At 64.8% G+C, this 53,952-nt stretch carries 61 protein-coding genes and 1 pseudogene (2 of these 62 cut by a window edge); 33 read left to right on the plus strand and 29 right to left on the minus strand.

Annotated features, from left to right (window positions below):
* The 3 genes from minD to CO669_RS16375 all read left to right on the plus strand — a co-directional run.
* A protein-coding gene (gene minD / locus CO669_RS16365; protein WP_097660832.1) for a septum site-determining protein MinD crosses the window boundary here: on the plus strand, nt 1-690 show its 3' portion. Its footprint begins 126 nt before the window's first position; the window shows 690 of its 816 coding nt (coding positions 127-816); its start codon lies off the left edge, out of view; the stop codon is at nt 688-690.
* On the plus strand, nt 687-968 hold the full coding sequence (gene minE, locus CO669_RS16370; protein ID WP_097660833.1) for a cell division topological specificity factor MinE: 282 nt from the start codon (nt 687-689) through the stop codon (nt 966-968). Before minD ends, minE begins: the two co-directional genes overlap by 4 nt.
* 209 nt (nt 969-1,177) lie before the next feature.
* Nucleotides 1,178-1,363 (plus strand): hypothetical protein, encoded by a 186-nt coding sequence (locus tag CO669_RS16375; RefSeq protein ID WP_094974415.1) that lies wholly within the window; start codon nt 1,178-1,180, stop codon nt 1,361-1,363.
* 5 nt (nt 1,364-1,368) lie between these two features.
* Here the strand turns inward: CO669_RS16375 and CO669_RS16380 are convergent, their stop codons facing one another.
* The 3 genes from CO669_RS16380 to CO669_RS16390 form a co-directional block, all read right to left on the minus strand.
* On the minus strand, nt 1,369-3,507 hold the full coding sequence (locus CO669_RS16380) for a PAS domain-containing protein (protein WP_502694484.1): 2,139 nt from the start codon (nt 3,505-3,507) through the stop codon (nt 1,369-1,371).
* A 105-nt stretch (nt 3,508-3,612) separates the two neighbouring features.
* Entirely contained in the window at nt 3,613-3,864 is a 252-nt protein-coding gene (locus tag CO669_RS16385) for a hypothetical protein (RefSeq protein WP_097660835.1), read from the minus strand.
* A 107-nt stretch (nt 3,865-3,971) separates the two neighbouring features.
* A complete protein-coding gene (locus tag CO669_RS16390) occupies nt 3,972-4,361 on the minus strand; it encodes a hypothetical protein (RefSeq protein WP_097660836.1) in 390 nt (129 codons plus the stop codon).
* 132 nt (nt 4,362-4,493) lie between these two features.
* On the opposite strand from CO669_RS16390, the gene CO669_RS16395 reads away from it, so the two are divergent.
* Nucleotides 4,494-5,279, plus strand: coding sequence for an SDR family NAD(P)-dependent oxidoreductase (locus tag CO669_RS16395; protein ID WP_097660968.1), 786 nt, complete (start codon nt 4,494-4,496; stop codon nt 5,277-5,279).
* Here the strand turns inward: CO669_RS16395 and CO669_RS16400 are convergent, their stop codons facing one another.
* Nucleotides 5,280-5,510 carry a DUF6894 family protein gene (locus CO669_RS16400; RefSeq protein WP_097660837.1) on the minus strand — a complete coding sequence of 77 codons (231 nt, stop codon included), beginning with the start codon at nt 5,508-5,510 and terminating at the stop codon, nt 5,280-5,282.
* A gap of 382 nt (nt 5,511-5,892) precedes the next feature.
* Nucleotides 5,893-6,948 carry a hypothetical protein gene (locus tag CO669_RS16405; RefSeq protein ID WP_097660838.1) on the minus strand — a complete coding sequence of 352 codons (1,056 nt, stop codon included), beginning with the start codon at nt 6,946-6,948 and terminating at the stop codon, nt 5,893-5,895.
* 370 nt (nt 6,949-7,318) lie between these two features.
* Between CO669_RS16405 and CO669_RS16410 the strand changes: the two genes are divergently transcribed.
* The 3 genes from CO669_RS16410 (at nt 7,319) to CO669_RS16420 (ending at nt 9,212) form a co-directional block, all read left to right on the plus strand.
* Nucleotides 7,319-7,915, plus strand: a complete 597-nt coding sequence (locus tag CO669_RS16410) for a L,D-transpeptidase (protein WP_502694485.1) — start codon at nt 7,319-7,321, stop codon at nt 7,913-7,915.
* Between the two features lie 212 nt (nt 7,916-8,127).
* Entirely contained in the window at nt 8,128-9,012 is an 885-nt protein-coding gene (locus CO669_RS16415; RefSeq protein WP_245444331.1) for a hypothetical protein, read from the plus strand.
* Nucleotides 9,013-9,029: 17 nt separating this feature from the next.
* On the plus strand, nt 9,030-9,212 hold the full coding sequence (locus tag CO669_RS16420) for a hypothetical protein (RefSeq protein WP_097660839.1): 183 nt from the start codon (nt 9,030-9,032) through the stop codon (nt 9,210-9,212).
* 10 nt (nt 9,213-9,222) lie between these two features.
* Here CO669_RS16420 and CO669_RS16425 read toward each other — a convergent pair whose 3' ends face one another.
* A complete protein-coding gene (locus CO669_RS16425; RefSeq protein WP_097660840.1) occupies nt 9,223-9,657 on the minus strand; it encodes a COG4315 family predicted lipoprotein in 435 nt (144 codons plus the stop codon).
* 120 nt (nt 9,658-9,777) lie between these two features.
* Entirely contained in the window at nt 9,778-10,242 is a 465-nt protein-coding gene (locus tag CO669_RS16430) for a MarR family winged helix-turn-helix transcriptional regulator (protein ID WP_097660970.1), read from the minus strand.
* Nucleotides 10,243-10,343: 101 nt separating this feature from the next.
* Here CO669_RS16430 and CO669_RS16435 point away from each other — a divergent pair, with 101 nt between their 5' ends.
* The 5 genes from CO669_RS16435 to CO669_RS16455 all read left to right on the plus strand — a co-directional run bounded on the left by CO669_RS16435 (nt 10,344) and on the right by CO669_RS16455 (nt 14,779).
* Complete coding sequence (locus CO669_RS16435) at nt 10,344-12,266, plus strand: FAD-binding monooxygenase (RefSeq protein ID WP_198964056.1); 1,923 nt, start codon at nt 10,344-10,346, stop codon at nt 12,264-12,266.
* Between the two features lie 155 nt (nt 12,267-12,421).
* Nucleotides 12,422-13,465 carry an SH3 domain-containing protein gene (locus CO669_RS16440; RefSeq protein ID WP_097660971.1) on the plus strand — a complete coding sequence of 348 codons (1,044 nt, stop codon included), beginning with the start codon at nt 12,422-12,424 and terminating at the stop codon, nt 13,463-13,465.
* A 178-nt stretch (nt 13,466-13,643) separates the two neighbouring features.
* Nucleotides 13,644-13,922, plus strand: coding sequence for a hypothetical protein (locus CO669_RS16445; protein WP_097660842.1), 279 nt, complete (start codon nt 13,644-13,646; stop codon nt 13,920-13,922).
* Between the two features lie 238 nt (nt 13,923-14,160).
* On the plus strand, nt 14,161-14,367 hold the full coding sequence (locus tag CO669_RS16450; protein ID WP_198964057.1) for a hypothetical protein: 207 nt from the start codon (nt 14,161-14,163) through the stop codon (nt 14,365-14,367).
* Nucleotides 14,368-14,440: 73 nt separating this feature from the next.
* Entirely contained in the window at nt 14,441-14,779 is a 339-nt protein-coding gene (locus tag CO669_RS16455; RefSeq protein WP_097660843.1) for a hypothetical protein, read from the plus strand.
* Here CO669_RS16455 and CO669_RS16460 read toward each other — a convergent pair.
* From CO669_RS16460 to CO669_RS16470, 3 genes are all read right to left on the minus strand, one after another.
* The gene (locus CO669_RS16460) at nt 14,776-15,345 is read right to left on the minus strand and encodes a TetR/AcrR family transcriptional regulator (protein ID WP_097660844.1); all 570 of its coding nucleotides are present in this window, start codon (nt 15,343-15,345) and stop codon (nt 14,776-14,778) included. The two genes, CO669_RS16455 and CO669_RS16460, sit on opposite strands and share 4 nt — an antisense overlap.
* Nucleotides 15,345-15,689, minus strand: a complete 345-nt coding sequence (locus tag CO669_RS16465) for a DMT family transporter (RefSeq protein WP_097660845.1) — start codon at nt 15,687-15,689, stop codon at nt 15,345-15,347. Before CO669_RS16465 ends, CO669_RS16460 begins: the two co-directional genes overlap by 1 nt.
* Before the next feature lie 180 nt (nt 15,690-15,869).
* Nucleotides 15,870-16,535, minus strand: a complete 666-nt coding sequence (locus CO669_RS16470) for an O-methyltransferase (RefSeq protein ID WP_097660846.1) — start codon at nt 16,533-16,535, stop codon at nt 15,870-15,872.
* A gap of 96 nt (nt 16,536-16,631) precedes the next feature.
* On the opposite strand from CO669_RS16470, the gene CO669_RS16475 reads away from it, so the two are divergent.
* Together CO669_RS16475 and pdxY are read left to right on the plus strand one after the other, a co-directional pair.
* On the plus strand, nt 16,632-17,264 hold the full coding sequence (locus CO669_RS16475; RefSeq protein ID WP_097660847.1) for a TetR/AcrR family transcriptional regulator: 633 nt from the start codon (nt 16,632-16,634) through the stop codon (nt 17,262-17,264).
* A 90-nt stretch (nt 17,265-17,354) separates the two neighbouring features.
* Complete coding sequence (pdxY, locus tag CO669_RS16480) at nt 17,355-18,173, plus strand: pyridoxal kinase (RefSeq protein WP_097660848.1); 819 nt, start codon at nt 17,355-17,357, stop codon at nt 18,171-18,173.
* A 5-nt stretch (nt 18,174-18,178) separates the two neighbouring features.
* On the opposite strand, the gene CO669_RS16485 is transcribed toward pdxY, so the two are convergent.
* On the minus strand, nt 18,179-19,483 hold the full coding sequence (locus CO669_RS16485; protein WP_097660849.1) for a hypothetical protein: 1,305 nt from the start codon (nt 19,481-19,483) through the stop codon (nt 18,179-18,181).
* Nucleotides 19,484-19,948: 465 nt separating this feature from the next.
* Between CO669_RS16485 and CO669_RS16490 the strand changes: the two genes are divergently transcribed.
* Nucleotides 19,949-20,197 carry a hypothetical protein gene (locus tag CO669_RS16490; RefSeq protein ID WP_097660850.1) on the plus strand — a complete coding sequence of 83 codons (249 nt, stop codon included), beginning with the start codon at nt 19,949-19,951 and terminating at the stop codon, nt 20,195-20,197.
* A 576-nt stretch (nt 20,198-20,773) separates the two neighbouring features.
* Here CO669_RS16490 and CO669_RS16495 read toward each other — a convergent pair.
* Nucleotides 20,774-21,352, minus strand: a pseudogene (locus CO669_RS16495) (bifunctional transcriptional activator/DNA repair enzyme AdaA); the annotation flags it as partial.
* A gap of 43 nt (nt 21,353-21,395) precedes the next feature.
* Here CO669_RS16495 and CO669_RS16500 point away from each other — a divergent pair.
* Nucleotides 21,396-21,812: a nuclear transport factor 2 family protein gene (locus tag CO669_RS16500; protein ID WP_097660851.1), complete on the plus strand. Its 417-nt coding sequence runs from the start codon at nt 21,396-21,398 to the stop codon at nt 21,810-21,812.
* An 88-nt stretch (nt 21,813-21,900) separates the two neighbouring features.
* Nucleotides 21,901-22,821 carry a DMT family transporter gene (locus CO669_RS16505; RefSeq protein ID WP_097660852.1) on the plus strand — a complete coding sequence of 307 codons (921 nt, stop codon included), beginning with the start codon at nt 21,901-21,903 and terminating at the stop codon, nt 22,819-22,821.
* Nucleotides 22,822-23,068: 247 nt separating this feature from the next.
* Here CO669_RS16505 and CO669_RS16510 read toward each other — a convergent pair whose 3' ends face one another.
* On the minus strand, nt 23,069-23,419 hold the full coding sequence (locus tag CO669_RS16510) for a zinc ribbon domain-containing protein YjdM (RefSeq protein ID WP_097660853.1): 351 nt from the start codon (nt 23,417-23,419) through the stop codon (nt 23,069-23,071).
* Between the two features lie 232 nt (nt 23,420-23,651).
* Between CO669_RS16510 and CO669_RS16515 the strand changes: the two genes are divergently transcribed.
* The 8 genes from CO669_RS16515 to CO669_RS35040 all read left to right on the plus strand — a co-directional run bounded on the left by CO669_RS16515 (nt 23,652) and on the right by CO669_RS35040 (nt 28,636).
* Nucleotides 23,652-24,011 (plus strand): c-type cytochrome, encoded by a 360-nt coding sequence (locus tag CO669_RS16515; protein WP_198964058.1) that lies wholly within the window; start codon nt 23,652-23,654, stop codon nt 24,009-24,011.
* 305 nt (nt 24,012-24,316) lie between these two features.
* Nucleotides 24,317-24,721 carry a VOC family protein gene (locus CO669_RS16520; protein ID WP_097660855.1) on the plus strand — a complete coding sequence of 135 codons (405 nt, stop codon included), beginning with the start codon at nt 24,317-24,319 and terminating at the stop codon, nt 24,719-24,721.
* A gap of 153 nt (nt 24,722-24,874) precedes the next feature.
* Entirely contained in the window at nt 24,875-25,510 is a 636-nt protein-coding gene (locus CO669_RS16525; protein ID WP_097660856.1) for a cell envelope biogenesis protein TolA, read from the plus strand.
* 406 nt (nt 25,511-25,916) lie between these two features.
* Nucleotides 25,917-26,528 (plus strand): hypothetical protein, encoded by a 612-nt coding sequence (locus CO669_RS16530; RefSeq protein WP_097660857.1) that lies wholly within the window; start codon nt 25,917-25,919, stop codon nt 26,526-26,528.
* 221 nt (nt 26,529-26,749) lie between these two features.
* Nucleotides 26,750-27,286 carry a helix-turn-helix domain-containing protein gene (locus tag CO669_RS16535; protein WP_097660858.1) on the plus strand — a complete coding sequence of 179 codons (537 nt, stop codon included), beginning with the start codon at nt 26,750-26,752 and terminating at the stop codon, nt 27,284-27,286.
* A 261-nt stretch (nt 27,287-27,547) separates the two neighbouring features.
* Nucleotides 27,548-27,829 carry a hypothetical protein gene (locus CO669_RS16540; RefSeq protein ID WP_097660859.1) on the plus strand — a complete coding sequence of 94 codons (282 nt, stop codon included), beginning with the start codon at nt 27,548-27,550 and terminating at the stop codon, nt 27,827-27,829.
* A 299-nt stretch (nt 27,830-28,128) separates the two neighbouring features.
* A complete protein-coding gene (locus CO669_RS35980; protein WP_198964071.1) occupies nt 28,129-28,461 on the plus strand; it encodes a hypothetical protein in 333 nt (110 codons plus the stop codon).
* Nucleotides 28,385-28,636 carry a nucleotidyl transferase AbiEii/AbiGii toxin family protein gene (locus tag CO669_RS35040; protein WP_143278678.1) on the plus strand — a complete coding sequence of 84 codons (252 nt, stop codon included), beginning with the start codon at nt 28,385-28,387 and terminating at the stop codon, nt 28,634-28,636. Before CO669_RS35980 ends, CO669_RS35040 begins: the two co-directional genes overlap by 77 nt.
* 36 nt (nt 28,637-28,672) lie before the next feature.
* Here the strand turns inward: CO669_RS35040 and CO669_RS16550 are convergent, their stop codons facing one another.
* Nucleotides 28,673-30,238 (minus strand): GMC family oxidoreductase, encoded by a 1,566-nt coding sequence (locus CO669_RS16550; protein WP_097660973.1) that lies wholly within the window; start codon nt 30,236-30,238, stop codon nt 28,673-28,675.
* Nucleotides 30,239-30,274: 36 nt separating this feature from the next.
* Nucleotides 30,275-30,793: a DUF4844 domain-containing protein gene (locus tag CO669_RS16555; protein ID WP_143278679.1), complete on the minus strand. Its 519-nt coding sequence runs from the start codon at nt 30,791-30,793 to the stop codon at nt 30,275-30,277.
* A gap of 134 nt (nt 30,794-30,927) precedes the next feature.
* On the opposite strand from CO669_RS16555, the gene CO669_RS16560 reads away from it, so the two are divergent.
* A complete protein-coding gene (locus tag CO669_RS16560) occupies nt 30,928-31,194 on the plus strand; it encodes a DUF2312 domain-containing protein (RefSeq protein ID WP_097660861.1) in 267 nt (88 codons plus the stop codon).
* A gap of 216 nt (nt 31,195-31,410) precedes the next feature.
* On the opposite strand, the gene CO669_RS16565 is transcribed toward CO669_RS16560, so the two are convergent.
* Nucleotides 31,411-31,923, minus strand: a complete 513-nt coding sequence (locus CO669_RS16565; protein WP_097660862.1) for a ParB N-terminal domain-containing protein — start codon at nt 31,921-31,923, stop codon at nt 31,411-31,413.
* Nucleotides 31,924-32,089: 166 nt separating this feature from the next.
* On the opposite strand from CO669_RS16565, the gene CO669_RS16570 reads away from it, so the two are divergent.
* From CO669_RS16570 to CO669_RS35050, 3 genes are all read left to right on the plus strand, one after another.
* Nucleotides 32,090-32,653 carry a type 1 glutamine amidotransferase domain-containing protein gene (locus CO669_RS16570; protein WP_097660863.1) on the plus strand — a complete coding sequence of 188 codons (564 nt, stop codon included), beginning with the start codon at nt 32,090-32,092 and terminating at the stop codon, nt 32,651-32,653.
* A gap of 243 nt (nt 32,654-32,896) precedes the next feature.
* The gene (locus CO669_RS35045; RefSeq protein ID WP_143278680.1) at nt 32,897-33,757 is read left to right on the plus strand and encodes an SH3 domain-containing protein; all 861 of its coding nucleotides are present in this window, start codon (nt 32,897-32,899) and stop codon (nt 33,755-33,757) included.
* 113 nt (nt 33,758-33,870) lie between these two features.
* Nucleotides 33,871-34,119: a hypothetical protein gene (locus tag CO669_RS35050; RefSeq protein ID WP_143278681.1), complete on the plus strand. Its 249-nt coding sequence runs from the start codon at nt 33,871-33,873 to the stop codon at nt 34,117-34,119.
* A gap of 124 nt (nt 34,120-34,243) precedes the next feature.
* Here the strand turns inward: CO669_RS35050 and CO669_RS16575 are convergent, their stop codons facing one another.
* The 3 genes from CO669_RS16575 to CO669_RS16585 form a co-directional block, all read right to left on the minus strand.
* On the minus strand, nt 34,244-34,873 hold the full coding sequence (locus CO669_RS16575) for a hypothetical protein (RefSeq protein ID WP_097660864.1): 630 nt from the start codon (nt 34,871-34,873) through the stop codon (nt 34,244-34,246).
* Nucleotides 34,874-34,880: 7 nt separating this feature from the next.
* Nucleotides 34,881-35,918: a ParA family protein gene (locus tag CO669_RS16580; RefSeq protein ID WP_097660865.1), complete on the minus strand. Its 1,038-nt coding sequence runs from the start codon at nt 35,916-35,918 to the stop codon at nt 34,881-34,883.
* Nucleotides 35,919-36,108: 190 nt separating this feature from the next.
* Nucleotides 36,109-39,879: a vitamin B12-dependent ribonucleotide reductase gene (locus CO669_RS16585; protein ID WP_097660866.1), complete on the minus strand. Its 3,771-nt coding sequence runs from the start codon at nt 39,877-39,879 to the stop codon at nt 36,109-36,111.
* Between the two features lie 764 nt (nt 39,880-40,643).
* Between CO669_RS16585 and CO669_RS16590 the strand changes: the two genes are divergently transcribed.
* Nucleotides 40,644-41,540, plus strand: a complete 897-nt coding sequence (locus CO669_RS16590) for a DMT family transporter (RefSeq protein WP_097660867.1) — start codon at nt 40,644-40,646, stop codon at nt 41,538-41,540.
* 5 nt (nt 41,541-41,545) lie between these two features.
* Here CO669_RS16590 and CO669_RS16595 read toward each other — a convergent pair whose 3' ends face one another.
* From CO669_RS16595 to CO669_RS16610, 4 genes are all read right to left on the minus strand, one after another.
* Complete coding sequence (locus CO669_RS16595; protein ID WP_097660868.1) at nt 41,546-42,031, minus strand: DoxX family protein; 486 nt, start codon at nt 42,029-42,031, stop codon at nt 41,546-41,548.
* Nucleotides 42,032-42,117: 86 nt separating this feature from the next.
* Entirely contained in the window at nt 42,118-44,379 is a 2,262-nt protein-coding gene (locus CO669_RS16600) for a CHASE3 domain-containing protein (RefSeq protein WP_097660869.1), read from the minus strand.
* A complete protein-coding gene (locus tag CO669_RS16605; RefSeq protein WP_097660870.1) occupies nt 44,376-44,792 on the minus strand; it encodes a response regulator in 417 nt (138 codons plus the stop codon). The genes CO669_RS16600 and CO669_RS16605 overlap by 4 nt, the downstream gene beginning before the upstream one ends.
* Before the next feature lie 245 nt (nt 44,793-45,037).
* Nucleotides 45,038-45,667 carry a BA14K family protein gene (locus tag CO669_RS16610; protein WP_097660975.1) on the minus strand — a complete coding sequence of 210 codons (630 nt, stop codon included), beginning with the start codon at nt 45,665-45,667 and terminating at the stop codon, nt 45,038-45,040.
* A gap of 243 nt (nt 45,668-45,910) precedes the next feature.
* On the opposite strand from CO669_RS16610, the gene CO669_RS16615 reads away from it, so the two are divergent.
* Nucleotides 45,911-46,318, plus strand: coding sequence for an NADH:ubiquinone oxidoreductase subunit NDUFA12 (locus CO669_RS16615; protein ID WP_097660974.1), 408 nt, complete (start codon nt 45,911-45,913; stop codon nt 46,316-46,318).
* A gap of 430 nt (nt 46,319-46,748) precedes the next feature.
* Here the strand turns inward: CO669_RS16615 and CO669_RS16620 are convergent, their stop codons facing one another.
* Nucleotides 46,749-47,402, minus strand: coding sequence for a glutathione S-transferase family protein (locus CO669_RS16620; protein ID WP_097660871.1), 654 nt, complete (start codon nt 47,400-47,402; stop codon nt 46,749-46,751).
* A 193-nt stretch (nt 47,403-47,595) separates the two neighbouring features.
* Nucleotides 47,596-48,282 (minus strand): DJ-1/PfpI family protein, encoded by a 687-nt coding sequence (locus CO669_RS16625; protein WP_097660872.1) that lies wholly within the window; start codon nt 48,280-48,282, stop codon nt 47,596-47,598.
* A 96-nt stretch (nt 48,283-48,378) separates the two neighbouring features.
* Between CO669_RS16625 and CO669_RS16630 the strand changes: the two genes are divergently transcribed.
* Nucleotides 48,379-49,317, plus strand: coding sequence for a GlxA family transcriptional regulator (locus CO669_RS16630; protein WP_097660873.1), 939 nt, complete (start codon nt 48,379-48,381; stop codon nt 49,315-49,317).
* Here the strand turns inward: CO669_RS16630 and CO669_RS16635 are convergent.
* On the minus strand, nt 49,314-50,318 hold the full coding sequence (locus CO669_RS16635; RefSeq protein WP_097660874.1) for a Na+-dependent transporter: 1,005 nt from the start codon (nt 50,316-50,318) through the stop codon (nt 49,314-49,316). The genes CO669_RS16630 and CO669_RS16635 overlap by 4 nt on opposite strands.
* Before the next feature lie 13 nt (nt 50,319-50,331).
* Complete coding sequence (lipP1, locus tag CO669_RS16640; protein ID WP_097660875.1) at nt 50,332-51,279, minus strand: LipP1 family hormone-sensitive lipase; 948 nt, start codon at nt 51,277-51,279, stop codon at nt 50,332-50,334.
* Between the two features lie 201 nt (nt 51,280-51,480).
* Here lipP1 and CO669_RS16645 point away from each other — a divergent pair, with 201 nt between their 5' ends.
* On the plus strand, nt 51,481-52,518 hold the full coding sequence (locus tag CO669_RS16645) for a DUF2155 domain-containing protein (RefSeq protein ID WP_198964059.1): 1,038 nt from the start codon (nt 51,481-51,483) through the stop codon (nt 52,516-52,518).
* 65 nt (nt 52,519-52,583) lie between these two features.
* Here the strand turns inward: CO669_RS16645 and aat are convergent, their stop codons facing one another.
* Together aat and CO669_RS16655 are read right to left on the minus strand one after the other, a co-directional pair.
* On the minus strand, nt 52,584-53,264 hold the full coding sequence (gene aat / locus CO669_RS16650; RefSeq protein WP_097660877.1) for a leucyl/phenylalanyl-tRNA--protein transferase: 681 nt from the start codon (nt 53,262-53,264) through the stop codon (nt 52,584-52,586).
* 59 nt (nt 53,265-53,323) lie between these two features.
* Nucleotides 53,324-53,952, minus strand: partial view of a sensor histidine kinase gene (locus CO669_RS16655; RefSeq protein ID WP_097660878.1) — the 3' portion only. The gene runs 475 nt beyond the window's last position; the window shows 629 of its 1,104 coding nt (coding positions 476-1,104); its start codon lies off the right edge, out of view — the gene reads right to left on this strand; it ends in the stop codon at nt 53,324-53,326.

The raw sequence follows: 53,952 nt of genomic DNA on the forward strand, positions 1-53,952 counted from the left end.
CTGCGCAACCTCGACCTCGTCATGGGTGCCGAGCGCCGCGTGGTGTTCGACCTCATCAACGTGGTGCAGGGTGTTGCGAAACTCCCGCAGGCGCTGATCAAGGACAAGCGGCTGGAAAACCTCTGGCTGCTGCCGGCCTCGCAAACCCGCGACAAGGATGCGTTGACGGAAGAGGGGGTCGGCAAGGTCATCGAGGACCTGCGCGCCCGCTTCGACTGGGTGATCTGCGACAGCCCGGCCGGCATCGAGCGCGGCGCCTCCATGGCGATGCGCTTTGCGGATGAAGCCGTGATCGTCACCAATCCGGAAGTCTCCTCGGTGCGCGATTCCGACCGCATCATCGGCATGCTCGATTCCAAGACGGTACGGGCCGAGAAGGGCGAGCGCGTCGAGAAGCACATTCTCATCACCCGCTACGACCCTTCGCGCGCCGCGCGCGGTGAGATGCTGACCATCGAGGACATCCTTGAGATCCTCGCAACGCCGCTGCTGGGCATCATCCCCGAGAGCCAGGACGTGCTGCGTGCCTCCAACGTCGGCACGCCGGTGACCCTGTCGAACGCCGACGGTGCGCCTGCGCGGGCCTATATCGACGCGGCGCGCCGGCTCTGCGGCGACACCGTGCCGATGCAGGTGCCGACCGAGCGGAAGGGCTTCATAGATCGTCTGCTGCGACGGAGGGCTGCATGAGCATGGGTCTGCTCCGGCTTCTCCGTGGCAACAAGGCTTCCGCACCCGTCGCTCGCGAACGGTTGCAGATCCTGTTGGCCCATGAACGCGGAATGCGCGGCCAGCCCGACCTGCTCGGCGTGCTGCGCGAGGAGATTCTCGCCGTCGTGTCCAAGCATGTGATGCTGGATCCGACCAAGGTCATCGTGCGGCTCGAGCGCGGCGACGAGGTCTCGACCCTCGAGGTCGATATCGAGGTGCCCAATGATTTCGAGCGCAAGAAAGTGGCGGTCGCGTAAGGGCGCGGCCGGCGGCTCCCAGCTTTGGGGTGGGTGAGAAGGCGGTCCGCCGGGCATGGCGGGCCGCCTTCGTCGTTCCGGGCGGATCGAGCTCCGGCGAGGGTCGATGTGATCGGCTCGGCCGGAACGGCGATCATGGCGAGATCGTTGTCCCGGACGCGGGGCGCCGAGCCGGGCGCCGCGGTTTCCTAATAGCGGGAGAAAAGCCCATGATGTCCGAGGTCCAGGTCCACACCGTCGCGCGGCAGATGCTCGAACAGCACGGTTTTGCTGCGATCGCGAAGGCTGCCGAGCAGGCTCAGGCCTGCGAGGGCCGCGGCGAGGCCGACGAGGCCAAGGAATGGCGCCACATCGCCGACGCCATGAAGATCATGCGCGGGCCTGCCCACAGCTGATCTTTTCAAGTCCGGTCGGTTCCATCCTTGATCATCTCCAGGACGCGGGCAGCCAGCGCCTCGACCACGAATGGCTTCGTCAGCACCTGCATGCCCGGGGCGAGCTGGCCGTTGCCGATGATCGCGTTCTCCGCGTAGCCGGTGATGAAAAGCACTTTCAACGCCGGCCGGGTGGTACGCGCGGCATCCGCGAGCTGGCGCCCGTTCATGCCGCCGGGCAGGCCGACATCGGTCACGAGCAGGTCGATTCTCGGATCCGATTGCAGGATGTTCAGGCCGGTCGGCCCGTCATGGGCTTCCGTGACGTTGAAACCGATCTCCTCCAGCGCGTCGGTCAGCAGCATCCGGATCGAAGGCTCGTCATCGACGATCAGGATGGTGTGGCTTGCCTCCGAGCGCACCGCATTCCTGGTGGCGGGCAGTGAAGGCTTGTCCGCTTCCTTGCCGTAATGGCGCGGGAGATAGAGGCACATGGTCGTGCCCTGGCCAACCTCGGAATAGATCCGGAGCTGGCCGCCGGACTGGCGGACGAAGCCATAGACCATGGAGAGCCCGAGGCCGGTGCCCTGGCCGATCGGCTTGGTCGTGAAGAACGGATCGAAGGCGCGCGCGATCACCTCGGGCGTCATGCCGGCGCCGGTATCGGTGACGCAGAGCGAGACGTATTGCCCGGGACTTAAGTCGAGTTCGGCGGCGGCGTGCTCGTCGAGCCAGCGGTTGGCGGTCTCGATCGTGAGCCGGCCGCCTTCGGGCATCGCATCGCGGGCGTTGATGCAGAGGTTGAGCAGGGCATTCTCGAGCTGCGAGGCATCGATCAGCGTCGCCCACATTCCGCCTGAGGTGACGACCTCCAGGGCGATCTCCGGGCCGACTGTGCGCCGGACCAGCTCTTCCATGCCCATCACGAGGCGATTTACGTCGGTCGGCTTGGGATCGAGCGTCTGCCGCCGCGAGAAGGCCAGCAGCCGGTGCGTCAGCGCGGCAGCACGCTTGGCGGCGCCTTGCGCCGCCGTCACGTAGCGGTCGATGTCCTTGATGCGGCCTTGGCCGAGCCGGACCTGCAGCAGTTCCAGCGAGCCAATGATGCCGGTGAGCAGATTGTTGAAGTCGTGCGCGAGACCGCCGGTGAGCTGGCCGACCGCCTCCATCTTCTGCGACTGCCGCAGCGCTTCCTCCGCCTCGTGCAGCCTCTCCTGCTCCTTCAAACGATCTGTGACGTCGTAGCTGAAATGGTAGGCGCCGAGCGGCCGGCCGCTGCCGTCGCGCAGGCAATTGAAGCGCATCTCGTAGAACCGGCGGGCCCGCCCGGGCGCGCCAAACTCGGCGACCTCGACGAACGCTTCTCCGGCGAGGGCGCGGGACCAGACCGCGCGGACGGCGTCGCGATGCTCGGGTTGATCCTCAAGCAGCTCAAGCATGTTGTCACCGACCTTCGGCAAGATGCCGTAGATGCGATGAAATTCGCGCGCCGAGGCACCGTTGATCGCAAGCCAGCGAAAGTCCGGATCGACGACCTGGACGAAGGCGTCGGTGCCCTCGACAAGGTCGGCCATCAGCTTGCGCTCGGCCAGCGCCGCCACCACGCGCGCTTCGAGCGTCTCGTTGAGCTGCTGCAGCTCCCGCTCGGCCCCCTTGCGCGCGGTGATGTCCTGGAACAGCACGGCGACCTGCTTGCGGCTGGCGGGCTCGACGCGGAAGGCGGCGAGCTCGAGATGGCGGCCGGTCGCAACCAGCTCGCGCTCGAACCGGATCGGTCGGCCCGTCCGCAGGACATCGCGATAGAGCTCCACCCAGCCGTCGGCCTCGTCCGGAACCATCTCCCGGACCTTCTGGCCGACCACATTGGGAATGCCGGCGTGCTGGGTGTAGGCGGGATTGGCTTCGACATGCACATAATCGCTGAGCGGCCCGTGCGGCCCGTCGAAGAATTCGATGATGCAAAAGCCTTCGTCAATCGAGTTGAACAGCGTCCGATACCGCTCTTCGCTCTCGGCCAGCGCGGATTCCGCCCGGCGGCGCAGGGTCTGGTCGGCGGCGCCAAGCGCCTTCAGGCGGGCGTTTTCCTCCTCCAGCGTCTTCAGACGGCGTTGGAGGTCCTGAAACTCGATGGAATCCACAATCGCTCGCGGGGTTGGCGCTTCCAAGGGCCGCTCCTCGGCCCTGTCCACGGTTTGGGACGGTCACACGTTCCGCGGCAAGCCACCGGCTCAACGCTGATGGAACCTGAGAGTTCCCGCCGCGCTGGCGGCTCAACGCTCACCCTGATCGGTGCCACGTCCACCGGACTTGTGCTGCGTCTGCGGCTGGGCGCGCTCACCTGTCTCCTTGCAGGGGAGCTGCTCCCAGGATCCGTCCGGTGCCTGTTGATAGGCACTGCACGACGACGACGAGGCCGATTTGTCCTCGCCCTTCTGGGCACCGGAGTTCTTCGCCAGTGCCGGGGTGGCCAGCGCCGCGCCGGCGGCGAACGCAGCGGTGAAAACGAGGCGGGCAATCCGCATGGGCTTCTCCTGTTCGAAGAAGCCCGCATGCTGGCGAGGAATGTGACGATTGTTGGCCGGGGCAGGGTTTCCGTGACGCGTGCTTAACGCGGCCAAACCCGGGCTCGCTAGCCGCCCTTGGCGCGGATCAGGCCGGCAAGGTTGGTCTTCTGGACCTCGCACCAGCTCGGCATGCCGAGGCGGCGCTGGTTGAGATCGGTCGCCTGGGTCGCCACCGCAACCTCGGCCATCAGATCGTCGTCCTGCTTCTCGCCCATCTTGCCGCCGGTGTGCATCCAGGCGATCGCCTTACGCACCTTCTCGGTGGTGCCCTCGGGCAAGTGCATCTGCTCCGCCTTCTGCACGAGATCCTGGTAGGCGACGTCCGTGCCCGGGCATTCGACCTTGGCGGCGAAGGCCTGCAGGACCAGCGTCACATAGGTCGAGCGTGGGTGGTCCTCGGCCTGGGCCGGAGCGGCGATCAGCAACAGGCCAGCCATCAGGAAACCGTAGCGCATCCTTGGTATCTCCTCCGATTTTTGGAGGAGGCTAACGTCCGGCGAGCTGCTCCGCAATGGTGCAAGGTGCGAATTTGTCGCTCCCCGCTGCAGTGCGCTATCGTGGTCCGCATTCCGGTCCCGGAGAGCGAGATGAGCCTGTTCAGCACGCCGTTCGATCCCACTCGTGACAAGGCGCTCGTGACCGGCGCGGGCAACGGCATCGGCCGCGCGATTGCGCAGGCCTTGGTCGGCGAGGGCGTCCGGACCGTGTTCGCCGACGTCAACGCCGAGCGGGTGACGGCCGCGATCGGCGCCTGCGCGAAGCCTGAACTGGCGGTGCCCTGGGTCGGCGATCTCGCCGAGCTCGAGGCATGCGACGCATTGCTTGCCTCCGCGAACGCAGCATTGGGCGAGATCACTCATTTCGTCCACAGCGCATCGCCGCAGCGGCGCGAGGCGGATCATGCGCTTGCGGTCGATCGGAGGACCTGGCAGCAGATGCATGCCGTCAATCTCGATGCCGGCTTCCATCTGGCGCGCGAACTCGCCAAGCGGCTGATCGCGGCGAAGCGGCCGGGCTCGTTCCTGTTTCTCACGTCGCTGCATGCGGGCACGCCGCGCAACCTTCCGCATTATTCGACGGCGAAGGCGGGGATGGCGATGCTGGTGAAGGAGCTCGCCAAGACGTTTGGCCGTGACGGTATCCGTGTCAACGCGCTGGTGCCGGGTGCAATCGCCGCCGGCGGGTTCGTCGCGGATCCCTCGCTGGCGAAACACATTCCACTCGGGCGGCTCGGCGAGGCCAGTGACCTTGCGCCGATGGCGCTCGCGGTGCTGTCGAACAAGCTGTCCGGTTACGTCACCGGCGCGGCCTTCGTCGTCGACGGCGGCTTGTCGCTGACCAACTGGTTCGAGCCGCCGGCGACGGACGACTAGTCAGCGGCGCCAGGCCGGCACCGGATCGAGCGGCGTGCGATAGATCTCCTTGTGATCGCGATCGGTGACGCGCACCGCGCAACCCTTCTGCTGCAGCTCGGGCTTCACCTGCGACAGCTCGCACGCCAGCTGATCGGCGCGGTCGGAGGCAACCTCGATGTCCTCGAGAATGATTCCGCCCTGGTTTCTGAACTCTTCACCAACCACAAGATCGAAGGAGTAGTAAGGCATCCGAATTCCCCGATGTGAGGAGCTGAGCTTCCGTGGAAGTCTCAACACATGTTCGGATGTTACCATTGAGTCGATAGCTGGAGGATGAACGGGCCGCGCAATCTCTGTGCTTATGGCGCAGAAATGATGTGCAAGCTGTGAGCGCATTAACATTTAATTAAATATGTCGGCGCGATCATAAGGCATGGAATTGCAGCAGAACCGGGCTCCGGGAACCGGCAGCTGCAAGAGAAGGCCGCCGGCTTAGATCCCGACGGCCTTTTCTCTTGAGCGGAAGATGACCTGCGCATCGCTTTTCCGTAGTTGCCCGGACTCAACGCATCACATCGACTCGGGACAGCGTAGGCGAGACATCGTGGCGTGCGCCGCGCTGTTGCGCGGTTTAGCGCAGCGGCATCGGCGGACGTACGACGGGGCCGTCGTCGTCGGCAACGGCTTGAGTCGTGGTGACCGGTGCGGCCGGTGGCGGCGGCATCGCGGCAGCTTGTGAAGGCGGCGGTGGAGGCGCGAGCGGTGCGGGCGAATAGGCCGGCATGTAGGTGCGCGACACGACCGGCTTCGGCTTGTGAACCGGCTGCGCCCCCGCAGGCTTCGGCGGTAGCGCAGCGGCGCGTGCGCGCGGATCAATCGGCCTCGCATCGGCAGATGGTTTCGGCGCGGGCGGTTTCGCCATCTCGCGCGCCATCTGCTCCTGTCCGGCTTTCAGCTCGGCGATGTTGGCCTTGAGCTGCTCGATCTGCTGCGCCATGGCGGCGAGGTCGCGCGTCATCGATTGCACCGACTGCGCGGCATCTGACGCCGTTGCCGCAGGCGCGGTGGCCGCAACCTGAACCGGGGGCGGTGCGGCGGGTTCCGCTGCCGTTTGGTTGACGGCCGCTTGTGCCACCGGCGGAGCGGCTTGCTCCGCAGGCGGCGCGGCCTGCGCGCCGGCGACCGGCGCCGTCTGCGCTGGGGAAGGCAGCAGCGACGTTAGCGATGCGAATGCAGGCGTCCATTCGGCGAGCACCTGCTTGGCCTTGTCGCCATGTTGCTCCCAGGCGATCGTGGCGGCCGCGCTTGATCCAGCAAACAGGAACGTGACGAACGCACCGCGCAGCCACTTGCGCATGGCGGATCGCTTCTGCGGGCCGCGACCCTCGCTCGCCGCGACGCGTATGGCGGTGTCGACCGAGGCCGGCGCGGTCGGCTGCGGCTCCGCAACAGGACTGAACTTGGGCTCCACAGAGATCCTGCGTTCCAGAGAAGCTCTCGGCTCCGGCGCGAATTTCGGCTCCGGTCGCGGCGCGACGTCGGGCGCCAGCGCGGGCGCAACACTGATCGGGCGTGAGGCCAGCACAATGTCGGGCGAAATCTGAATCGCGTCGTGCGGATCGTTGTCCTTGACCGTGTCCTTCACGATCTCATCGACGATTTGCTTGGGGTTCAGCGTCGCGAGCATCGCAGCTCCTCTGAGGCCCGGGCACTTGAAGCCCGGGTGTTAAGTCCTGGTCGTCCGCATTGGCGCGAGCCGATCTGTTGCAGTGAACCCACCCAAACGGATGGGCCCGACCCGATGACGCACGAGTCCAGCCGGGTTTGACCAAAGCAAGGCGAGGGGATGGAGATCATGCGACGCTCTTCCGCCGTTTGTGGTGATGGAACCTCGGTTGCCGAACACGCGCAATTGTTCCGAACTGCCTTGTTTTCAGCACGATTTTGGCAGCATCTCAGCGGTGCTGGGGGCGCTGCTATCCGCTATCGGGGGGCCGGCGGTGCCAAGATCTATCATCGCTCTATTTGTCGTTGCCTTGCTGCCGCTGGGCGGCTGCATGCAGACCACGCTTTCGCCGTCGACCGACGCGAGCATGACGCCGCGCGACAAGCAGTTGCTCGCGCATACGCCCTATGCGCAGGCGAACGTGCCCGAGCAATATCTTCGTCACATCGTCGATTACCAGCGCAAGGAGCAGCCAGGTACCATCCTCGTCGATACCGACGCCCGCTATCTCTATTTCGTGCTGCCTGACGGCAAGGCAATCCGCTACGGCGTTGCGGTCGGCGAGGAGGCCATGGCGTTTTCCGGTGTTGCGCGGGTCGGACGTCTGGCGGAGTGGCCGGACTGGGTTCCGACGGCCGATATCCAGGCGCGGCTGGGACCTTATCCGGCGCGCGTTCCGGGCGGCCCGGCCAACCCGCTGGGCGCGCGGGGCATCTATCTCTATGTCGGCAACAAGGACACGCTGTACCGCATCCACGGCACCAACCAGCCCGAATATATCGGGCAGGCGATCTCGTCCGGCTGCATCCGGATGCGCAACGAGGACGTGATCGATCTCTACGACCGGGTGAAGCTCAATTCGATGGTCGTGGTGCTTCCGCCCGGACAGAGCGCGCGGGCCGAGGCGGGTGGAAGCTGGCGGGGGTAAGGCGGCGCGCGCACGAGCCGTCCAGCGTCCGGTCTGCGACAATTTTAGCCATTGTTTTGCGCGGTCCCTAACGTCTCGCGCCTAGCGTGCAGCGAGCAAGGGGTTGCTCGCATGTATCTCGTGAAGAATTCGCCGCGCGCGCTGTTCGCCGCGCTGATTCCGCTGGCCATCGTCGAAGCCGTGCTGCTGGTCTTCGCTCTGGCGGGAGGGCAGTGACCGATCCTGTCGGCGTGCCGGCGCCGGATCAGATCCTGGTGTTGTATGCCGGCCGCATGGCGATGAACGCAGCCTTCCTGTTCGCCGGACATGTCGTGCTGCGGCAGTGGACTGTCTCGAGCCGGCTCGCCTACGGCCTGATGGGCGGCGTCATGGCGGCATTGAGCTACGGTATCGCGATCCGCAACCACATTCAGCTGGCGGCGCCCGGCGACGGCACGGTGATGACGATTGGTCTGCTGCCGGCAATCGCGGGAATGATCGGTGGCTTCCTCTACGGCCAGTTCGCCGGCCTCAGTCCGGTTGTGCGCGCAGCCGGGGAGGCTTCCGCTGCCGACGCATCGAGAAAGCCCCCGCCGCTGGCATTCAATGGGCCGGTCCGCGTCCGCACGTCGTTCGCGGGCATCGTTATCGCCGCGCTGATGCCGACGGTGCTTGCAACTCTGCTGCCCTACACGTTGGTGCCGCTGCTGACGAACGGCTTTGGGGACAAGAGCACCGCACATATCTTCGCGGCGGTGATCCCGGCGCAGACCTTCATGGTCATGATGGTGATCTCTGTGATTCCTTCGAGCATCTTCATGCTCTGCGTTCACCACCTCGCGCGCGCCATGAGCCGTCGCAATGCGTGGGAATATGCGGCGATCGGCGGCGGGGCGGCGTTCGGCTGTACGCTGTTGCTCGCCTTTGCGGTGCCGCTGCTTGCCTTTCTCGTGGCGCCGGCAGCATTCTGCGGGGCTGTCATGGGCGCGATCTATCGCCGCTTCGCCGGCCTCGAGCCGATGCCGCTACCGGAAGCCGTGATCGCGACCGATCCGAACACGCTGGTCGATGCCGATCATCCGTCGCGCCACCAGCATGGCGTCATTCTCAGCAATTGATCGCTGGGGACAAGGAAATGAAAGAGATTGCGGCGCTCGGAGCGGGATTGGCAATCGCGGCGGTGGCGGCGCTGTGGTTCGCGACCGGTCCCGTGGTCGTGAATGCCACCATCAAGCCGCTTCAGCCGAGCGCGGATCTGCCGGTCTTCAGGCCCGTTCCGACCGAACTGGCCGGCCCGACCGGGCCCAACAACCGGTGACGATCTCGCCCTAATTTGCGGGCCGGGCGACGCGCCATTGCAGTGTGGTGGCAGTGCCGTTGGCATCGCCCGGCGCCTTGTCCGCGGGCGAGGTGTAAAGCGGGCGATAGCGGTACGCCCACATCCTGCTGCCGTCGTCGCGGCTGATCACGGTGAAGTCGCCGACGGCCTTGGCGTCGGCCGTCGCGGCGAGCGGCACCCAGCTCTCGGTGCACTTGCCGTTGCAGCTCGACGTCTTTCCGGTGGTATCGCGCTCGTACGTGTAAAGCGTCATGCCCTTGAGATCGACGAGCTTGGGACCCTGCTTGGTAATGACCACCTTTGCCGGCGCGGTCGTCGCCTCGGGCTTGGGCGGAGGAGGGGCATCGCCGCCGCCATGGCCGTTTGCGAGCGCAGGAGCGGCTGAGAGCGCGACGGCCGCGGCTGCGATGAGACACCTGAACATCCGAAACCCCCGAACGACAAAGTTAATCGCGCGTTAAGCGCAGAATGTTGCCGACCGTAGCAGCCGAAGGTTAGTTCCTGGTTTCGCAGTCCTGCGACAATTACGGACAAAGATACCGGTTCATGCCTGACTTTCGCGCAGCGGAGCGCGGCTGAGATCGTTGCCGGCGGCAATCGCCTTGCGCAGCAGCCGCATCAACTCCTCGCCCTCTTTCGCGCTGAGGCCGCGGAGCATGATCCGCTGGGCGGACTCCACGGCCGGCGTGATCCTGCGCAGCGTGCGCCGACCCTCGTCGGTGATCTCGAGTTCACGGGCGCGGCGGTCGCGGCTGGAGGCGCGGCGCTCTGCGAGACCCTTCTGCACGAGGCGATCGATCACACCGGTGATGGTGGTGCGGTCATAGGCGATCAAGCCTGCGAGCGTGACCTGGTCGAGTCCCGGATTGGCCTTGATGGTCGCGAGCGCGGCGTATTGCACCGGCGTCAGGTCGAAGCCGGCATCTTCGACCTCGGCCAGAAACACGGCGACCGCGATCTGCTGGAAGCGGCGCGCCAGATGCCCGGGCATGTCGTTGGGGTCGCTCACCGAATTCTCCTTCGCGGCAGAGAGGCGCGGAATATTGACAAGTATACTGATAGTCAGCATACTGATCAATATCCAAGAAGACGTTAGCGGGAGAGGTGCTCATGCAATTCCATCTCAATGGATTTCAGCCGGGCGATCCGGAGATCGCCGATCCTGCCGAGCGCGTTCAGGCGTCGGGTGCGCGAGGTGCCGTGCCGCGCGAGGTTGACGTCCTCATCGTCGGTTGCGGTCCTGCAGGCCTCACGCTGGCGGCGCAACTGGCGCAATTTCCCGACATCAAGACCTGCATCGTCGAGCAGAAGCCGGACCGTCTGCTGGTCGGGCAGGCCGACGGCATCGCCTGCCGCACCATGGAGATGTTCCACGCTTACGGGTTCAGCGAACGGGTGCTGAAGGAAGCCTACTGGGTCAACGAGACGACGTTCTGGAAGCCGGACGAGCGGCGGCCGGAGACGATCATCCGCAGCGGCCGGGTGCAGGACGTCGAGGACGGCCTGTCGGAATTCCCGCATGTCATCCTCAACCAGGCGCGCATCCATGACGGCTTTCTCGACGTCATGCGCAAGTCGCCGGCCAAGCTCGAGCCCCATTACAGCCGCCGCCTGCTCGATCTCGAGGTCGATCCCGCCGCGGGGCCTGATGGGCACGCCGTGACCGTTCGCCTCGAGCGCGTCGATGCCGGCGGCGAGGGCAAGGTCGAGACGGTCAAGGCGCGCTATGTGGTTGGCTGCGACGGCGCCCGCAGCACGGTACGCAAATCGATCGGCCGTGAGCTGCACGGCGATTCCGCCAACCACGCCTGGGGCGTCATGGACGTGCTGGCCGTGACCGATTTTCCGGACATCCGCTTCAAGTCGTTGATCCAGTCGGCGAAGGACGGCAGCCTGCTGATCATTCCCCGGGAAGGCGGCTACATGGTTCGCATCTATGTCGAGCTCGCCAAGCTCGATGTCGGCGAGCGCGTCGCCAATCGCAACATCACGGCTGATGACGTGATTGCGAAAGCGCAGCGGATCCTGAAGCCGCATACGCTGGACGTGAAGGAGATCGCCTGGTGGTCGGTTTACGAGATCGGCCAGCGCCTGACCGACAAGTTCGACGACGTGCCGGACGCGGAGATCGCAACGCGCCTGCCGCGGATCTTCATCGCCGGCGATGCCTGCCATACCCACAGCCCGAAGGCGGGGCAGGGCATGAACGTCTCGATGCAGGACGCCTTCAACCTCGGCTGGAAGCTCGCCGCGGTGCTGCGGAAGCAGGTTGCACCGAGTCTGTTGCATTCCTACTCGGCGGAGCGCCAAGCGGTTGCCAAGGAGCTGATCGACTTCGACCGCGAATGGGCCGGAATTCTCGCCTCCGCCGCCAAGGCCGGCGGCGCCGATGCCGCCAGGACGCAGGACTATTTCGTCCGGCACGGCCGCTACACCGCGGGCATGGCGACGCATTATACGCCGTCGATCCTCACCGGAGCGGGCTCGCATCAGCACCTCGCAGAAGGCCTCGTCATCGGCAAGCGCTTCCATTCGGCGCCCGTGATCCGGCTTGCGGACGCAAAGCCGGTGCATCTCGGGCATGCGGCGCAGGCCGACGGACGTTTTCGGATCTACGCGTTTTGTCCTGGCGAGAATCCTGCAGCGCCAGACTCGGGCATTCGTCGCTTGTGCAATTTTCTCGCCGAGTCCCGGGAATCGCCGATCCGCCGATACACGTCCAGAAACTCGGACATCGACAGCGTGATCGATCTGCGCGCGGTGTTTCAGCAGGATCATCGTGAGCTTGCGCTCGAGGCCATGCCGCCCATGTTGCTCCCGAGCAAAGGCCGCTACGGCCTGTACGACTACGAGAAGATGTTCTGTCCGGATATCAAGAGCGGCCACGACGTCTTTACGATGCGCGGCATCGATCGGAGGGCGGGCTGCATGGTTGTGGTGCGGCCCGACCAATATGTCGCAAGCGTGCTGCCGCTCGATGACTTTGCCGGTCTTGCGTCCTACTTCGATGCATTCATGTTGCGGATCGAATGACGGTCCGGCAGAGCATCTGACGCGTTGCGCCGATGAACGGCGGATGAATATTGAACTGCGCGCAGTGTGCGTTCAGTCTTTTGACGGATGAGACCCTTCTGTGCGGAACGCCCGTTCTGCTGGCGCGTTCCGATTCGAATGAGGAGGAACACATCATGAAATTCAAGAGCGTTATGATTGCCGCCTTGCTGCTCGCTCCAACAGCGGCGATGGCCGCGCCGGGCATCGTCACCGTCTCGACCGGTCTGCGCGCCGGGCCGGGGCCGGGTTTTCCGCTCGTCGACCGGGTCCCCGAGGGCGCTCGCGTCAATATCCATGGCTGCCTGCGCGGCAATGCCTGGTGCGACGTCAGCTTCTCCGACGATCGCGGTTGGGTGTCGTCGCAATATCTCGAATATCTCTATCGCAATCACTACGTCTATCTGCCCGACTACGTCGACGAGATCGACGTGCCGGTGGTTCCGTTCGTGCTGACATCGTACTGGTCGAGCTATTATGCGGGCCGGCCATGGTATCACCGCCACGCCTACTGGAATGGGTACTGGACCTCGCACCAGCGCGTCGCGACGCGGATGACGATCGACCCGCGTGCCGCCCGCATCGGTCGCGCGGCAACGCGCGATGCTGTGGTTGCTCTGGAACGAGAAGGCGTGCGGGGCAAAGGCGCCACCGCGATCTCCGGACGTAACGCTGCGAACTCACGGCCCGATGCGGCGATCGCGAAACGCGACGCAGCGATCGCCAAACGCGACGCAGCGATCGCGAAGGGCGACGCCGGGATCGCGGCGCGCGACGCTGCAAAACGCGATGCTGGCGTTGCGGTCGACCGGACCCGCGCCGGACGGAGCGAGCGCATCGCGCATGAGCGGAGCAATGTGCAGATGCGCAATCCGCGCGATGCCCAGGCACGCATGATGCACGAACGGCAAGCGAGCCCCGCCGGGATGCATGCCCGGCCGATGGCGCGTGCGCATGAAGCGCCGCGTGTGTCCGCCGCGCCGGCCGCGCGGCCCGCGATGCCGCATGTCGCGCAGCCGAATGTGAGTCGGGGTTCGCCGATGAATGCTCACGCGCAGATGCCGGCGCCGCGTGCGGCAGCACCTGCAATGCCGCACCCCGGCGGCGGTGGCGCTCCTCACATCAACGCGGCGCCGCGCGGCGGCGGTGCACCGGCCGGCGGCCCCGGGCAAAAGCACTGAAGTCGTCAAGAGCTGTCGCATCGTTCGAAAAGCCCGGCCCCTCGTGCCGGGCTTTTCTCTGTCATGAACAGGTCGAGAAAATTTAAGTCAGTTCTTCGCGGGCAGATTTCATCGATCGTAACATGTCTACCCAAAGCTGTAAGCATCCACTCGGGGCAGCGGGGCACGGGAGGATGACATGAGACAGAGCCAGGCGGAGACGCGCCGCCAGAACGTCGCGAAGCGTTCGATGACGAAGGAGGCCAAGCAGCTGGCCAGCCTGATTGCCGGATTGCGCGAATCCCTCGACGGGATCCTCAAGGAACGGACGAGTGCCAAGCTCACCGGCGCCGAGATGGGTCTGCTCGATGAGCGCCGTAACAACCTGCTGCTCACCATCGCAGCCCTCGACGACCGCCTCTCGGCGGTGCAGGGGCTGATTGATCTCGGTCGTCCCCACATCATCCGCGTGCATTAGCCGAGTCCGGACGTGGACGATCGGTCCCTCGCCGATGTGATGGTCCGGGTCCCCGGCGGCCGATCCAGCATGACATGAAAACGGTTCGGGCCGTCGCAGGCAGCAGGCCTGCGGCTGGTGGAATCGCGGTTCCGCGGGCGCGCCGATGCCGGCCGCGGGCGCCATGCTTTGCGGATGGCACCAAATTGCCACGCTCCCGGCGAATTGCCGCCAAAGCCCGCTGCCACGAGGAGGCCGGGTGCAGGGCGACGCAAGGGGATGCGAATTGGCCTACAAGATGATCGCAGAACGCGACAATGCGAAGTACAGTTTCGCCCGCGAGAGCCGGCTGCTCATCGTGGCGAAGGCGAGGGTGTGGGCGAGCGAAGGGTGGCAGGTCGTGATCACCGATCAGGACGGCAAGGCGTATGCGCCGCCCGAATTCGATCAACTGTCGGCCGCCTGACCGCCGGACCGGGCGAAGGGAACGACGTTTGACATTGCTGTTTCGACCGGGGCGCGACCGGACCGTGCCCGTGATGGGTCTTGCGGCCGCCGCCATATTGACGGCGACGGTTGCCGCCGCTCAAAATCTCGACGCCGGCAAGCCGCCTGCGAAGCTCTTCGCTGACGGCTGCGCGACTTGCCATCGCAGTCCGCGGGGGCTCGCCAAAGGGCGCTTCAGCCTGGCACTGTCCTGGTTCCTGAAGGACCATTACGCGACCAGCTCCGACTCGGCCAAGGTTCTCGCCGCCTATCTGGAGGCGGCCGACGAGCCGCCACCGGGTGCCGCGGCCAAGCCCGCCAAGAAACCCGCGCGATCCGCACTGCGTCCACCCAAGCCGGCGCAGAGCCAGCAGCCGCCTGCTTCCCGCTAACTGCGCCGATAGGTCTGCGCGAGCAGCCGTGCGTGCACGGCCCGCAGCTCGGCGCTCATGCGCGTCTGTCCCGTCGTGACATAGGATAGCCACGCGCCGTCGGCGGCCAGACGCACGATTTGCAGATCCGGCGCGCCGTCGGTCTGGCGATGACGCTTCAGGCGCGTCTTGATCCAGTCGTTCCAGAGCTTGCGCAGCGGCGGATCGGTCACGACGACCATGCTCAACGCCGCCCATGGGGTCGCGAAGCCGAAGGCCTTGCCGGTGAACACCGCATTCACATAAGCCCGCGTGAAGCTGCCGCGTGGCTTCGGATCGGCTTCGACGGCGGCGTCAATCTCGGCATCGACACGGGCGAGGAGATCGGCAAACAGGCCTTCGATCAGCGCTTGCTTGCTGCCGAAATGGTGAAACAGCCCGCCTTTGGTGACGCCGGCCGCCTCGGCGACCGCCTGCACCGTGACGCCGGCGACGCCGTGGTCCATCGCGATCGCCGCGGCATGGTCGAGCAGGGCGCGCCGGACCTGCTCGGGCTGCTTGGCGCGGGTGTAGCGGTTTTCCGGCATCAATGCGCCGTGGTCTGCGAGAACAGGTTGATGATCACGACCCCCGAGACGATCAGAGCGATTCCGACGAAGGCTGCGGCGTCCAGCATCTGGCGGAACAGCACGAAGGAGACGGTGGCGGTCAGGATGATGCCGACCCCGCCCCAGATCGCATAGGCGATGCTCAAGGGGATGACGCGGATCGCGACCGACAGCGCGTAGAACGAGGCGATGTAGAACAGCACCATGGCCAGCGTCGGCCAGGGCCGCGTGAACTGCGCGGATTGCTGCAGGAAGGCCGACGCCGTGACCTCGAGAATGATGGCGAGGGCGAGCGCTGCATAGGCATTGAAGGTGGAGGTCATGGTCAGCTCGGGGCGAAATAAAGATACCGCGCGGTAGGTATGTTTATCACGCGGCTCTCGGCTTTGGCCCGCAGCAGGTATCACATCTGAGTGACGAGCCTGCGACATGGCTGAAAACGGGCGTGGGGCCGCCGCGTAATCGCGCCGCGGCTCCAGCCAGTCGTGGCGGCTCGATCGCTGTCAGTCGATCCGTACGGAGAGCTCGACGTCTTCGGCGAAGGGCGTCGACATGTAGCCGCTGCCAGCCTTGCGAACCCGCGCCAGATAGTCCGGGCTGTCGTCGGCATTGTCGGCGACGATGATCGCGCCAGTCCCGAGATGGCCTTCGAGCAGATCGAGGATCTCCGGGTAGAGCGCCTTGGCGCCGTCGAGCAGCACGAGATCAATCGCGTGGGGCAGCTCGGCGCTGAGCGTCTTCAGCGCGTCGCCTTCACGGATCTCGACGAGATCGATCAAGCCGCCGGCGATGAGGTTCTTTCGCGCTCGAGCCGCCTTTGACGGCTCGAACTCGCTGGTGATGAGGTGGCCGCCGCCATTGTCGCGCAAGCCTGCGGCAAGGTGGAGCGTCGAGATGCCGAACGATGTGCCGAACTCGACGATCGTCCGGGCGCGCGAGCTGCGCGTCAGCATGTAGAGCAGCGTTCCCGTCTCGCGCGAGACCGCGAGTGGGACGTCCTTCAGGCGCCCGTACAGGTCATGGTAGTCGGTCTTGCTTCGCATCATCCGCGCCCGGTCTGCGTCGGACAAGTCGGCGACGGCGGCTCGCATTGCACCGCTTGCTGCCTCGGCCTCGTCGAACAGGCGATTCAGCAGCGGCGCAAGCGATGTGATCGTCGAGGTGGTCATGCGATATCTCCGGAAGGTGGAACGGAAGGGGGCTTGCGTGCGGATGGAAATACGACTAATTCGTCGCATTTCCTATTCGCATTGCCGGAGAGTGCGGTGGCGGAGCGTCGAAGCCGTTCAATTTCCTCGCGAAAACAGCCGCAACAGGTTCGCTCCAACGAGCTTGTGGCGGCCATTCTCGATGCCGCTGTTCAGGTTCTGGCGAGGGAGGGCGCGCAGCGCTTCACCACGGCGCGGGTGGCGGAGCGGGCCGGAGTGAGCGTCGGGTCGCTCTATCAATATTTTCCCAACAAGGCCGCGATCCTGTTCCGTCTCCAGAGCGACGAGTGGCGACGAACCAGCGAGCTGTTGCGCGATATCCTCGCGGATCGGAGCAAGCCGCCACTTGTGCGGTTGCGTGCGCTGGTCCACGCCTTCATCCGCTCCGAGTGCGAGGAGGCCGCAATCCGCATTGCGCTGAGCGATGCCGCGCCGCTCTATCGTGACGCCCCCGAGGCGCAGGAGGCGCGGGCGGCCGGCGAGGAGATCATCGCGGCGTTCATGCGGGAGGCGCTGCCCAAAACGCCGAATGCGACGCGCGTGCTTGCCGGCGAGCTGATCAAGACGACGTTGAGCGAGATCGGCAAGCGGTTTTCGGAAGCACCGCGCAGCGAGGCCGAGATCGCGCGGCACGCTGGCGGCCTGGCCGACATGTTCCGTGCTTATCTCGGAGAGTTGGCGCGACGCTGACGTGCGGGTGCTGCATGACTTCGGCTGAAAGTGCCGCGCTATGATCGCTGCGCTTGCGTCGCGGCGCGATTGTCCTTACGGACCTCTTTCATGCTCGTCATCTCCATTCAAAGCCAGGTGATCCACGGCCATGTTGGCAACAGCGCGGCCGCCTATGCCATCCAGGCGGAGGGCGTGAACGTTGCGGCGGTGCCGACGACGCTGCTGTCCAACCACCCGCGCTATCCGAGCCTTCGCGGACGGGTGCTGGAGACCGAGCTCGTCGCCGATCTCCTGAAGGGGGTGGAGGAGCGCGGCCTCGTCGACGAGGCGGCCGTGCTCGTGACCGGCTATCTCGGTTCACCCGGCAACGCCGTCGTGATCGCCGATTTCGTCGAGCGGGCGCTCACGCGGAATGCGAAGCTCGTCTATCTCTGCGATCCCGTGATCGGTGATGACGGCCGCGTTTACGTGGCGGACGGCATTTTGGACGTGGTCCGGCATCGGCTGCTGCCGGCCGCGAACCTGACGACGCCGAACCAGTTCGAACTCGAGCTGCTCTCGGGCCTCACGATCGCCGACGCGCAGGGCCTGCGCGCGGCGTGTGCGGCGCTGGCGGCGACCGGCCGCATCGATGTCATCGCCACCGGCTGCACGCTCGCTGATACGGCGGCGGGGCAGGTGGAGACGATCCTGTGCGCCAACGGGCGATTGTCGCGCTTTGCGACGCCCCGTCTGCCGATCCGCCCTTACGGCACCGGCGATCTCCTCACCGGCCTGATCGCGGCCCATTTGGCCAAGGGCGAGCCGACCGAGGCTGCAGTGCGGCTTGCGGTCGAGACGATCTTTGCGGTGCTGGTGCGCACACAGGACGCCGGCACTGCCGAGATGCGGCTCGTGCCGCTGCCGACGCCGGGCCGCGCGCCATAACGGTCTCAGGTCGCGCGCTTGCCGGCCGATTGCGCCGATTTCTGCGGCTTGGCGGGACCCTTCTGCTCGCGCGCGACCTGGGCCTTTGGCGGCTTTGCATGGGCCGCGGCGCGCGCCACCTTCTTTGACTTCACGCTCGCGACTTGCTTGCCGTCGCCGGTGCCCCGACGCGAGATGTATTCGGGGCCGTCGACCGGACCGACATGCGGCGGATCGCGGCCGAGATAGGGCCGGCCGATGCCGTAGGCCTTGCCATTGGCGTCGACCCACTTCCACAGGATTTCGGTCGAGACCCAGCGCTGCGCGCGGTTGCTTCCTTGCGTGCTGACGATGTCGGCCGCCATGCCGTGACCATAGCCGCCGCGCGAGCTGCCGCCATGATAGGAACGGTCGGAAGCGGCTTTCAGGCCGCTCGCGATCGACTGGCGATAATCGTCGCGGAATGCGCTGGTGATGCCGGGCGAGAGGCCGGCGGCTTCCGCGGCGAGCAGCGTGCGGAACAGCTTCAGCTTGAAGCTCTTGTCCATGCCGCCGATGACGTAATCCATCATCGACATGTTGGCGTGCTCGGCCGCCTTCGGATCCTTCCAGCCGAAATCCTCATCGACCAGCTTGGTGAAGCTGCGCATCACCGTGACCGTCTTGCCCTTGCGCTTGACGGTGACGGCGCGGCGCTCCTGAACCTTGATCGAGTCTTCCTTTGCGGTGCGCTGATAGAGCGCCCACAGATAGCGATCAACGCAGGCATCCATGACGAAGCATTCGTCGAGCACGGCGACGGTGTCGGCTGGCGGGGATGCCTTGCTCACAGGCGTGACGGGACCACTTGCGATTGCCGCGGAGGACAGCTCGTCCGTCGTCACGATCTCGGTGGGATCGGCGGACGCCAGCTTGACGGGTTCCGGGGCCGCGACAGGAGCAGCATCGCTGACGGCGGGCTCCGGTTCAGGCGACATCCGCGGTGCGGGCGGTGCCTCCACCGGCAGGATCAGCGCCGGATCGGCCGAGGCGAACTTGGCGGCTGGGGCGGGCGTCTCGGGCGCGGCTTCAGCGATCGTCGGGGCCGGTGCTGCTGCGACGGCAGCTGCAATGTCGGCGGTCAAGGCGATGCCGTCCTCGATCGTCGCAGCGCGCGGCACGTCGGCGAGGTCGAGCCGGCCGAGATCCTTGGCGCGCGCGATCGCCGCCGCATTGGCACCGCTATTCTCGATGAGGGCCGGAGCATAAGCGGAGAGGGAAAGCGCCAGCCAGCCGGCGAGCACGGCCGACGGGCAAGCGACCGCTACCAGAAGAGACCGCCGATCGTTCATGATCCCTGCCTCCGAACGGTTCTGCCCGAACCCGTCTTGTCCGGACAGTCATGATGCAAACAGTCTGACGAAAACAGTCTTGCACGGAAAGGCACGCAGTGCGTCGATTGTTCGGAGGACCATGTGGCAGCGCAATGGCGCAGATCGGTGGAGGCAGGCTTTTCGCAGCGGTGTTGCCGAGCGGCAACGCAAGTTCCATCACGGCTGGGCCGCGATGCTCTACGCAACTTTGTTGCGTGGATGAGGAGGAAGGCGTGTCTCCCAAGCGTTGTGCTGCCGCCTTCCGGGTGCCTGGCACCGTCTGTGAAGACTTCATGTCGTCGCCGACGTGATTCGGCCAAGGCCTTGTACGCATTAAACATATCGCCATGCACCGCACGCGCTATTGCAATGCAACAAAGCATGTCGCAATGCAGCAAATCAGGCCTAGATATGCTCCGACTCTTCCATCCAGGAGCATCACCAATGAACAAGAAGACTCTGTCGATCGCCGCCACCGTCCTGACGATCGCGGGCAGCACCGCGGCTTTCGCCGCTGAACTGCCGACTTACGAGACCAATGGATTTCCGGTCTCGCCGCTGCAGGTTCGCGTCCTCGGCGCCGCGCATGTCGAGCAGCAGGCCGCTGCACCGACCACCGTTGCCTCGGTCCACCAGACCAACGTGCTGAGTTCCCGCAAGGTGAAGACCGCTACCGTCGGCGTGGCCCGCTGAGCTGATATTGCGCGTAGCAGGTGGGTTCCGCGGAGAGGCGGGATCCACCGCTCCACACGACGTTCTCGAAGTGGATGCTGCCCGCATCTCGCGCGTGCAGGAATTGCAGTAACTGCTTCGTGCGCCAACGCGCACCGTGCAATGTCTCGGCACGATGAATTGACATCGGCGCGCTGATTGAGACTCCGGCAGCGAACAAGTTCGCGTGAATGTGCCGGTTATGTATCCCCGTTCATAACGGGCGCCTTCCCATTAACGCTTGATTTGCAGGCCGCATTGCTTGATGCGGCTGCCGCGTCATCGTGGCCAATTTTTTGAACTCATAATGGAGAGGCCATCATGCCCGTTGCGCAGAAAGCCGTTGTTGCCCCCGCGTCGTCGCGTGCGTTCATCATCAAGCAAGCCGCTCTGTTTGCGGCTGCTGCGCTGTTCGTGTTCGTGCTCAGCCTGACCTACGGTCTCGATCTCAGTCCCGGCTTTTTCTGAGCGATCGTCGGCAGCGCGCTGAGTTCTCCGCGCGCGGACTGCGCGCAGGCTTGACGGCGAGCGGCCGTAGAGCTCGGCAAAGGCGGCGTTGAACCTGCGCAAGCTGCCGAAGCCGGCCTGAAACGCGATGTCGGTCATGCTGTCGTCGCCGGCATCGAGCAGGCGCTTGGCGCGCTGGACGCGCAGCGTCTTGGCGAGCTGTCGAGGCGTTGCGCCGACGTGGCGCGCGAACAGGCGTGCCAGATGACGCGAGGAGATGCCGAGCCGCATCGCCAGATCAACCACCGAGCCTTCGTCGAGCGCGCCGTCATCGATCAGCTTCATGGCCCGCGCCACCGTGGAGCGCGTGCCGTTCCAGGCCGGGCAGAACGGCGCAGTCTCGGGACGGCAGCGCAGGCAGGGCCGGAAGCCGGCGACCTCGGCCGCCGCAGCGGTCGGATAATAGGCGACGTTGCGCGTCAGCGGCTGCTTGGCCGGACAGACCGGGCGGCAATAGATGCCGGTGGTCTTCACCGCCGTGAAGAAGCGGCCGTCATAGCGGGGATCGCGGCGCAGGCGCGCGGCGTTGCAGACATCGAAGCTCAGCATGTCCGGATCATAGCGCATGAGGGCGGGCGCGGAAGGGCCGCGGGATGACCGAGTCCGATTGTGGCGAGCTGCAAGGCGCATCGCGGCCTAGAACGCGGCGCTTGCTGCAAACCGGAGAGCAATCGTGTCCAGCCCGAGAGAGATTGTCCTGAACGCCTGGAAGACCTTTTCGTCGCGCGATGCGATGCGCATCGCGGCATTGTTCACGGACGACGCCGAATGGATCGCGCCGAAGGGCAACGCCACCGCCGTTGCGCTCGGTCACACCGACCACATGACGGGACCGCACGAGATCGCGCGCTTCATCGCGCAGGAGATGCACAAGATGTTCTCGAACGTCGATATCGCGTTCCGCGGCGTGTATGCCGACGGCGATGTCGTGATCGTGGAGGAGCGGATGCGCGCGACATTGCCCGGCGGCGAGCCGTACGAGAACGACTATTGCTTCGTGTTCACGGTGGCGGGCGACCGGATCCGGCAAGTGCGGGAATACATGGATACGCGCAAGGGATGGCGGATGGTGTTCGAAAAGGGGACGTGACGAACGGCGCCTGCGAGATCACGCTTGCGTGCCAGCCCTGCGGCTGCGTGGGTTGAGGCGATCGACGCGCTGACGTAAGGCTTGATTCATGGATCAGCGGACGAGCGGCGCTGACGCTCTTTCTCAGAAGAACGATGCAGCGCCGGCACTGCTCGGCGTGGTCTGCGGCCTTGCTGCGGCGCTGTTCTGGGCGCTCGGCTTTGCCGGCACCCGGCATGGGCTCAAGGTCGGATTCACGCCGGTCGATCTGCTGGTGCACCGCTATGTCTGGTCGGGGATCGCGTTCCTGCCGCTGGTGCTGCGCGCCGGCGTCAAGGATCTCTGCGGCATCGGCTGGGGCAGGGGCCTTGTGCTGATGGTGCTCGGCGGCCCCGTGATGTCGCTGATCTCCTACACCGGATTCCTGTTCGTGCCGCTCGGCCATGGCAGCGTGATCCAGCCCTCCTGTGCCACGCTCGGCGGCCTCCTGCTCGCAGCGATTGTCCTGAAGGAGCACATCTCCGCCTCGCGGCTGATCGGCGCCCTCGTCATCGTCGGCGGCCTCGGCGTGATCGGCGCGGAATCGATCGGCCATATCGGTGCCGAGGGCGTGCAGGGCGATCTGATCTTCGTGCTGACGGGATTGATGTTCGCCGGCTTCGGTGCAGCTCTGCGGCACTGGCGCGTCTCGGCGGTCTCGGCCGCGTTGGTCATCAACGTGCTGTCGCTGCTGCTGTTGCCGGCCTACATCGCGATTGTCGGGCTCGCCCATGTTGCGGCGATCGGCGTCACCGAGAACGCCATCCAGGCGCTGGCGCAGGGCGTGCTCGCCGGTCCGGCCGCGCTCTATCTGTTCGCGGTCTCGGTGCAGCGCCTCGGCGTTGCCCGCGCCGCCGTGTTTCCGGCCTGCGTGCCGGCGCTGACGCTGATCACCGGCTGGCTGCTGCTTGGCGAGGCGCCGACGATGTTGCAGACCGCGGGCCTCGTGACGGTGCTGTGCGGGTTCTATCTGGCGCAGCGGCAGCGCTGATCTCTGCGCGGCAAAACAAGAAGGCCGCCCCAGGAGGCGGCCGCTCAAGTCTCAAGACGTGATGCAATCGAACAGGTAACCCTGCAAGCCAGCCCCGGGTTGAGGAAATCGATACGCGCTACAAACGCCAGCCCCGGCACGTCGAAGCTTACACCGATTTTTCGGCGGGTTAAGAGGGATTGTGCGTTCCAAAGCTGGAACCGGCGTTAGCCTTACCGCGGGAGGCCGGGCCACCCTGTCCGCGCGCTCAAGCCTTCCGCACGAACTCCGACTTCAAGTTCATCGCGCCGATGCCGTCGATCTTGCAGGCGATGTTGTGGCCGTCGCTGGCGTCCTGGAGGCGGATGTTGCGCACCTTTGTGCCGCCCTTCACGACCGAGGAGGAGCCCTTGATCTTGAGATCCTTGATCACGATGACGCTGTCGCCGTCGGTGAGTGCATTGCCGTTGGCATCGCGCACGCCGGCATCCTGTGCGGCGTCCGCGGCCGCCTCCGCTGTGCCGCTCCATTCATGGCCGCATTCCGGGCAGACCCAGAGATTGCGGTCCTGATAGGCGTGCTCGGAGTTGCAGGCGGGGCATTTCATCGCGTCAGTCATGGCAGGTCTCATCAAGCGCTTCGTTCGCGGCGGACCGTAGGGACCGGAACCAGGAAAGCAAGGGAAAGCTGCGGAAGCCGGGAAGGGGATCAGTCGAAGGTGCGATATCACCGAAACGGCGCGAGGAAGTTCGCGGCTGTCCGGCCCGGGCGCGCTCTTGAGGCAAATCAACCTCGGTCGCTCCGCCCGTCCTAGGCTTCGCGTGTCGGCGAGGCAATGGCGGAGACTGGCGATGTCCCACAGCGTTCGAATCTATCTCGGCCTCGCCGTCCTTGCAGCGCTGTCGGTGCTGTTTCTGCTCAGCGTCGTCCACACCGCCGCAGGCGCTCCAAGGTCCGGCCCGCGCGCGGTCGCCGAAGGGCATCGCCTCGCGCAGGCGTGGTGCCAGACCTGTCATGCCGTCGAGCCGCGCACGGCCGGATTCTTCGACGAAGCCCCGAGCTTCCAGGCCATCGCCGATCGCAGCGGCACCACCGCGCTGGCGCTCACGGTGTTTTGGCGGACCAGCCACCAGAACATGCCGAACCTCGTGATCGCGCCGGAGCAGGCGGAGGTGCTGTCGGCCTATATCCTGAGCCTGCGCGGCAAATGAGGGCGGTCCCCTTTTTTGCGAAAACAACCCCATGCACAGTAGAGATGTCTCTGAAAAGGCTCACCATTTCTGGTAAGCCGAACTGAATTTGCAGCGTCGGGCAAAACAGGGGCATGATTCCAGTGTGCGGCTTGCCCGGCGAGGAGGCGGTTGCTGCGTAATCCGGATCGAGCCAACGGGTCGGCGCGAAGCGCCGCCCGATGACAGGCTCCCGCCAAATCCGGGGCAGACCATGCGGCAACAACCTGGATTGCGCTGCGCTCCATCCGGGCTACGCTGCGCTCGAAATCGCAGACGAGCCAGCCATGTCCTTCCTCCTCAACATCGATGTCCCCAACGTGGCACAGGCCACGCGCTTTTACACCGCCGCCTTCGGCCTCACCGTCGGCCGCCGCTTCGGCACCGATTTCGTCGAGCTGCTGGGCTGGCCGGCGCCGGTCTATCTCCTGACCAAGCAGGCCGGCACGGTCGGGGCCGGCGGCGACCACCGCCGCTACGCGCGGCACTGGACGCCGCTGCATGTCGACGTCGTCGTCGAGGATGTCGATGCCGCCGTCGCATGCGCGCTGCGCGCCGGCGCGATCCTGGAGGCGCCCGCGCGCGATGCGCCGTATGGCCGGATCGCGATGCTGGCCGATCCGTTCGGGCACGGATTCTGTCTGCTGGCGTTCAGCGAAAAAGGATACGATGCGCTGCTGGCAAGTTCGTAGCCCGGATGGAGCCAACGGGTCGGCGCGAAGCGCCGCCCGATGACAGGCTCCAGCGTAATCCGGGACGTCCCCCTCGGACAGAAGACCCCGGATTGCGCTGCGCTTCATCCAGGCTACGATCGCCAGCTGACAGGGAAGCTCCATCGGGACGACATGCCGGCAAAGCCGAAACGGAAGCTGAAGACCTACCAGACCTCGCTCGGCTTCTTCGACCAGGCGGTGGCCGCGCCCTCGATGAAGGCGGCGCTCGAGGCCTGGGGCGCGAGCTCCAATCTGTTCCATCAGGGCGCCGCGACGGAGACGGACGATCCCGACATCGTCGCGGCGACACTGAAAAAGCCCGGCGTTGTGCTCAGGCGCCCGGTGGGCTCGAACGGCCCGTTCACGGAGAGCGCGGAGCTGCCGACCGATCTCGGCGAGGGTGAGAGCAAGGCCAGAGGCAAGACCAGGAGCAAGATACGGCCGGCCAAGGCCGCCAAGACACCATCCGGCAAGACCGACGCTCAGGCCGCCCGCAAGGCCGCCGCGGCATTCGAGAAGGAGGAGCGGCGGCGCGAGGCTGCGCGTGCCAAAGAGGAGGCCGCCCGCGCCAGGGCGCGCGCGCGTCGCGACAAGGCCGTCGTCGCGGCCGAGGCGGCAATGGACAAAGCGAGGCGGCAGCACGAGGCGAAGGCCGAGGAGATCGAAGCCGCGCGCGCCGTGCTCGACGACCGCGCCGAGGCCGAGCAGGCCCGCTGGGACAAGCAACGGGCGAAGCTCGAACAGGCCCTGCGCCGCGCGCGCGCGTAGGGCGAAGGCCCGAGATGTCACCGGCCACTCCCGCCGCAGCGGAGCAGGTTTTGCCTTGCGCTCCACCGCGCTTGATTTCTAACCAAGGTTGTGGTCGGCTTGACACGTAATCGAACCATTTCACCACAGATCATTTTTGGAGCACCTCATGAGACATGTCCGCGCTTGTTGCTATTTGGTCGCTGCGATCGCTTGCCATTCCACGGCCGCCTATGCCCAGAGTCCTCTAGTCCAAACGAGTGTATGGCCCGGGTACCCCGGCTCGATTTTGATTGCTCCGCAACAAGGCAATTTCTTCGCTCCGGCTCTCTATAGATCCGTTGATGACAGGGACAGCCTTCGGCATCCCATTGGGGTCTCTCAAATCTGTCAGCGAGATTTGGAAGCGCTTCAAGCTAGAAAGACAGTGTCGAGGAGCAAGCCGGTTACAGTCGCTGGATTCGAAAACCAATCGACGCGCATCATCGGCGGGAAAGTGAACGTCGATGCGAAGGTTGTCGAGGTAAGCTTGAACGCTGACTACGATCAGATCGTCACGCTCAGCACAGGAGCTGCGCAAGTCTACGAGTCGGATGACGACAATATCTCCAAGACAGTGCTTCGAAATGTCGGGCGAGACTGCCGGAAGGTTATTGCGGATCACCTTAAGCAACGCCGCTGGGTCTTCGTCGCGGCAAAGGCAATTCAAGCCTACGACTACGACGCAACGTTCGAGCGTGTGGCGAGCGCTTCTGCCGCCGCAAAATGCACATTGCTCAGCTGGTGCCGGTGGGTGAAAGGCGAAGGCGAACTAAAAGGAAAGATCACAGACAAGACTCATGGAGCGGCCTCCAAGACATTCGTGACCATAGCGTTGGTACCTGCCGAAGTTGAGGTCGGTAGACAATCGATTGAAATGGCCGACCTTCAGACGCTGGTACCCGAGCGAGAGGTCCGTCGGTTCGCTCGCAGGTCTCGGACCGCCGAGTTGTCGTCGATGCGGGATGGCAGGTTTGCGGTCGCCACGGCGCGGCGCTGAGGACGCAGCCCGGATGTGGTTCGCTCATCCGGGCAAGCTTGCCGGTAAGTTCACCATAGCCAACCTTTCGAGCCTCGGGAGCAATTCCTTTACCATGGCCGCGACTGCTGGTTGAACCCGGTCCAAGCTTAGCTGCGAGGAAAAAATTCTGCAGTAGTCTTGCTCGAATTCTTCGGCCGCGTCCGGCTGCGACGCCGCCGCAGGCTTTTTTGGGAGCCGTCATGAACGAGCATCGCGCCGCTATCAGGCATGAAACCTTGCGCACCGGAATCGTCGAATTCGACAACGGGGCGGGCAGCACCGTCAGCGTGCCCTGCACGATCCGCGATGTCTCCGGCACCGGCGCGCGGCTGCAGCTGAGCAGCTCGGCATGGGTCGCCGACGCCTTCACGCTGGTGTTCTCGAACGGCCTGCGCAAGAGCTGCCGCGTTGCCTGGCGCAAGGAGCGGCTGATCGGCGCTTCGTTCGCCGACGGCTATGCCAGCCTGACCGAGCAGGCCGCGATGATGACCGCGGACGAGCAGGCCCGGCACCGCCTCGGCATCGGCGCGCGCATCAGGGCCGCCCGCCAGACGCGCGGCTACACGGAAAGCCAGCTCGCCGAGCGCCTGGCCGTCACGCCGGCCTTCTTGGGCCAGGCCGAGCAGGGCGAGGTGGACATTCCGCTGTATCAGCTGATGCACATCGCCGAACTCCTGATGGTCGGCCTCGACGGGCTCGTGGCGGGCCCGGCGCCGGAAGAGGTCGACGCGGCGTAGGGCTTCGTTTGCCGCGCGTCACGCTCGCTGAAATGCTGGAGCGCACGCCTCGTCCTTCGAGACGACCGCTTCGCGGTCTCCTCAGGATGAGGCTCTGTGGGATCGTCGTCTTCTGAAGCCGTTGCCGCGCATTCCGCCCTCATCCTGAGGAGCGCGCTCAAAAGCGGGCGTCTCGAAGGATGGCCGCAGAGAGAATCTCGCGCGAAATTTGCTTGCCTTGCCCGGCATCCTTTTGCACTCTTCGCGCGAAGGAGATCACACATGACAAGAACAACCGCCGCCTTCGCGCTCGGAACCGCCCTGGTGCTGTGCAGCCTTGCAACATCAGGAGTGGAAGCGAAGACGCGCAAAGCCGTCGTCGTTCGCGCGCCGCAAGAGCGGCTCATCGTCACCGCGCCGGTGCTGCGGCCGACGCCGTGGGATTACAACGTCGTTCCGCGCTATCGCTATCGCCCGGAGGACGACAAGGTCGATCCCTACGGCCCGCCGCTGGTGCCGTCCTATGTCCGCTACGAGGGTTGGCGCTGGCCGTATTGGTGGTAGGCCGCGACAATTCACCAATTCGTAGGATGGGTAGAGCGAAGCGAAACCCATCAATAGCCGTTGCGGAAGGATGGGTTTCGCAAGGGCTCTACCCATCCTACGATCCGCCTCGTTACAGCCTCGCTGGCGCGCCTTTGCCCACCCTACGGCACTGCGCTTTCCTGGTACCTGGGGTCGGTCGCACGTACGTCTGAAAAGCCTAGCATTCTCAACGGCGTATCCAGTCGCGGGCAACGGCAATCAACAATCGGACCGAGGCGCCGGTTGGGGCTTTCGCCGAATGGCACCATATTGCTGGAATGCTGAAAGGTGCGTTTGAGAACTTGACCGCAGCCGTGACGACCATCAACACGCCGATGCCTGAGCGCATTGACGAAGGTACTCTGCTGGCATGCCTGAAGGGCAAGATTTCCGAGCGAAAATGGCGCGTGTACGTGCAGGCGTTGTTCGTCGAGGTCGATGTATCCGTCATCCACAATCTCGTCGTTGACCGTATCGTGACGTTCGACGAGTTATTGAAGGCCATCGACGCCTGGCAGGTCACGGAGTCCGAGAATGAAAGATGGGTCAGGGAGATGGCTTCCTTCGAGGTGGGAAGATCTCCTGCAGAAGGCGCTGGTCGCGCTCGATAGTCTGGAGGGCGGCGCCGGGCCGTGGACGTTCGGCGGCGGTACCGCGCTGGCACAGATCCTCGATCATCGCATCAGCTACGACGTCGATATTTTCCTGGATTCGAGCAACGACCTGAAGAACCTCGCGCCAAATGCGAACCCGATGACGAAGTCGCTGTGCGATAGTTGGCAATGATTTGTGCTTGATGCATATCGCTTCGCTCCATCCATGCTACGCGCTCTTCAACCGCTCCGCCATGCGCTCGGCGATGGCGACCGTGGTCAGGTGCGTATTTGCGCGCGGCACTTCCGGCATGATCGAGGCATCGATCACGCGCAGGCCCGTGCAGCCGATCACCCGGCAGTCGGGATCGACGACGGAACGCGGATCGTTGATTGCGCCCATGCGGCAGGTGCCGCTGGCGTGCTGGGCATCGCTGCACTCGGCGAACAGCCAGTCATCCAGCTCGGCATCGCTGAACGGCTCGGCCATGGAGCGGCCGCTGCTGCCGTAGTCGACGCGGGATGCGATCTCGGTCACGGCCGGTTGCAGGCAGATGTCTCGCAGGCGGCGGACGCCGTCGCGCATGCGTTCGAGGTCGCGCGGATCGGACAGCATGCGTTCCTCGACCGCAGGGTCGACCTCCGGGTCGGTCGTGGTGATGCGGACGTGGCCTTGGCTGAAGGCCTGATATACCGATACGGCGATGCGTCCCAGCGAGACCACGGCCAGCGCCTGCGGCGTGCGGGCGAGATTGCCTGCGATCATGATCATGTCGTTGTCGCCGGCGCCCGCCAAGCCGGACGAATAACGCAGGCAGCAATTGGTGTGCCGGTGCATCAGCGTCGAGACCTGGCGGTCGTCGCGCAGGTGCAGGAGCGCATTGACGATCGGATGGTCCAGCAGGTTCTCACCGACCGGCAGGTCGGCGCGGACCGGAATGCCGAGCCGCTCCAGCAGCGCGGCTGGGCCGATGCCGGAGCGTTGCAGGATGGCCGGCGAATGGATCGCGCCGGCGCAGAGGATCACCTCGCGCGCGGCGCGGGGCGTATAGGACTGGCCGCTGACGCGAACGCGCACGCCGCTGGCGTGCAGCCGGTTGCCCTCGAACACGATGGTGTCGACCAGCGCGTTGCCGACGATGGTGAGGTTGGCGCGGCCGCGCACCGGCTCCAGATAGCCGTCATTGGTGGAGATGCGCAGGCCCGCTTCGCTGTTGATCGCGTAGGGCGAGACGCCGGTGCCTTCGGGCGCATTGTGGTCCTCGCACCAGCCATAGCCGAGCGCGAGCGCCGACGACCGCAGCGCCCGGTCGACATTGCCCCAATCCGGGATCGGCGCGCGATAGACCGGGATCGGCCCGCGGTCGCCATGATAGTGCGCCTCAGGGAAATTCTTGTCGGTCTCGAGCTTGCAGAAGAACGGCAGCATCTCGTCCCAGGACCAGCCGGTGCAGCCGGCCTCTGCCCAGCGGTCGAGATCGTCGGGGACGGCGCGGATCGCGATCTGGCCGTTGATGGTCGAACTGCCGCCCATCGCCCGGCCGCGCCACAGCAGCAGCGGCTCCTGCCGCTCGGTGCGCCGCGCGAGCAGCTTCGGCCAGCGGAAGTCGTCGTCGCCGATGGCGCGCATCGGGTTCGGGATGCGGATATGCTCCGGTGTGGTCGCGGTGCGCAAATCCTGCCCGGCTTCCAGCAGCAGCACGCGATGCGCGGGGTCTTCGCTGAGCCGCGCAGCCAGCGTCGCCCCGGCGGAACCGCCGCCGATGATGATGGTGTCGTAGTCCTGCTCAAGTATTTGCGCTTGCTCCCATGTGCTTCGCTTCACCTCGTGCTACGGCGCGATCGGTCGTGGCCGATCTGGCGCGATCCAGCCCGGAGGCAGCGGTTCGCTGTAGCCGTCGGCTTTGGGAAAGCCCGAGCCGGATACGAATTGTCCAGTCGGTCCCTTGAAGCCGAGAATGTACCAGACCTCGACGAGATATCCGGCGGTTCGGTCGCGGTCCTCCGTCGCGAGCCAAAACACCTGCTTCATGCCTTTGCCGATCAATCGCGAGACGTCGCGCGCGTGAACGGGACCGTCAGGCTGCGCGAGAACGGCGTCGATGACATCATCGACAGCGCCCGTGGCCCGCACGCGGTCTTCGGGTGTCTCGGCGCCGGTGTAACCCAACGGTGGAAACTGATGAGGCTGAAATTTGGCTTCGGCGCGCAGCCGCTCCAGAACGCTGCGCTTCTCCGGCGTGAGCTGCACGACCTCGCTCGAGGGGGCGGGAAAGAGCTGGCTGTATTTCCAATAAAGAAAGCCGCCGAATGCGATCACGCAGAAGATGAGGGCGCTGACGAAGATCAAGAGGTATTTCATTGAGACCGAGGCGAAAACGCGTTCCGTTTATCCATTTGGCGGGCACGGCATGGACGGCGAGGTTAACACATTGGTGATGTCTTTGCGGTCATTTTCGCGACCTCAGTCAGCGAGGAGACACCATGTCCGACATCACCATTCCCGGCGGCAAGATCCGTTCCTTCGTCGAGCGGATCGAGAACCTCGACACGGAGATGCAGGAGTTGAGCGAGCAGAAGAAGGAAGTCTTCGCGGAAGCCAAGGGCGACGGTTTCGACGTGAAGATTCTCAAGGAGATCATCAAGCTGCGCAAGGAAGACAAGAACGAGCGCGACGAGCGCGAAAGCCTGCTCGACCTCTACATGCGCGCGATGGAGACGGCCTCGCCGGAGCAGGCGAAGGCGGCGTGAGAGGATTGGGTAGTCTTTGAGGAGATATGGCCGCGATCCCGGCGATTGCGGCCGTCACGCGGTGACAATTGCCCAAGGGGAAGCGCAGCAGAACCCACCGTCATTCCGGGGCGCGCCCGCTTGGGCGCGAGCCCGGAATCCATCGGGCGGCACGACACGAGGCGCAATGGATTCCGGGCTCGCGCTTCGCGCGCCCCGGAATGACGGCGCCGGCCCTCAATAGCGGCTGCCGCTGCCCTTCTGCTGCGTGATCCAGTCCGACAGTGATTTCGGTTTCGCCTTCACCATCCGGACGGGCGATGTCTTCGGATTGTCGCGCAAGCCTTTCGTCGAGCCTGCGCGCGGCGCTTGCGTTGCGTTGTCTCTCGAGGCCGCCGTCGATGCCTCCGCGGCCTCCTTCTCCAGGCGCAACTGTTTCAATCGCGCCATCTTGATGCGCTCGGCCTCGACTTCCGGCCGCTCGGCGAGCAGCGGCTTGGGTTGAGCAAGCTCGGCCGGAACCAGGACACCAAGAATGGTCGTCTCGCCGAGCGCCTTGCAGGCCTCCAGCCGATGCAGTCCCTCGACCAGAACGACGCGGTCCCCATCGAGCCGAACGGAAATCGGGGCCTGTTGTCCGATGTCCAGCATGCTTTCCGCGATCTCCGCGACGGTCTCGGGCTTGAGGGTCTTCTTCAATTTTGTGGGAACGAAGATTGTCTCGACCGGGAAGCTTTCCGGCTTGGGCATAAGGTGACTCCGCTTCTACCGGGCCCGCCGGAACGCATGCCGGCGGTGTCTGGAGTTTAGGGGTGAACAGGTCGACCGCAAAGGCAATTTCGGCGGCGGGGCGTGAGGAACGAAATGCGAAAGCGTTCGATTGATAGGCATCACCACACACTCACAGGAGACACGGATGGAACTGTCCGGAAAAAAGATCGCGATTCTGGCCACCAATGGCTTCGAGCAATCGGAACTCGAAGTGCCGCGTGACACGCTCAAGGCGGCCGGTGCGACCGTAGAGATCATTTCGCTGCAGCCGGGCGAGATCAAGGGCTGGGACGAGAAGGACTGGGGCCGCCCCGTCAAGGTCGACAAGACCCTCGACCAGGCCGCGGCCGCCGACTATGACGCGCTCGTGCTGCCCGGCGGGCAGATCAACCCCGACCTGCTGCGCGTCGAGCCCAAGGCGCTTCAATTCATCAAGAGCGTCTTCGATGCCAAGAAGGTCGTCGCCGCGGTCTGCCATGCGCCCTGGCTGCTGGTCGAGACGGGGATCGCGAAGGGCCGCCGGATGACGTCGTACAAATCGATCAAGACCGACGTCGCCAATGCCGGGGCGAAGTGGGAGGATTCGGAGGTCGTCGTCGACCAGGGCGTCATCACCTCGCGCAACCCCGGTGACCTCAAGGCGTTCAGCGCGAAGATCATCGAAGAGGTGAAGGAAGGGCGCCACATGCAGCGCAGCAGCGCGGCTTAGCCATGATTGCGGTGACGGTGCACCATCCAGCCGCGGTCGTGGAGGAGGGGCGACGAATGTTTGGGCACTGTCACCGTAATACCGCGCGCTAGTGATCCTAGGCCGCCCTTACAAATGTTATGGTACCGCTCAGCTGAGTGTTACCATTTTTCCTTGCAACCCAAGAGAGAATTCGGCAGAATTCGTTCATTTAGGGCAGGCAAGCTTATCTAAAGAACTTTTTATGCTCCAGAGGAGCGGATCATGGCCTTGTTGCCATTGGAAGTTTTGAACACGGCGCGTCGCGCAGTTCCTGTCGTTGATTTCGCCCTTGGAGCCGCTGGCATCGCAGCGGCAGGGGCAATCGTTGTCGGTTTTCTGGGGTATAGCCGCGCAACGTTCGTGATCTTCGGCGGCATGCTAATTGCCATGTTGCTACTCATCGTTTGCGCACGGTTATTGTCTGCTCGAAGTGCGCCGATTTTAGCGGCGGGCATAGCAATGGTTTGGGCTGTCGCCCTGTTCTTCATCACCTTTCTCGTTTTCACTGCGACCGCGGTCGCAATGAAATGGCCGAATGTCTGGGCGTCACTGCTTCTCGGAGATCCTCCGATCCAAGCAGCGACTTTGTCGGTTTGCGCCCTCGCAGGTGAGAAGGCCGTTGGCTCGTGTGGTAGCTCGTCTGGACGATATGTAGTCACCAACATCAGATTTGATGATAGCGATCATGGCTTGGTGGTTCGCAACGCACCGAATCTCAACGGGATCCCTGTTGGTCTCATTCCTCCCAATGGCACCGAGATTACAGTTGGTGAGTGCAGTGGAGAATGGTGCCCTGTCGAATGCAAGAACACGAGAGGATGGTCTCGCGCCAGGTATTTGACTTCGCGTTCTGCTGCTCTCTTCTCAGTAGCGAAGAGCAATTCGAGCGAACCTCAGGAGGTAATTGTACGAAACGGTCCGGACCAATTTTGTCCATCTATCGGTTCAATTCCTGTCCAAGGACGGGATATCATCGTTCACACATGCGAGCCTGGTCCCACCGATAAGCTAAACTGGTGTCGCGTGACTTACTCTGGGATGTCGGGATTTGCGTTGGCGACAAGGCTTGCCTCGCAGAATTGACGCGATCGAGCGGTGCGTGGCCTAGACAAGCAAAGCGATATCCCGAACTTCAAAGCTTCAGCATTCCTGGATTTCGCTCCACTCATCCAGGCCAGCGCTAGCAAGGAGAGTTGATGAGCAACGGGATCAGCAAGTCGGAGCGTGGCGGCAACTCAGCCTATTTGCAAATGGGCGCTTGGTACGATCAAAAGACCGGGCACATACACCTGACCATCCCAGGCACCGGATGGTTTCACACCACGGTTACGGACGATCCAAAGAGTGTGCGGGGCAATCCAAACCTCTACGCTAAACTGGCGCGCGCGCTTAAGGAAGCCGGCGTCCCGGGACCTGACTTCAACGCATCCGAGGCCTCTGACTAGCTGGCAGCTTCGGGGGAGTTAGCTCCATCCGGAGCAATCATGGAGGGTTAGGTCGCCGCATTGCCAACTCGTCTCCTCCGTTGTGCTGAACTTGTCCTACCGGAGCTAACCGCACACTATGCGTTCAGACCTTAGCCTCTATGCCGGTTACAATCTTTTCAATTACAGCTTTTACTTCGTCGACGTCCTGACGGGTTATCGTCCAAGGTGTACGCGGAATGCCAGGCTGAAGATCGCCCTCATGAACGATCTTGTTCCGCCGATTAACGACCTGTGTGAGCTCGCCCTTCAGTGCTGACGCTTGGACTTTCACTATTGCTGGGGCGGCGGCGCCGTGATGCCGGACAATTTCATTCCACAACTCGATCGGTGACACCATCCTGATCCCATCTGCAATATCATCTGGAAATTGATAAGTCGCCCTCGCTAGTCTTGTTCTTATCTCAAGATCGAACGCCGTATCGCTAGCGTGCCCCGGGCCGCTCGCATGGATTCTCATGAGCGTATCGCTGGAGATTTGAAGCTTTGAGTATCCTGGGCAGACAGGGCGTGCACCCTGAAATATTTTCAACAAATTTTGCGCAACGACTTCGTGAACATAAAGGTCGAGGGCGCTAACGCGCATCGCCCATTCTGCACGGAGGAGATCGTCCGATTGGACCACTGGAGCGACATTGTTCATGAAATACGCGTGCAAAGTCACGAACAGGTCGGCTCGATTCCAAACGTCATCGAAGTAGGCTTTGGGCGTCATCGATGTATTAAGTTGTCAATGCAATGACCTTCTTCGCGCAGTCCTCAAATCCCGCGTAGAAAACGTCCATGCTTTCCTTTGCTTGATCCCAGATAGCGCCACGGCCGACAATCGCTGGCGTCAATGCGTAAACTGGCATCTGGTGTTCTTGAGAAAGAGCAATGAGGGAATTGAAGTCGGCAACTTCCATGATGGGATGCCATGGAGCGTCTCCGACCCTTGCCGTGTAGTCAGCAATGTCGAGCAGCTTTGCCTTTGCAAGTTCGGGGACCAGTTGGTCCTTGAGGCCGGCCACGAGCTGGTCAATCCAGTGCTGGAATGCACTGCTTGCTGCTCCTTTTCGGGGACGGTATTTTTGAATGACCGCGCCAATGAAGGTGGCTTGAGGATCGGGAAACGGATAGTCCGCTGTCTTGAGAACTTCGATGCCTCTTGCAGTTTCTGCCCAAGCCTTCCACCGAGGAAGAACTCTAGTGAGAGATGACAGTGCCATTGCTGAAAAGTAGTCGGGGTGGAGCGGGACGATAAAGTGGTCGCTGGTCATCAGTAGGTTTTGATTAACCGGTCCTAAGCTGGGGCTCATATCTACGAAAACATAGTCTGCCTCATATTTTTCAGCGGTTGCAGACAGCATGAACCTAATTGACCCAGGCAAATTGCGGAGAGCCAACAGGGAGCCGCTTAGTTCCTGTGCTATTCCCAACGTAGTTTCGTACTCCGCAAGGCCGATATGCCCGGGAAGTAAGAGCAGATTGTCATTGCCTTCAACAGCAATGCACTCCGCACCAACGATTTGACGGGGCTTCGATTCAAAGGCTGGCGACAAGGCATCTTTAACGTTGTTTGCGGGGTTTTCTTTGTAGGTTGCTTCAAGGTCTTCGACACCTTTGAAGCCAAGGACCATGCCTGTCAGATTGCACTGCGGGTCGAAGTCGACCACGATGACTTTCTTGCCCATTGTGCCAAGCATCCAAGCAAGATTGAACACGGTCGTAGTCTTCGATACGCCGCCCTTGTGATTGAAGAAATTGACAATCTTACCCATAGCGGCAGGCTCCGCATTCCATTGATGAGAAATGTTGCACGTGTCTGAAATGGAGGTCAATCGGACGTTGGATTGAGATCGGTCTTGTAGCGTTGGGTCCTTCGTGCAGCAAATTGTGGTTGTTAGGAAGAGCAAACGGCGGCCGTGGGCCGCCGTTTGTACGTCAGTGCTGACTCAATACTGACAGATGTTAAGAACACCCCGTCGTACTTCCGCAAGTATCGCACTTCATGCAGGTGCCATTCCGCACCAGCGTGAAGTTGCCGCACTCGCTGCACATCTCGCCCTCGTAGCCCTTGGCCTTGGCTTCCGCGCGGCGCTCGGCCTTGCTGGGGGCGGCGACCGTTGCGGCGCTGCCGGCCTTGCTCCACTGAAGCTGCTCCAGCTTCTCCGTGGGGGAGAGGTCGTGCTGGACTTCCTGCTTCAGCGCGACCGCGCCTTCCATGACGTCGCCGACCCGGGCGCTCGTGCCGTGGGAGGCGAGAGCGGTGACCTTGCTGCCGCCGGATGGCGCGCTGTCGTTGCCTTGCGCGACCGCAGCCGAGCCGCTGCGCATCACGAACAGGTTGTCGGTGCGGGAGCGGGTGAGGCCGCGCGAGACCAGCCTGGTCGCCTGGTGGTTCGGCTCCTCCGGCTCCTTGCCTTCCTCGACGCCCTTGCCGAGCGCGTCGAAATTCGACTCGGTCGGGTCGACATGGGCGAGATCGAAGCGCGACATGTAGCTCACCGCGAGCTCGCGGAAGACGTAGTCGAGGATCGAGGTCGCGTACTTGATGCTGTCGTTGCCCTGCACGGGGCCCGCCGGCTCGAAGCGGGTGAAGGTGAAGGCGTCGACATATTCCTCGAGCGGCACTCCGTATTGCAGGCCGAGCGACACCGCGATGGCGAAGTTGTTGATGAAGGAGCGGAGCGCCGCGCCTTCCTTGTGCATGTCGATGAAGATCTCGCCGAGACGGCCGTCATCATATTCGCCGGTGCGCAAGTAAACCTTGTGGCCGCCGACGACCGCCTTCTGGGTGTAGCCCTTGCGGCGATCCGGCATCTTCTCGCGCTCGCGCATCACGATGATGCGCTCGACCAGCTTCTCGACGATCTTCTCCGAGACCTGGGCGGCACGTGCCGCCATCGGCTTCTCGTAGAGGCTCTCGACCGCATCGTCCTCGTCCTCGTCGTCGCTGATGAGCTGCGAGTTGAGCGGCTGGGAGAGCTTGGAGCCGTCGCGATAGAGCGCGTTGGCCTTCAGCGCGAGCTTCCACGACAGCATGTAGGCCGACTTGCAGTCCTCCACCGTGGCGTCGTTCGGCATGTTGATGGTCTTGGAGATCGCGCCCGAGATGAAGGGCTGGGCCGCGGCCATCATGCGGATGTGGCTCTCGACCGACAGATAGCGTTTTCCAATTTTGCCGCAGGGGTTGGCGCAGTCGAACACGGGGTAATGTTCCGCCTTCAAATGCGGCGCCCCTTCAACGGTCATTGCGCCGCAGATGTGAACGTTGGCCGCCTCGATCTCGCGCTTGGTGAAGCCGACGGCCTGGAGCAGGTCGAAGCCGGGGGCTGCGATCGCCTCGGCGCCGATGCCGAGCTGGTCGCGGATGAAGTCCTCGCCAAAGGTCCACTTGTTGAAGGCGAACTTGATGTCGAAGGCGGTCGGCAGGGCCTTCTCGACCTTGGCGATGGCTTCATCGGTGAAGCCCTTGGCCTTCAGCGTCGAGGCGTTGATGCCGGGCGCGTTCGACAGCGAGCCGTGGCCGACGGCGTAGGCCTCGATCTCGGCGATATCAGCTTCGCGATAGCCGAGCGCACGCAGCGCGGCCGGCACGGCGCGGTTGATGATCTTGAAGTAGCCGCCGCCGGCGAGCTTCTTGAACTTCACCAGCGCGAAGTCGGGCTCGATGCCGGTGGTGTCGCAATCCATGACCAGGCCGATCGTGCCGGTCGGCGCGATCACCGTGGTCTGGGCGTTGCGATAGCCGTGCTGCTCGCCGAGCTCGAGCGCGGCATCCCAGGCGGCCTGCGCGTGGGTGACGAGGTCGGTCTGCGGGCAGGAGACCAGGTCCATCGGCACCGGGTTGACGGACAGCGCCTCGTAGCCGTTGGACTGGCCGTGGGCGGCGCGGCGGTGGTTGCGGATCACGCGCAGCATGTGCGCGGCGTTCTTCTTGTAGCCGGGGAAGGTGCCGAGCTCGGAAGCCATCTCCGCCGAGGTCTTGTAGGTGATGCCGGTCATGATCGCAGTCAGCGCGCCGGCGATGGCACGGCCTTCCTTGCTGTCATAGGGCAGGCCCATGGTCATCAGCAGGCCGCCGATGTTGGCGTAGCCGAGACCGAGCGTGCGGAACTCGTAGGAGAGCTCGGCGATCGCCTTCGACGGGAACTGCGCCATCATCACGGAGATTTCGAGCACGATGGTCCAGAGCCGGCAGAGATGCTCGTAGCTATCGACGTCGAAGTGCTTGGTCTCGGTGTTGTAGAACGTCAGCAGGTTGGCGGAGGCGAGGTTGCACGCCGTGTCGTCCAGGAACATGTATTCCGAGCACGGATTGGACGCGCGGATGTCGCCGGACGCCTTGCAGGTGTGCCAGTCGTTCATGGTGGTGTTGAAGTGCAGGCCCGGGTCGGCCGACGCCCAGGCGGCGTAGCCGATCTTCTCCCAGAGGTCGCGCGCCTTCAGCGTCTTCGTCACCTTCTTGGAGGTGCGGGCGTTCAGATTCCAGTCGCCATCCGTCTCCACGGCGCGCAGGAAGTCGTCCCGGAGCGAGACCGAGTTGTTGGAGTTCTGGCCGGAGACCGTGAGATAGGCTTCGCTGTCCCAGTCGGTGTCGTAGGTGTCGAACTGGATGTCCTTGTAGCCCTGCTTGGCGAACTGGATGACGCGCTTGATGTAATTGTCGGGCACGAGGCTGCGGCGCGCGAGCTTGATCTCGCGGCGGAGCGCCGGGTTCTTCTCGGGGTCGAAGCAATCGTCGCCCGAGCCTTCGCAGTTCACGCAGGCCTTGAGGACGGCCTTGAGGTGCTTCTGGTTGATCTTGGATCCCGTGACGAGGGCGGCAACCTTCTGCTCCTCCTTCACCTTCCAGTCGATATAGGTCTCGATGTCGGGGTGATCGACGTCGACCACGACCATCTTGGCGGCGCGGCGCGTGGTGCCGCCCGACTTGATCGCGCCCGCGGCGCGGTCGCCGATCTTGAGGAAGCTCATCAGGCCGGACGAGCGGCCGCCGCCCGACAGCTTCTCGCCTTCGCCGCGCAGGCGCGAGAAGTTGGAGCCGGTGCCGGAGCCATATTTGAACAGGCGGGCTTCGCGGACCCAGAGGTCCATGATGCCGCCTTCGTTGACGAGGTCGTCACCGACGCCCTGGATGAAGCAGGCGTGCGGCTGCGGATGCTCGTAGGCCGACTTGGACTTGGTCAGCTTGCCGGTGAAGGGGTCGACGTAATAGTGGCCCTGGCCGGGGCCGTCGATGCCATAGGCCCAGTGCAGGCCGGTGTTGAACCATTGCGGCGAGTTCGGCGCGACCATCTGCATGGCGAGCATGTAGCGGAGCTCGTCGTAGAAGGCCTGGGCGTCCTCGTCGGTGGAGAAGTACTTGCCCTTCCAGCCCCAATAGGTCCAGCAGCCGGCGAGGCGGTCGAACACCTGCTTCGACGAGAGCTCGCTGACATAGCGCTCCTTCTCGGGCAGCTGGCTAAGGGCCTCGGTGTCGGGCACGGAGCGCCACAGGAAGGAGGGGACGGACTCTTCCTCGACCTTCTTCAGGCGCGCGGCGACGCCGGCCTTGCGGAAATACTTCTGGGCGAGCACGTCGGAGGCGACCTGCGACCATGCGGTCGGGACCTCGACGCCGTCCATTTTAAACACGACCGAGCCGTCGGGATTGCGAATCTCCGACGTGGTCAGGCGGAATTCGATTCCCGCGTAAGGTGACTGTCCCGAAGTGGTGTGGCGCCGCTCAATCCGCATCGTCTTGCCCCGTCCTAAGTTTGACCGGTCCCGCCTCCGTTCAGGCGTGCCGGGTCGACATTTCGTTTCGCGGCGCCCCCTTGGCCATTGGCCGGAGAGCTCCGCAGTTCAGCCGGTGGACCCGGCCCTGTTTTTCCCGGCGCGATGGCGCGATGCGTGCATCGATCCATCCCGCCGGCACATCCACGCCCATCCGCCCCCAAGGGGATGTGCGCGACATGCGTTCAACGCCCCACTGTCACAACGTCTATCGATGCCATCCGAGCCTGTTGCCGGCCCGTTCTGGCGCCCGAAGAGTCCGCCTTTCGCGGGCAGACAAGCCGTCATCCGCTGCCTTTGGCTGGCTTGGCGGAGTGCAGTTTTGCGAGACCCTTTGGGGGAGTGCCGGCGGGACGCAAACTCACTCGCGCCGAACGGACCGAAAGCTAGGACTCTCCGTTGCGCCCGTCAAGAACTAGTGCGGGTTCCTGAATCAAATACTAAATATGGTGGATTGTGGGGGATAACAGGGGTCTTCGCCGCGCCTGTTGTGGGGGCAAGTATCAGTGAGTCCTGAAGGATTCCCAACTGAAAAAATTTGCATGCCGTGGTGATGCGGAGCCTTCATCCCGCTGTTCACAGGGCAGGTATATTTTTGAGCAATGGGATTGCGTCAGCAGGACTCACGTAGCCCTACGGAAGGTGAGGGCAGGCATGCCCGCCGAGGTGGTGGTTAAGGGTGCGAATCCGCGCCAAGCTGACCCCAGATTTTGCCGGATACCCCCATGCTTGATTCGACTCGCCGGGATGCGCGACCGCGCATCGCCCCGGCCGGCCTGATGTTCCTCGCGATCACCTCGATCGGCTGGGGTTTTAATTGGCCTGTCACGAAATTCCTGATCTCCGAGCTGCCACCGCTGACCTTGCGCGGGGTGACGGGCGTGCTCGGTGCGATTCTGCTTGCGCTGCTGGCACTGGTTCGCCGGCAGAGCCTGCGCGTGGACGCCGCCACCTGGCCGCGCCTCGTGACCGCCGCAGTGCTCAACGTCACCGGCTGGATGGTGCTGATGGGCCTGGCGCTGCTCTGGCTGCCCGCGAGCGAGGCGGCGCTGATCGCCTATACGATGCCGGTCTGGGCCTCGATCATCGCCTGGCCGGTGCTGGGCGAGCGCCCGACCGTACTGCGCACGCTGGGGCTGGTGATGGCCTTCGTCGGCCTTGCCTCGATCATGGGCGGCAACGGCATTGCCGCCAGCGTGGAGAAGCTGCCGGGCATCATCATGGCGCTGGGCGGGGCGCTCGGCTTTGCCGTCGGCACGGTGTTCTCGAAGAAGTACCCGATCCATCTGCCGCCGATCACGGCCGCGGCCTGGCAGATCGGCATCGGCTGCCTGCCGATCTCGATCATCGGCCTCATGGTCGAGACCACCCATCTGGACAAGGTGACGCCGGTCGGCTGGTGGCTGCTGGTCTATTCGACCGTGGTGCAGTTCTGCATCGCCTATGTCAGCTGGTTCGCAGCGCTCGCCCGCCTGCCGGCATCGGTCGCCGCGATCGGCACCATGGCGGTGCCTGTCATCGGCGTCGTCGCCTCGGCGATCGCGCTGCACGAGCCACTGGGACCGGGCCAGATCGCCGCGCTGGTCTTCACGCTCGCGGCAGTGGTGCTGGCGACGCGCTGAGCGAACTACTCCGCAGGTGCCATCCGCACCTCGCGGCCGCCGGCTTCAACGGCGTGCTTGCCTGCGCTCGCCCAAGTCTTCCAGGCGTGGACGGCGACCCCCAGCGAGCAGATGCCCCAGAACACCGGATATTCGTAGCCGCCCGTGTTCCAGGTCCAGCCGAAGCCCTTCACGACCTGCAGCGAATAGACCGCCACGACCATCAGCGCGACCGAGCCGAGCGCGGCGAAACGCGTGCAGAGGCCGAGCGTCAATGCGATGGCGACCGACAGTTCGGCGGCGGCGGCGATGTAGACCCATGCCTCCGGCGGCGACAGGCCGGCGGCCGCGAAGAACTTCACGATCGGCGGGTTGAGGACGCCGAGGCCTGCGAACTTGCCCGCGACGTGCGGAAGGTAGAAGAGGCCGCACGCGATGCGAACGATGTTCTCCATGCGGGTGAGGTCGAAATTCTCTGTCTTGATCCGGAAGTCGTCTAACGAAATGAACATGGCTGTTCTCCCCTTGCCGAGAACACCCTATGCGCGCGCGTCACGAGGCAGCTTGACGCAACGCAAGCGGGGTGCGCCGTCGCTGCCTAACTTGTCGGCATTGCTCCGTCGCCGCCCAGCGCCTTCCTGATCATCTCGGCGAGCTGGTTTCTCCGATAGGGCTTCGTCAGCAGCAGCACGCCGTCGTCGAGCTTGCCGTGATGGACGATGGCGTTGTCGGTGTAGCCGGAGGTGTAGAGCACTTTCAGGCCCGGCCGGCGCTTGGCCACCTCTTCGGCGAGCTCGCGCCCGCTCATGCCGCCGGGGATGACGACGTCGGTGAACAGCAGGTCGAAGGCCTGGCCGGCCTCGATCAAGTCCAGCGCGGCCTTGCCGTCGGGCGCAGCCACGGTCTTGTAGCCGAGGCTCTGGAGCTGCGCGGTGACGAAGTTGCGCACGAGATTGTCGTCCTCGACCACGAAAATGGTCTCGGCGCCGCCCTCGACCTGCGGCGCGACGACGGCGGCGACCTCCGCGGTGCCTTCGCCCGGGGGCAGATAAAGCTTGATCGTGGTGCCGTGGCCTTGCTCGCTGTAGATCTTGATGTGGCCGCCGGACTGCTTGACGAAGCCGTAGACCATGGAGAGGCCGAGGCCCGACCCCTTGCCGACCTCCTTGGTGGTGAAGAACGGCTCGAATGCCTTGTGCTGGGTCTCCAACGACATACCGGTGCCGGTGTCGCTGACCGCGAGCATGACATAGGGGCCGGCCGCCACGTCCGCATGCGCCTGCGCGTAGGTCTCGTCCAGCACGACGCGGTGGGTCTCCAGCAGCAGCTTGCCGCCGTTCGGCATGGCGTCGCGCGCGTTGATCGCCATGTTGAGCACGGCATTGGTGAGCCGGGACGGATCGATATGCGCGGTGATCGGACCCTGTTCCAGCACGGTCTCGATCTGGATCTGCTCGCCGAGGGTGGGGCGCAAGAGTTTCGCGATGTCAGCGATCGCGGCGTTGAGCTCGATGTTGCGCGGCTGCAGCGGCTGCCTGCGCGCGAAGGCGAGCAGGTGCTGGATCAGCTCGGCACAGCGCTCGGCGGCCTCGTCGATCAGCCGCGCCACCTGCTGAAGCTCGGGCTGCTGCTTCAGGCTCGCCACCAGCGTCTCGGTGTTGCCGGAGATCACGGTCAGCATGTTGTTGAAGTCGTGCGCGACGCCGCCGGTGAGCTTGCCGATCGCGTCCAGCTTCTGCGACTGGTACAGCTGTCGCTCGGTCTCGCGGGACATGGTCGCGTCGTGATAGACCAGGACCGCGCCGGAAATGTCGCCTTGCCCGTCCAGCATCGGCCGGCCGCTGATCATGAGATGGCGCGGAGGATTGCCGCTGTGCGGGCGGACGATCATCTCCATGTCCTCGAACTTCTCGCCGCGCAGCACGCGCGCCGAGGGCAGCTCGTCGGCCTTGAGCGGCGTGACGCCGTCGCCGTGAAACACGTCCGACAGCGCGCGCAGATTGCGCAGGTTCATGCCGACGCGATGCAGCAGCATGCGCTCCGCCGCCGGATTGGACAGCAGCACGTTGCCGTCGGCATCGATCACCAGCACCGCCTCCGCCATGCTGTGAAACGTGCTCTGGAGCACGTTGACCGACAAGCGCAGCTCGTCATGCGCGGTGACCAGATGCTCGGTGCGCTCGGCGACCGCCGCTTCGAGCGCCTGCTTGGCGGCCGTGGTCTCGCTCAGCGTGCTCTGCAGCTGCCCTGTGGCGCGCCGGCTCTCGCGCATCACCAGCGCGACCAGCATCAGGATCAGCACTGCGCCGGCGACGTCGATGCCGAGCAGCACGATGCCGGTACGGCGCGAATCCTGGGACCGCGCGGCGAGCAGGCGCTCCTCCTCCGCGCTCAGACGGTCGAGATTGCCCATCACCGTGTCCATGAGGCCTCGGCCCTCGGCCTTGCCGTTGAGCGCGGCAATGCCCGCCTCGTCGTTCGCGGCACGCAGGCGCATCGCCGTCGCGGCGATCTCGACGCGACGCAGCGCCAGCGGTTCGATGCCCTCCAGCAGCGTGACCTGATCGGGATTGTCGCGCAGGCCGCGCTTGAGTTCGGCGAGGGCCGGCGCGATCTCGGCGTGGACGGCCTCGAACTCGGCGCTGAAGCCCGGGCTGCGGTAGAGCTCAAAGCCGCGCGCGGCGCTCTCGGCGCGGCGCAGCAGCACGCGCAGATCGGAGATCTTCTTCTGCACCTGGACGGTATGGTTGACCCAGGCCGCATCGGACCGCGACTTGACGTCGAGGGCGATCGAGGCTGCGGTGATGATCAGGAGGATGGCAAGTCCAGCACCGAGAATGACGCGCTGCGTTGGAATCAAGGGGCTTCTTTCTTGTCCTTCGGCTGCGCGCTCTCACCCGCGAGGCATTCCCGGATCGTGGTCAGCAGCGTTTCCGGCGTGAACGGCTTGCGCAGGCAGCGCGTTGCGCCGAGCTCGAGCGCCATGCGGAGGAAATCGGGAGAGGGCGAGGCGGATGATGCGAAGGCGTAACCGGACATCGCGATCAGCGGAGTAGCCGGCGCGCGTTCATGGAAGATGCGGATCGACTCGAAGCCGCGCATATGCGGCATGAAGATATCAACCAGCATCACCTCGAAGGTCTGCGCTTCCAGCGCAGCCAGTCCTGTTTCACCACCGTCGGCCAGCGTGACGTCGAAGCCCTGACGTTGGAGGAGGACCTCGATGGTCGCGCCGACCATCGGATCGTCATCAACCACGAGAATACGCGGCATGACACTTCCCAGTAGATCGAAGTCCCCACTGTGATTGGTGATATCCGCGAATCGTGGGTCGGGTCAATTTTGGATTGGATATGGGTAGATATGCACGGTGCGGTGAATACAGGTTCGTTTCTTTCGATTTGTACGGATCATCGCAACCATCGACCCGGGGTCAGCGGCATCCCTGAGATCCTCGAGAGGCGCGAAAAAAGGCGTCGCAACGATGCGACGCCTTCCTTCAAGCGTGTCCGGCGTGCTTACGGGCAGGGATGCCGCTCACCGTCGTAGCCGAGGTAGGTACCCGAGGCCGGGTCGTAGGACCTGTAGCGCTGCGCGCAATAGCCTGCGGCGTCGCCGCCGCCATCGGGGACCACCGCCACTGTCGGCTCATCATAGGAGCTGTCGCCATAATAGTAGGGGTCGTCATAATAGCCGCCGCCACCGTAATAGGCGTAGGAGCCCAGGCCGCCGATCGCCGCGCCGGCCGCAAAGCCCGGCCAGAACCCGCCGCGACGATGGTGGTGATACCCGCCACCGTTCCAGTTGTTTCCGCCGTTCCAATTACCGCTGCGGCCCTGCCAGGTGCCGCCGCTGGCGGCTGCAAAGTTGCGGGCTGCGCCACCGGTGAAGGATGTGCCGCCGCTCGGACGGACCGCCGCGCCGGCCGCGAAATTGCCGCCACCGCCGTGGAAGGCGGCGCCGCCGCCACCAATCCGGGCGCCGCCGAAGCCGCCGCCGCCCATGCGCGCACCGCCACCGCCGCCACCGAAATGCGCGCCGCCGCCGCCGCCGCCACGACCGCCATGGCCCTGTGCGAAGCTCGGCGTTGCCAGCGGGAGAACCAAGGCCGCGACCGCAGCGGCACTCAACAGTTTCAGACTTTTCATGATCAAACTCCTTTTCCCGGAAGCAAACCCTATGAGAGGGCCGGGGTTCCTGGGATCACGCCAGTTTGCGCGTGAACGAGAGCCTCGCTCGCGTCCGCTGTACCCGGCATGAATGGATCGCGTCCGATTTGCGGCAGCGCCTGGACCGGCATCACATCTGCGAAGGGCACCGCTGCCGCCGCCGAACTGGACATTTCGCCGCGCGGATGGCATCAGGGCCGGACGAAGCAGGGCCCTTGCCGCATGAAACAGTTCTTCCTCAAGTTCTTCACCTGGTGGAATGGCCAGACTTTTGGCACCCAACTCTGGACCAAGCGGTACGGGGAGCTGGTCGGCCAGGACGAGCAGGGCAATCTCTACTATCGCACCCGCGGCGGGGTGGTCGATCCGACCCTCGGCTTCGAGCGGCGCTGGGTGGTCTATAATGGCCTCGCCGAAGCGAGCCGGATCCCGCCGTCCTGGCACGGCTGGATTCATCACACCGTGGACGTGCCGCCGACGCAGGACAATTATCAGCCCCGCGAGTGGGAGAAGCCGCACCAGCCGAATCTCACCGGCACGGCCATGGCCTATCGTCCCTCGGGCTCGACGCTCGCCAGCGGCAAGCGGCCCAAGGCGACCGGCGACTACCAGCCCTGGACGCCTGGCTAGACTTTCCAGCCTTCGCCTCTTCATCGTCAAATTGGATGCATGCGCATCCGCCGCGTCTTGCTGTGGACAACGGGAACAGCGGGGACGGTGCCTGCGCGGCCGTTGCGCCGACGCAGGTGATGCGGCTCAATGAACTCATCTTACGGAGATGGGAGACCATCGCGCTCGGTTCGGGCAACAGTTCGCGACTGTCCCGAGATGCAGCGGCCGCCGAGGAAGGACTCGATCGGGAGATAGGCCCCCGGTCTGGAAGCTCCGAAATCGCCCGATGTGAATGTGCAGCCGCCGTGAGACAGGAAAGGCCGCTCGGGAAACCGAGCGGCCTTTTTCTGTTGCGGGCTTATGCGACGTCTCGTGCTCCCGGACGCAGCGCTTCCCACACCGCGGGCCCGGGACGTGACGGCGACCAATGGTCGGCGCTTTCCGCTTCTCAGAGATGAAGATGAAGCGGCGGCGAGTTGCCGAGCGGCATCATCTCATAAGGCGGCTTCCAGCCCGGCAGTTCGGCAACACGCTGGCGCCACGCATCGATGGCAGGGAAAGCGGTTGCAAGGTCGAAGCCCGTCTCCTCGCGAGGATAATAGAGGTAGCCCAGCAGCGAGAAATCCACGATCGTCGGCCGGTCGCCCAGCATGAAGCGGCGGTCGGCGAGATGTTTGTCGACGATCGCAAAGGCGCTTTCGGTGCGGCCGCGCAAGTAGGCAAGCACGGCCGGATGGACGGGCTCCGGCATGAAGCAGCGCTGAAACCGGTGCTGCGCAAAGCTTGACGTGAATTTGTGATTGTCGAACAGCAGCCAGCGCATCGTCTCGAACGTCTCCTTGCCGGTCGGAGCAAACACGCCGTGAGTCTCGGCGAGCCACATCAGGATCGCACCTGACTGGCTCATATGCCGGCCATCGACTTCGAGGACGGGAATTTCGCCCATGACGTTGGCTGCGGCCCGCCAGTCAGAAGCGCGGGTCTCACCGCCGGCGAAATCGACGCCGACCGGCTCCCAGTCGAGCCCGGCGCAGTTGAGGAAGAGGGCAACCTTGAACGAATTGCCCGAGGCGCCGACACAATGCAGCCGGTACCGCGCCATGGTCAGATCCTCCCTTGCGCGCGCGGCCGGGACGCCGGCGTGACGCGCAATGCGGATTGTCGCGGCAGGCTCCTGACAACGTCATGTCAGCAGTGCGGTGGTCCCAGAGCGATTCCGTGGCGCCCGGGACAGGTTGGGTGCGAATGCGGTCGTGCGACGCAAGCTCGCGCTGCGCTGCGGAGGCGCTGTCGCGTTACGCCACGCGTTCGGCCGCGCGTTTCACGGCCTCGAGCCGCCGCGCCTGGTTTTGCGCGCCACGTTCTCTCAACAGGGCCATCACTTCGGGCGGGGCTGTATCGGGCGAGCCCGAATTGAACGGCGGCGCGGGGTTGTATTCCATCTGGAGCTGGATCGCTTCCGCCGTGGTGCGGTCGACGAGGATCGACACCAGCGTCAGCGCGAAATCGATGCCGGCGGTGACACCGCCGCCGGTGATGCGGTTGCGGTCGATGCAGACGCGGGTCTTCGTTGGCGTCGCGCCGAACTGGCTCAGCATCTCCATCGCGCTCCAATGGGTGGCGGCACGGTAGCCCTTCAGGAGGCCGGCGGCGCCAAGCGCCAGCGATCCCGTGCAGACCGAGGTGACGTATTGTGCGCCCGCGGCCTGCTTGCGCAGGAAGTCGAGCACCTCCTCATCGCCAAGCAGATCGTTGGTGCCGCCGCCGCCGGGCACGCAGATGACGTCGAGTTGTGGGCAATCGGCGAAGGTCGTGGTCGGTGTCAGGGTGAGCACGGAGTCGCTCGGCACCGGCTCGATCCGCTTCCAGATCAAATGCAGCTTCGCGCCGGGCACCATCGCGAAGACCTGCAGGGGACCGGTGAAGTCGAGCTGGGTGACGCGCGGAAATATCAGGAGACCGATCTGGAGCGGGGACGTCATCGGCGGATCCTTTCAAAGATGAGCTTGACGGGCGAACTTTGGCATGGTGCCCTTGTGGCTGAAATGGCATAATTCCCACTATTTCGGACATGGACCATGATCGGCATTCTGATCTTCCCGGACTTTCAGCTGCTCGATGCGGCCGGCCCGATCTCGGCGTTCGAGGTCGCGGCGCGCTGCGCCGGCACGCCGCTGGCGCTACGGTTGCTGGCGCTGAATGCGGGGCCGGTGCGCAGCTCGTCGGGCGTCGAGATGATGGCGCGTGATTTCAGGTCGGCAAATGCGATCACGACGCTGGTGATTGCGGGCGGCGCGGGCGTGGCGGACGCGGCGCGTTGCGAGGCAACGCGCGCCTTCGTGCAACGGTTGGCCAGGCGCGGCGTGCGGGTCGCAAGCGTCTGCTCGGGCGCCTATGTGCTGGCCGAGGCCGGCCTGCTCGACGGCCGCCGCGCCACCACGCATTGGGGACGCACGCGGGATTTCGTCGCGCGCTATCCCAAGGTGAAGTTCGAGCCGGACCAGATCTTCACCCGCGACGGCAATGTGTGGACGTCGGCGGGCATCACCGCAGGGATCGACCTGGCGCTCGCGATGGTGACCGAAGATCATGGCGAGGAGATCGCGCAGCAGGCCGCGCGTCACCTCGTGCTGTATCATCGCCGCAGCGGCGGCCAGTCGCAGTTCTCCTCGCTGCTGGAATTGAAGGCGCCGAACGGCCGCTTCGGCGCGCTGCTGTCCTGGGCGCGCGAGAATCTCGACACGAGGCTGACCGTTGAAGATCTCGCCGATCGCGCCGGCATGAGCGCGCGGCACTTTGCCCGCGCGTTCGCCGCCGAGACAGGCACGACGCCGTCCAAGGCGGTCGAGCGGCTCCGGCTCGAGGTCGCGCGCGAGCGCGTGCAGTCCTCGCGCGAGGCGATCGAGCTCGTCGCCGAGACGACCGGGTTTGGCGATCCCGAAAGAATGCGGCGCGCCTTCATCCGCGCCTTCGGCCAGCCACCACAGGCGCTGCGGCGCGCGGCGCGGACTGGCTAGGGGGAGCTCGCTGCAGCAGAGCCGGAGGCCTGCGCGCGCGCCGTCAAACGCCGCGCAATCGGCATCAGCAGGTATGGCGCAAGGTGGATCGGAAACTGCGTCATTGCGAAATAGAGCCATGTCGTTGCCGGCAACGCGCCGGCGGTCGCGGCCAGCATCAGCCCGAGATTGCGCTGTGACACCATCAGCCCGAGCGCCAGCGCGCGCTCGTAGCCGATGCGGCGGAACAGCAGCGTGGTGACCGCCAGCAGGGTGAAATAGATCGCGAAGGACAAGGCTGCGAGGCTGAGGGTGACGAGCGGCTGGGCGAGCAGGTCGCTGACGACGTCGCCCATGATCGCGGCCGCGAAGACGAAGAGGATGATGATGTTGAGGCCGTCGATCGGCGCCTTGTGACGCTGGATCGCCTCCGCGCCGAAGACCCAGCGGATGGCGGTCGCGGCCAGCAGCGATGTCGCGAGGATGCCGAGGAGTTTCAGGCCCAGCGTCAGCGGTGTGATGCTGAGCATGTCGCCGAGGAAGAGGCCCGCGAATAGCGAGGCGGTGAAGGGCACCAGCGCGGTCGAGGTCACCAGCGTGATCAGCACGAGCGTGGCGTCGAGACCCATCAATGCGGCGAGGGCAGGCGAGGCCATCATCGGCGAAGCCATGCTCTGGAGCATCAGCGCGAGCGAAAGCCCGGGCGCGCGGGCCGTGAGCTCGGTTGCGTGAGCGATCAATCCGACGATCAACGGCACGCCGATCGTGGTCCAGGCCGTGGCAGTTGCAACCAGCGCCGGGCGGCGCAGATGGCTGTACAGCGCGGCCAGATCGACCCGCATGAACGAGATGCAGAGCAGGCAGAGGATGGCCTCGGTGAGATAGGGACGCAGCAGCGCGCCGAGCGGCGGCACCGCGGCGGCGATGAAGACCACGGCCGCCACCGCGCGGGTGCCTTGGCTGCCGAGCCAGTTCAGGGTGCGCAGCGGCGGCGCTAGGATGGATTGGAGAGGAGAGGCCATGCGGAACGGCGTTTCAGCCCAATCCCTTCAGCCACGCGCCGATCTCGCCGATTGCGACATTGGCCTGTGGCAGCAGCTTGCCCATCGTGAAGAAACCGTGGAACTGGCCGGGATAGTGCCTGGTCGTGACTGATACGCCGGCCTGCTTCAACCGCGCGGCATATTCGTCGCCTTCGTCACGCAGCGGATCGGCGCCGGCGGTCAGCACGTAGGCCGGCGGCAGGCCCGCCAGGTCCTGCGCCCGTGCCGGCGATGCGCGCCAATCGTGGATGTCGGCGGCGCCGTTGAGGTAGTGGTCGCGGAACCAGCGGATCACCGAATGCGTCAGCAGCACGCTGGTCTCGGGCTCGCTGTGGGAGCCGTGGGTCATGGCGAAATCGGTGGCGGGATAGATCAGCACCTGGCCCGCGAGCGCAGGGTCGCCGGCATCGCGCGCGGCGAGCGCGACGACCGCGGTGAGGTTGCCGCCGGCGCTGTCGCCGCCGATAGCGAGGCGAGCGGCGTCGATGCCGAACTCGCGTGCGTTGGCGGCAACCCATCCGGTCGCGGCGATGGCGTCATCGGTGGCCGCGGGAAATTTGTGCTCGGGGGCCAGACGGTAATCGACCGAGATCACGATCAGCGCGCCGGCGTCGGCCAACTGGCGGCAGGCGACATCGTGGGAGTCGAGATCGCCGATCACCCAGCCGCCGCCATGGAAGAATACCAGCGCCGGCGCCAGGCCGTCGTGCCGGCGCGGCTCCTTCGGAACGTAGATGCGCGCGGGAATCGCGCCGTGTGGGGACGGGATCGAGAGCGGTGCAACGTGGGCGAGCTCGGGCGGCTCGGGGTTGGTGGCAAAGCGGGCCTGCGCGTAATAGGCGCGGGCCTCGGCCGCCGTCAGGGTCTCGTAGGCCGGGCGGCCGGCGTCCTGGAAGGCCTTGTAGACGGCAGCGGCATCGGGATCGAGCACAACGGGCATCGGGAGTGACCTCGGGGGTGTTTCGGGTCGGGGGCAATCGGAAGACGATGCCCGCCTCGCGCCCCTGGGAGGGGCGTTCGACTATCCCATTCGGCAGCCGGTCTGGCCAGACGGGGCCCGGAAGGGCAGGGTTGCCGCCCTTCCCCCGCCGTATTCGCCGTGTTAACCGGAGGGCCTGCGAGCGGCGGTATCCTCTATAAAATGTCCAGCAAGCCCGATTCGCTGTTGAAGCCGCGCGAGATGTTTCGAACCATTACTCTGACAGGTCTTGCGGCGCTTTTGGCCGCCACTGCACTGACGGTTGCGACGCCGGCTCGGGCGCAAATCGGCACGATCTTTTCCGATCCGCCGCCGTTGCGGCCGCCCGGCAACATTCCGCGTGGCCAGCCGCAGCCGCAGCAGATCCCCGATGACGACGAAGAGGTGCCGGAGCTGCCACCGCAGGGCCGCGTGCTGCCGTCGCGCCCGATGCCTCCGCCGCCTCAGGGGCGGCAGGGAAATGTGATGCCGGGGCCGGTCGAGACCCAGCCGCTGGCGCCGCCGCCGGGCTCCACCGTCGCCCCACCCAACCAGCCGCCGCCCGTTGCGGTCGCGCCGCCAGGAGGCGCTCAGCCGGGCGCGCCGGGGCGCCAGCCGCAACAGAAGGGCGGGCCGGGCGGCGCCGTGCCGCAGACCCCGGCGAGCCTGCAGCCGGGCGACGAGGTGGTCACCGAACCGCCGGCGCAGAAGATCGTGAACAAGAAGGCGACGTTCTCCGGTCTCGACAAGATCACCGGGCGCATCATCAATTTCGACGAGGAGATCGGCGAGACCGTCCAGTTCGGCGCGCTCAGGGTCAAGACCGACGCCTGCTACACGCGGCCGGCGACGGAGGCCACCAATACGGACGCCTTCGTCGAGGTCGACGAGATCACCCTGCAAGGGGAGGTGAAGCGGATCTTCTCGGGCTGGATGTATGCGGCAAGCCCGGGCCTGCACGGTGTCGAGCACCCGATTTACGACATCTGGCTCACCGACTGCAAAGAGCCGCAGCAGACGATCGCCACCGCGGCACCGGATCCTGCGACCAAACCGCCGCCTCCGCCGCCGCCCGCGCAGAAGAAGGCCGCGCCCAAGCAGGTGCAGCAGCGTCCGCCGCAGCCCCTGCCGCCGATCCAGCAGCAGCAACCGGCACCACCGCCGCCCCCGCCGCCGGAGCAGCGGCCGGGTCTGTTCGGTATCCCCGGGTTTGGCCGCTAGGCCAAATCCCCGGGTTTGGCCGCTAGGTCAGATCTCGCAGCTTCGGCTGCTAAGCCGGCTATCGATTATTGTCGCGAGGCGATGATCTCGAGCGCGCGTGCGCCCGGGATGGCTTCGCCCGACGAGAGCCTGAGGAAATCGCCGGGCTCGCCGGCCAGCGCCTTGTCGAGCAGCGCGGTGTAGCGACGTCGCGAGATCTCGACGGCGCCGAAGCTTTTCAGATGCTCGGTGACGTATTGGGTGTCGAGCAGCTCGAAGCCGCCATGGATGAGCCGCGCGACCAGATGCACCAGCGCGACCTTGGAGGCGTCGCGCGCGGTGTGGAACATGCTCTCGCCGAAGAACGCCCGTCCCAGGCTGACGCCGTAAAGTCCTCCGACGAGGTCCTCGCCCTGCCAGGCCTCGACGCTGTGGCAATGGCCGAGCTCGTACAGGCCGCCATAGAGGTCACGGATGCGCTTGTTGATCCAGGTGTCCTCGCGTCCTTGCTGCGGCGCGGCGCAGCCGGCGATCGTCGCCTTGAATGCGGTGTTGACCGTCACGCGAAACGCATCCGAGCGCACGGTGCGCGCGAGCCGCGAGGCGACGCGAAATCCAGCGAGGGGGATGACACCGCGAAGCTCCGGCTCGACCCAAAACAGGGTCGGATCGTCGGCGCTTTCCGCCATCGGGAAGATGCCGCAGGCGTAGGCGCGCAGCAGCACGGCCGGGGTGATTTCAGACGAAGCGGAGTCACGCGAAGTCATGGTGCGCAATCATAGCAGGATCGCGATGCGGTTGCGATGGGGCGCAGTTGGGCGCCAGCTCAGCCCGCGGCGGCGGTGCTGGTCTTGCCGAGGCTCGGGGGCACGCGACCGAACTTCAGCACGATCCGGGTTCCCGAATGCGTGGGATCGCGCTCGACCGCGGCGTCGAGCTTGGAGGCCATGGCCGCGACGATACGCTGGCCCATGCCGGTGGAGCGCGGATCGGCCTTGACGTTGTCGCCGACGCCGTTGTCGGTGATCGACAGCAGGAGATCGTCACCTTGCGCGTTCAGCTCGACATGGATGGGGCCGGCGCCATCGGGATAGGCGTATTTCACCGCATTCATCACCAGCTCGTTGACGATGATGCCGACGGCGACCGCGCGGTCGGGGTCGATCTCGATCGGCTCGGCCTTCAGCGTCAGGCGCGACATCCGGTTGCCTTCGGCCGAGCGGCGGAGATCCTCGAGCAGCGAGTCCAGATACTGGTTCAGGACCACGCTCTTCAGGTCCTGCGAGGTGTAGAGTCGGCGATGCACCTGCGCGACCGCGGCGACGCGGCCCATCGCATTGGTCAGGGCCGCCTTGACCTCGTCCTGCGCGGCGGAACTGGCCTGCAAATGCAGCAGCGAGGCGATGATCTGGAGCGAGTTGCCGACGCGGTGGTTGACCTCGCGCAGCAGCATCT

Source organism: Bradyrhizobium sp. Y36 (genome assembly GCF_002531575.1).
Lineage (GTDB): Bacteria > Pseudomonadota > Alphaproteobacteria > Rhizobiales > Xanthobacteraceae > Bradyrhizobium.

Bases quoted from the DNA above. Each gene is read 5' to 3' on its own strand.
- CO669_RS16520 (WP_097660855.1), top strand. From the start codon at position 24,317: ATGTCCTTCCTCCTCAACATCGATGTCCCCAACGTGGCACAGGCCACG.
- CO669_RS16375 (WP_094974415.1), top strand. From the start codon at position 1,178: ATGATGTCCGAGGTCCAGGTCCACACCGTCGCGCGGCAGATGCTCGAA.
- CO669_RS16465 (WP_097660845.1), bottom strand. From the start codon at position 15,689: ATGACCTCCACCTTCAATGCCTATGCAGCGCTCGCCCTCGCCATCATT.
- CO669_RS16405 (WP_097660838.1), bottom strand. From the start codon at position 6,948: ATGCTCGCGACGCTGAACCCCAAGCAAATCGTCGATGAGATCGTGAAG.
- CO669_RS16615 (WP_097660974.1), top strand. From the start codon at position 45,911: ATGAAACAGTTCTTCCTCAAGTTCTTCACCTGGTGGAATGGCCAGACT.
- CO669_RS16390 (WP_097660836.1), bottom strand. From the start codon at position 4,361: ATGCGCTACGGTTTCCTGATGGCTGGCCTGTTGCTGATCGCCGCTCCG.
- pdxY (WP_097660848.1), top strand. From the start codon at position 17,355: ATGCTCGTCATCTCCATTCAAAGCCAGGTGATCCACGGCCATGTTGGC.
- CO669_RS16590 (WP_097660867.1), top strand. From the start codon at position 40,644: ATGCTTGATTCGACTCGCCGGGATGCGCGACCGCGCATCGCCCCGGCC.
- CO669_RS16410 (WP_502694485.1), top strand. From the start codon at position 7,319: ATGCAGACCACGCTTTCGCCGTCGACCGACGCGAGCATGACGCCGCGC.
- CO669_RS16575 (WP_097660864.1), bottom strand. From the start codon at position 34,873: ATGACGCCCAAAGCCTACTTCGATGACGTTTGGAATCGAGCCGACCTG.
- aat (WP_097660877.1), bottom strand. From the start codon at position 53,264: ATGACTTCGCGTGACTCCGCTTCGTCTGAAATCACCCCGGCCGTGCTG.
- CO669_RS16445 (WP_097660842.1), top strand. From the start codon at position 13,644: ATGAGACAGAGCCAGGCGGAGACGCGCCGCCAGAACGTCGCGAAGCGT.
- CO669_RS16620 (WP_097660871.1), bottom strand. From the start codon at position 47,402: ATGGCGCGGTACCGGCTGCATTGTGTCGGCGCCTCGGGCAATTCGTTC.
- CO669_RS16440 (WP_097660971.1), top strand. From the start codon at position 12,422: ATGAAATTCAAGAGCGTTATGATTGCCGCCTTGCTGCTCGCTCCAACA.
- CO669_RS35045 (WP_143278680.1), top strand. From the start codon at position 32,897: ATGGCCTTGTTGCCATTGGAAGTTTTGAACACGGCGCGTCGCGCAGTT.
- CO669_RS16645 (WP_198964059.1), top strand. From the start codon at position 51,481: ATGTCCAGCAAGCCCGATTCGCTGTTGAAGCCGCGCGAGATGTTTCGA.
- CO669_RS16420 (WP_097660839.1), top strand. From the start codon at position 9,030: ATGAAAGAGATTGCGGCGCTCGGAGCGGGATTGGCAATCGCGGCGGTG.
- CO669_RS16400 (WP_097660837.1), bottom strand. From the start codon at position 5,510: ATGCCTTACTACTCCTTCGATCTTGTGGTTGGTGAAGAGTTCAGAAAC.
- CO669_RS16605 (WP_097660870.1), bottom strand. From the start codon at position 44,792: ATGCCGCGTATTCTCGTGGTTGATGACGATCCGATGGTCGGCGCGACC.
- CO669_RS16505 (WP_097660852.1), top strand. From the start codon at position 21,901: ATGGATCAGCGGACGAGCGGCGCTGACGCTCTTTCTCAGAAGAACGAT.
- CO669_RS16460 (WP_097660844.1), bottom strand. From the start codon at position 15,345: ATGCCGGAAAACCGCTACACCCGCGCCAAGCAGCCCGAGCAGGTCCGG.
- CO669_RS16560 (WP_097660861.1), top strand. From the start codon at position 30,928: ATGTCCGACATCACCATTCCCGGCGGCAAGATCCGTTCCTTCGTCGAG.
- CO669_RS16485 (WP_097660849.1), bottom strand. From the start codon at position 19,483: ATGAACGATCGGCGGTCTCTTCTGGTAGCGGTCGCTTGCCCGTCGGCC.
- CO669_RS16470 (WP_097660846.1), bottom strand. From the start codon at position 16,535: ATGACCACCTCGACGATCACATCGCTTGCGCCGCTGCTGAATCGCCTG.
- CO669_RS16595 (WP_097660868.1), bottom strand. From the start codon at position 42,031: ATGTTCATTTCGTTAGACGACTTCCGGATCAAGACAGAGAATTTCGAC.
- CO669_RS16540 (WP_097660859.1), top strand. From the start codon at position 27,548: ATGACAAGAACAACCGCCGCCTTCGCGCTCGGAACCGCCCTGGTGCTG.
- CO669_RS16535 (WP_097660858.1), top strand. From the start codon at position 26,750: ATGAACGAGCATCGCGCCGCTATCAGGCATGAAACCTTGCGCACCGGA.
- CO669_RS16425 (WP_097660840.1), bottom strand. From the start codon at position 9,657: ATGTTCAGGTGTCTCATCGCAGCCGCGGCCGTCGCGCTCTCAGCCGCT.
- CO669_RS16570 (WP_097660863.1), top strand. From the start codon at position 32,090: ATGGAACTGTCCGGAAAAAAGATCGCGATTCTGGCCACCAATGGCTTC.
- CO669_RS16510 (WP_097660853.1), bottom strand. From the start codon at position 23,419: ATGACTGACGCGATGAAATGCCCCGCCTGCAACTCCGAGCACGCCTAT.
- CO669_RS35050 (WP_143278681.1), top strand. From the start codon at position 33,871: ATGAGCAACGGGATCAGCAAGTCGGAGCGTGGCGGCAACTCAGCCTAT.
- CO669_RS16565 (WP_097660862.1), bottom strand. From the start codon at position 31,923: ATGCCCAAGCCGGAAAGCTTCCCGGTCGAGACAATCTTCGTTCCCACA.
- CO669_RS16580 (WP_097660865.1), bottom strand. From the start codon at position 35,918: ATGGGTAAGATTGTCAATTTCTTCAATCACAAGGGCGGCGTATCGAAG.
- lipP1 (WP_097660875.1), bottom strand. From the start codon at position 51,279: ATGCCCGTTGTGCTCGATCCCGATGCCGCTGCCGTCTACAAGGCCTTC.
- CO669_RS35040 (WP_143278678.1), top strand. From the start codon at position 28,385: ATGAAAGATGGGTCAGGGAGATGGCTTCCTTCGAGGTGGGAAGATCTC.
- CO669_RS16515 (WP_198964058.1), top strand. From the start codon at position 23,652: ATGTCCCACAGCGTTCGAATCTATCTCGGCCTCGCCGTCCTTGCAGCG.
- CO669_RS16435 (WP_198964056.1), top strand. From the start codon at position 10,344: ATGCAATTCCATCTCAATGGATTTCAGCCGGGCGATCCGGAGATCGCC.
- CO669_RS16630 (WP_097660873.1), top strand. From the start codon at position 48,379: ATGATCGGCATTCTGATCTTCCCGGACTTTCAGCTGCTCGATGCGGCC.
- CO669_RS35980 (WP_198964071.1), top strand. From the start codon at position 28,129: ATGCTGAAAGGTGCGTTTGAGAACTTGACCGCAGCCGTGACGACCATC.
- CO669_RS16525 (WP_097660856.1), top strand. From the start codon at position 24,875: ATGCCGGCAAAGCCGAAACGGAAGCTGAAGACCTACCAGACCTCGCTC.
- minE (WP_097660833.1), top strand. From the start codon at position 687: ATGAGCATGGGTCTGCTCCGGCTTCTCCGTGGCAACAAGGCTTCCGCA.
- CO669_RS16490 (WP_097660850.1), top strand. From the start codon at position 19,949: ATGAACAAGAAGACTCTGTCGATCGCCGCCACCGTCCTGACGATCGCG.
- CO669_RS16635 (WP_097660874.1), bottom strand. From the start codon at position 50,318: ATGGCCTCTCCTCTCCAATCCATCCTAGCGCCGCCGCTGCGCACCCTG.
- CO669_RS16385 (WP_097660835.1), bottom strand. From the start codon at position 3,864: ATGCGGATTGCCCGCCTCGTTTTCACCGCTGCGTTCGCCGCCGGCGCG.
- CO669_RS16610 (WP_097660975.1), bottom strand. From the start codon at position 45,667: ATGAAAAGTCTGAAACTGTTGAGTGCCGCTGCGGTCGCGGCCTTGGTT.
- CO669_RS16585 (WP_097660866.1), bottom strand. From the start codon at position 39,879: ATGCGGATTGAGCGGCGCCACACCACTTCGGGACAGTCACCTTACGCG.
- CO669_RS16455 (WP_097660843.1), top strand. From the start codon at position 14,441: ATGGGTCTTGCGGCCGCCGCCATATTGACGGCGACGGTTGCCGCCGCT.
- CO669_RS16625 (WP_097660872.1), bottom strand. From the start codon at position 48,282: ATGACGTCCCCGCTCCAGATCGGTCTCCTGATATTTCCGCGCGTCACC.
- CO669_RS16395 (WP_097660968.1), top strand. From the start codon at position 4,494: ATGAGCCTGTTCAGCACGCCGTTCGATCCCACTCGTGACAAGGCGCTC.